Source organism: Paraburkholderia sp. 40, from assembly GCF_050434105.1.
GTDB lineage: Bacteria > Pseudomonadota > Gammaproteobacteria > Burkholderiales > Burkholderiaceae > Paraburkholderia > Paraburkholderia tuberum.
Map to the genome: position 1 here is coordinate 2,072,891 of NZ_JBNPVY010000004.1, position 56,397 is coordinate 2,129,287.

The 56,397-nt window shown below is 63.2% G+C and carries 53 protein-coding genes, 2 tRNA genes and 3 pseudogenes (2 of these 58 only partly in view); 24 read left to right on the plus strand and 34 right to left on the minus strand.

Annotated features, from left to right (window positions below; genetic code table 11):
• Nucleotides 1–271, minus strand: partial view of a transglycosylase SLT domain-containing protein gene (locus tag OKW28_RS31310; RefSeq protein ID WP_429451307.1) — the 5' portion only. 944 nt of this gene lie to the left of the window's left edge; the window shows 271 of its 1,215 coding nt (coding positions 1–271); the start codon lies at nt 269–271; the stop codon falls past the left edge of the window.
• A gap of 616 nt (nt 272–887) precedes the next feature.
• Here OKW28_RS31310 and OKW28_RS31315 point away from each other — a divergent pair.
• Complete coding sequence (locus OKW28_RS31315) at nt 888–2,462, plus strand: UbiD family decarboxylase (protein ID WP_429451308.1); 1,575 nt, start codon at nt 888–890, stop codon at nt 2,460–2,462.
• Nucleotides 2,463–2,508: 46 nt separating this feature from the next.
• Nucleotides 2,509–3,184: pseudogene (locus tag OKW28_RS31320) on the plus strand (LysE family translocator).
• Between the two features lie 71 nt (nt 3,185–3,255).
• On the opposite strand, the gene OKW28_RS31325 reads toward OKW28_RS31320, so the two are convergent.
• From OKW28_RS31325 to OKW28_RS31335, 3 genes are all read right to left on the minus strand, one after another.
• Entirely contained in the window at nt 3,256–4,221 is a 966-nt protein-coding gene (locus OKW28_RS31325) for a threo-3-hydroxy-L-aspartate ammonia-lyase (RefSeq protein ID WP_429451310.1), read from the minus strand.
• 206 nt (nt 4,222–4,427) lie between these two features.
• Entirely contained in the window at nt 4,428–4,739 is a 312-nt protein-coding gene (locus OKW28_RS31330; protein WP_184023229.1) for a hypothetical protein, read from the minus strand.
• A gap of 388 nt (nt 4,740–5,127) precedes the next feature.
• Nucleotides 5,128–5,289, minus strand: a complete 162-nt coding sequence (locus OKW28_RS31335) for a hypothetical protein (RefSeq protein ID WP_429451312.1) — start codon at nt 5,287–5,289, stop codon at nt 5,128–5,130.
• A 276-nt stretch (nt 5,290–5,565) separates the two neighbouring features.
• Between OKW28_RS31335 and OKW28_RS31340 the strand changes: the two genes are divergently transcribed.
• From OKW28_RS31340 to OKW28_RS31350, 3 genes are all read left to right on the plus strand, one after another.
• Nucleotides 5,566–6,501 carry a Rossmann-like and DUF2520 domain-containing protein gene (locus OKW28_RS31340; RefSeq protein WP_429451314.1) on the plus strand — a complete coding sequence of 312 codons (936 nt, stop codon included), beginning with the start codon at nt 5,566–5,568 and terminating at the stop codon, nt 6,499–6,501.
• An 85-nt stretch (nt 6,502–6,586) separates the two neighbouring features.
• Nucleotides 6,587–6,907 carry an EthD family reductase gene (locus OKW28_RS31345; protein ID WP_429451315.1) on the plus strand — a complete coding sequence of 107 codons (321 nt, stop codon included), beginning with the start codon at nt 6,587–6,589 and terminating at the stop codon, nt 6,905–6,907.
• 157 nt (nt 6,908–7,064) lie between these two features.
• Complete coding sequence (locus tag OKW28_RS31350; RefSeq protein ID WP_018421532.1) at nt 7,065–7,628, plus strand: YggT family protein; 564 nt, start codon at nt 7,065–7,067, stop codon at nt 7,626–7,628.
• Between the two features lie 59 nt (nt 7,629–7,687).
• On the opposite strand, the gene OKW28_RS31355 is transcribed toward OKW28_RS31350, so the two are convergent.
• The gene (locus tag OKW28_RS31355) at nt 7,688–9,271 is read right to left on the minus strand and encodes a methyl-accepting chemotaxis protein (RefSeq protein ID WP_429451316.1); all 1,584 of its coding nucleotides are present in this window, start codon (nt 9,269–9,271) and stop codon (nt 7,688–7,690) included.
• A gap of 224 nt (nt 9,272–9,495) precedes the next feature.
• Between OKW28_RS31355 and OKW28_RS31360 the strand changes: the two genes are divergently transcribed.
• Both OKW28_RS31360 and trmB read left to right on the plus strand, forming a co-directional pair.
• Nucleotides 9,496–9,569, plus strand: a tRNA-Gly gene (locus OKW28_RS31360).
• 126 nt (nt 9,570–9,695) lie between these two features.
• Nucleotides 9,696–10,502: a tRNA (guanosine(46)-N7)-methyltransferase TrmB gene (gene trmB / locus OKW28_RS31365; protein ID WP_429451317.1), complete on the plus strand. Its 807-nt coding sequence runs from the start codon at nt 9,696–9,698 to the stop codon at nt 10,500–10,502.
• A 69-nt stretch (nt 10,503–10,571) separates the two neighbouring features.
• Here the strand turns inward: trmB and OKW28_RS31370 are convergent, their stop codons facing one another.
• From OKW28_RS31370 to OKW28_RS31380, 3 genes are all read right to left on the minus strand, one after another.
• Nucleotides 10,572–11,408, minus strand: a complete 837-nt coding sequence (locus OKW28_RS31370; RefSeq protein WP_429451318.1) for an undecaprenyl-diphosphate phosphatase — start codon at nt 11,406–11,408, stop codon at nt 10,572–10,574.
• Between the two features lie 90 nt (nt 11,409–11,498).
• Nucleotides 11,499–12,092: a DUF1439 domain-containing protein gene (locus OKW28_RS31375; protein ID WP_429451320.1), complete on the minus strand. Its 594-nt coding sequence runs from the start codon at nt 12,090–12,092 to the stop codon at nt 11,499–11,501.
• 84 nt (nt 12,093–12,176) lie between these two features.
• Nucleotides 12,177–12,479, minus strand: coding sequence for a YkgJ family cysteine cluster protein (locus OKW28_RS31380; RefSeq protein WP_429451322.1), 303 nt, complete (start codon nt 12,477–12,479; stop codon nt 12,177–12,179).
• Nucleotides 12,480–12,657: 178 nt separating this feature from the next.
• Here OKW28_RS31380 and hemN point away from each other — a divergent pair, with 178 nt between their 5' ends.
• The 3 genes from hemN to OKW28_RS31395 all read left to right on the plus strand — a co-directional run bounded on the left by hemN (nt 12,658) and on the right by OKW28_RS31395 (nt 15,656).
• Nucleotides 12,658–14,043, plus strand: a complete 1,386-nt coding sequence (gene hemN / locus OKW28_RS31385; protein WP_429451324.1) for an oxygen-independent coproporphyrinogen III oxidase — start codon at nt 12,658–12,660, stop codon at nt 14,041–14,043.
• 123 nt (nt 14,044–14,166) lie between these two features.
• A tRNA-Leu gene (locus tag OKW28_RS31390) sits at nt 14,167–14,251 on the plus strand.
• Nucleotides 14,252–14,426: 175 nt separating this feature from the next.
• Nucleotides 14,427–15,656 carry a tyrosine-type recombinase/integrase gene (locus OKW28_RS31395; RefSeq protein WP_429451326.1) on the plus strand — a complete coding sequence of 410 codons (1,230 nt, stop codon included), beginning with the start codon at nt 14,427–14,429 and terminating at the stop codon, nt 15,654–15,656.
• 127 nt (nt 15,657–15,783) lie between these two features.
• Here the strand turns inward: OKW28_RS31395 and OKW28_RS31400 are convergent, their stop codons facing one another.
• Nucleotides 15,784–16,242 carry a hypothetical protein gene (locus tag OKW28_RS31400; RefSeq protein ID WP_429451328.1) on the minus strand — a complete coding sequence of 153 codons (459 nt, stop codon included), beginning with the start codon at nt 16,240–16,242 and terminating at the stop codon, nt 15,784–15,786.
• Between the two features lie 680 nt (nt 16,243–16,922).
• Here OKW28_RS31400 and OKW28_RS31405 point away from each other — a divergent pair.
• Nucleotides 16,923–17,066, plus strand: coding sequence for a hypothetical protein (locus OKW28_RS31405; RefSeq protein ID WP_429451330.1), 144 nt, complete (start codon nt 16,923–16,925; stop codon nt 17,064–17,066).
• A 173-nt stretch (nt 17,067–17,239) separates the two neighbouring features.
• Here OKW28_RS31405 and OKW28_RS31410 read toward each other — a convergent pair whose 3' ends face one another.
• On the minus strand, nt 17,240–17,740 hold the full coding sequence (locus tag OKW28_RS31410) for a DUF2244 domain-containing protein (protein WP_429451332.1): 501 nt from the start codon (nt 17,738–17,740) through the stop codon (nt 17,240–17,242).
• A gap of 301 nt (nt 17,741–18,041) precedes the next feature.
• Nucleotides 18,042–18,563 (minus strand): hypothetical protein, encoded by a 522-nt coding sequence (locus tag OKW28_RS31415; protein WP_429451333.1) that lies wholly within the window; start codon nt 18,561–18,563, stop codon nt 18,042–18,044.
• A 222-nt stretch (nt 18,564–18,785) separates the two neighbouring features.
• Here OKW28_RS31415 and OKW28_RS31420 point away from each other — a divergent pair, with 222 nt between their 5' ends.
• Complete coding sequence (locus OKW28_RS31420; RefSeq protein WP_429454520.1) at nt 18,786–19,034, plus strand: DUF1488 domain-containing protein; 249 nt, start codon at nt 18,786–18,788, stop codon at nt 19,032–19,034.
• 95 nt (nt 19,035–19,129) lie between these two features.
• The gene (locus OKW28_RS31425) at nt 19,130–19,687 is read left to right on the plus strand and encodes a hypothetical protein (RefSeq protein WP_429451335.1); all 558 of its coding nucleotides are present in this window, start codon (nt 19,130–19,132) and stop codon (nt 19,685–19,687) included.
• A 128-nt stretch (nt 19,688–19,815) separates the two neighbouring features.
• Here the strand turns inward: OKW28_RS31425 and OKW28_RS31430 are convergent, their stop codons facing one another.
• The 5 genes from OKW28_RS31430 to OKW28_RS31450 are packed head-to-tail and all read right to left on the minus strand — an operon-like array spanning nt 19,816 to nt 24,397.
• The gene (locus OKW28_RS31430) at nt 19,816–20,157 is read right to left on the minus strand and encodes a cytochrome C oxidase subunit IV family protein (RefSeq protein WP_184011180.1); all 342 of its coding nucleotides are present in this window, start codon (nt 20,155–20,157) and stop codon (nt 19,816–19,818) included.
• 8 nt (nt 20,158–20,165) lie between these two features.
• The gene (locus OKW28_RS31435; RefSeq protein ID WP_429451337.1) at nt 20,166–20,873 is read right to left on the minus strand and encodes a heme-copper oxidase subunit III family protein; all 708 of its coding nucleotides are present in this window, start codon (nt 20,871–20,873) and stop codon (nt 20,166–20,168) included.
• Nucleotides 20,870–21,481 (minus strand): cytochrome c oxidase subunit 3, encoded by a 612-nt coding sequence (locus OKW28_RS31440; protein WP_184011191.1) that lies wholly within the window; start codon nt 21,479–21,481, stop codon nt 20,870–20,872. Before OKW28_RS31440 ends, OKW28_RS31435 begins: the two co-directional genes overlap by 4 nt.
• Nucleotides 21,478–23,235, minus strand: a complete 1,758-nt coding sequence (ctaD, locus tag OKW28_RS31445) for a cytochrome c oxidase subunit I (RefSeq protein ID WP_429451339.1) — start codon at nt 23,233–23,235, stop codon at nt 21,478–21,480. The genes OKW28_RS31440 and ctaD overlap by 4 nt, the downstream gene beginning before the upstream one ends.
• A gap of 13 nt (nt 23,236–23,248) precedes the next feature.
• Complete coding sequence (locus OKW28_RS31450) at nt 23,249–24,397, minus strand: cytochrome c oxidase subunit II (RefSeq protein WP_429451340.1); 1,149 nt, start codon at nt 24,395–24,397, stop codon at nt 23,249–23,251.
• A 303-nt stretch (nt 24,398–24,700) separates the two neighbouring features.
• On the opposite strand from OKW28_RS31450, the gene OKW28_RS31455 reads away from it, so the two are divergent.
• Nucleotides 24,701–25,192: a DUF1269 domain-containing protein gene (locus tag OKW28_RS31455; protein WP_429451342.1), complete on the plus strand. Its 492-nt coding sequence runs from the start codon at nt 24,701–24,703 to the stop codon at nt 25,190–25,192.
• 298 nt (nt 25,193–25,490) lie between these two features.
• On the opposite strand, the gene OKW28_RS31460 is transcribed toward OKW28_RS31455, so the two are convergent.
• The 3 genes from OKW28_RS31460 to OKW28_RS31470 all read right to left on the minus strand — a co-directional run bounded on the left by OKW28_RS31460 (nt 25,491) and on the right by OKW28_RS31470 (nt 29,029).
• Nucleotides 25,491–26,753, minus strand: a complete 1,263-nt coding sequence (locus OKW28_RS31460) for an IS110 family transposase (protein ID WP_429451344.1) — start codon at nt 26,751–26,753, stop codon at nt 25,491–25,493.
• A gap of 931 nt (nt 26,754–27,684) precedes the next feature.
• Nucleotides 27,685–28,392 carry a phosphate signaling complex protein PhoU gene (gene phoU, locus OKW28_RS31465; protein WP_429451346.1) on the minus strand — a complete coding sequence of 236 codons (708 nt, stop codon included), beginning with the start codon at nt 28,390–28,392 and terminating at the stop codon, nt 27,685–27,687.
• A gap of 184 nt (nt 28,393–28,576) precedes the next feature.
• A complete protein-coding gene (locus OKW28_RS31470; RefSeq protein ID WP_429451348.1) occupies nt 28,577–29,029 on the minus strand; it encodes a hypothetical protein in 453 nt (150 codons plus the stop codon).
• 383 nt (nt 29,030–29,412) lie between these two features.
• On the opposite strand from OKW28_RS31470, the gene OKW28_RS31475 reads away from it, so the two are divergent.
• Both OKW28_RS31475 and OKW28_RS31480 read left to right on the plus strand, forming a co-directional pair.
• On the plus strand, nt 29,413–29,598 hold the full coding sequence (locus OKW28_RS31475; protein ID WP_429451350.1) for a DUF3562 domain-containing protein: 186 nt from the start codon (nt 29,413–29,415) through the stop codon (nt 29,596–29,598).
• 156 nt (nt 29,599–29,754) lie between these two features.
• Nucleotides 29,755–29,979, plus strand: coding sequence for a hypothetical protein (locus OKW28_RS31480; RefSeq protein WP_429451351.1), 225 nt, complete (start codon nt 29,755–29,757; stop codon nt 29,977–29,979).
• A 25-nt stretch (nt 29,980–30,004) separates the two neighbouring features.
• Here OKW28_RS31480 and OKW28_RS31485 read toward each other — a convergent pair whose 3' ends face one another.
• A complete protein-coding gene (locus tag OKW28_RS31485) occupies nt 30,005–30,247 on the minus strand; it encodes a DUF6429 family protein (protein WP_429451353.1) in 243 nt (80 codons plus the stop codon).
• The gene (locus OKW28_RS31490) at nt 30,244–31,338 is read right to left on the minus strand and encodes an IS630 family transposase (protein ID WP_429454522.1); all 1,095 of its coding nucleotides are present in this window, start codon (nt 31,336–31,338) and stop codon (nt 30,244–30,246) included. The genes OKW28_RS31485 and OKW28_RS31490 overlap by 4 nt, the downstream gene beginning before the upstream one ends.
• A 250-nt stretch (nt 31,339–31,588) precedes the next feature.
• Between OKW28_RS31490 and OKW28_RS31495 the strand changes: the two are divergent.
• Nucleotides 31,589–32,331, plus strand: a pseudogene (locus tag OKW28_RS31495) (tyrosine-type recombinase/integrase); the annotation flags it as partial.
• Between the two features lie 360 nt (nt 32,332–32,691).
• On the opposite strand, the gene OKW28_RS31500 reads toward OKW28_RS31495, so the two are convergent.
• The gene (locus OKW28_RS31500) at nt 32,692–35,634 is read right to left on the minus strand and encodes an ATP-binding protein (protein ID WP_429451355.1); all 2,943 of its coding nucleotides are present in this window, start codon (nt 35,632–35,634) and stop codon (nt 32,692–32,694) included.
• 323 nt (nt 35,635–35,957) lie between these two features.
• Here OKW28_RS31500 and OKW28_RS31505 point away from each other — a divergent pair, with 323 nt between their 5' ends.
• Entirely contained in the window at nt 35,958–36,077 is a 120-nt protein-coding gene (locus OKW28_RS31505; protein WP_429451357.1) for a helix-turn-helix domain-containing protein, read from the plus strand.
• Nucleotides 36,046–36,537 (plus strand): annotated as a pseudogene (locus OKW28_RS31510) (LysR substrate-binding domain-containing protein); the annotation flags it as partial. The gene OKW28_RS31505 and the pseudogene OKW28_RS31510, both read left to right, overlap by 32 nt.
• Before the next feature lie 47 nt (nt 36,538–36,584).
• On the opposite strand, the gene OKW28_RS31515 reads toward OKW28_RS31510, so the two are convergent.
• The gene (locus tag OKW28_RS31515; protein WP_429451359.1) at nt 36,585–37,817 is read right to left on the minus strand and encodes a glycosyltransferase family 87 protein; all 1,233 of its coding nucleotides are present in this window, start codon (nt 37,815–37,817) and stop codon (nt 36,585–36,587) included.
• 298 nt (nt 37,818–38,115) lie between these two features.
• Nucleotides 38,116–39,441 carry an amino acid permease gene (locus OKW28_RS31520; RefSeq protein ID WP_429451361.1) on the minus strand — a complete coding sequence of 442 codons (1,326 nt, stop codon included), beginning with the start codon at nt 39,439–39,441 and terminating at the stop codon, nt 38,116–38,118.
• A gap of 319 nt (nt 39,442–39,760) precedes the next feature.
• On the opposite strand from OKW28_RS31520, the gene OKW28_RS31525 reads away from it, so the two are divergent.
• Nucleotides 39,761–40,654, plus strand: a complete 894-nt coding sequence (locus OKW28_RS31525) for an alpha/beta fold hydrolase (RefSeq protein WP_429451363.1) — start codon at nt 39,761–39,763, stop codon at nt 40,652–40,654.
• Nucleotides 40,655–40,678: 24 nt separating this feature from the next.
• Here OKW28_RS31525 and OKW28_RS31530 read toward each other — a convergent pair whose 3' ends face one another.
• The 9 genes from OKW28_RS31530 to OKW28_RS31570 all read right to left on the minus strand — a co-directional run bounded on the left by OKW28_RS31530 (nt 40,679) and on the right by OKW28_RS31570 (nt 51,857).
• The gene (locus tag OKW28_RS31530) at nt 40,679–41,512 is read right to left on the minus strand and encodes a M55 family metallopeptidase (RefSeq protein WP_429451365.1); all 834 of its coding nucleotides are present in this window, start codon (nt 41,510–41,512) and stop codon (nt 40,679–40,681) included.
• Nucleotides 41,509–42,624, minus strand: coding sequence for a P1 family peptidase (locus tag OKW28_RS31535; protein WP_429451367.1), 1,116 nt, complete (start codon nt 42,622–42,624; stop codon nt 41,509–41,511). The genes OKW28_RS31530 and OKW28_RS31535 overlap by 4 nt, the downstream gene beginning before the upstream one ends.
• Nucleotides 42,621–43,526 (minus strand): glutathione ABC transporter permease GsiD, encoded by a 906-nt coding sequence (gsiD, locus tag OKW28_RS31540; protein WP_429451368.1) that lies wholly within the window; start codon nt 43,524–43,526, stop codon nt 42,621–42,623. Before gsiD ends, OKW28_RS31535 begins: the two co-directional genes overlap by 4 nt.
• Before the next feature lie 7 nt (nt 43,527–43,533).
• On the minus strand, nt 43,534–44,454 hold the full coding sequence (gene gsiC / locus OKW28_RS31545) for a glutathione ABC transporter permease GsiC (RefSeq protein WP_090801536.1): 921 nt from the start codon (nt 44,452–44,454) through the stop codon (nt 43,534–43,536).
• A gap of 127 nt (nt 44,455–44,581) precedes the next feature.
• Complete coding sequence (gsiB, locus tag OKW28_RS31550) at nt 44,582–46,144, minus strand: glutathione ABC transporter substrate-binding protein GsiB (protein WP_429451370.1); 1,563 nt, start codon at nt 46,142–46,144, stop codon at nt 44,582–44,584.
• A 154-nt stretch (nt 46,145–46,298) separates the two neighbouring features.
• Nucleotides 46,299–48,221, minus strand: a complete 1,923-nt coding sequence (locus tag OKW28_RS31555) for a dipeptide ABC transporter ATP-binding protein (protein ID WP_429451371.1) — start codon at nt 48,219–48,221, stop codon at nt 46,299–46,301.
• A gap of 70 nt (nt 48,222–48,291) precedes the next feature.
• Complete coding sequence (locus tag OKW28_RS31560) at nt 48,292–49,281, minus strand: isoaspartyl peptidase/L-asparaginase family protein (RefSeq protein ID WP_429451373.1); 990 nt, start codon at nt 49,279–49,281, stop codon at nt 48,292–48,294.
• Nucleotides 49,278–50,369 carry a MurR/RpiR family transcriptional regulator gene (locus OKW28_RS31565; protein WP_429451374.1) on the minus strand — a complete coding sequence of 364 codons (1,092 nt, stop codon included), beginning with the start codon at nt 50,367–50,369 and terminating at the stop codon, nt 49,278–49,280. The genes OKW28_RS31560 and OKW28_RS31565 overlap by 4 nt, the downstream gene beginning before the upstream one ends.
• A gap of 216 nt (nt 50,370–50,585) precedes the next feature.
• Nucleotides 50,586–51,857 (minus strand): MFS transporter, encoded by a 1,272-nt coding sequence (locus OKW28_RS31570; RefSeq protein WP_429451376.1) that lies wholly within the window; start codon nt 51,855–51,857, stop codon nt 50,586–50,588.
• 93 nt (nt 51,858–51,950) lie between these two features.
• Between OKW28_RS31570 and OKW28_RS31575 the strand changes: the two genes are divergently transcribed.
• Together OKW28_RS31575 and OKW28_RS31580 are read left to right on the plus strand one after the other, a co-directional pair.
• Nucleotides 51,951–52,661, plus strand: coding sequence for a pseudouridine synthase (locus OKW28_RS31575; protein WP_018421566.1), 711 nt, complete (start codon nt 51,951–51,953; stop codon nt 52,659–52,661).
• Between the two features lie 167 nt (nt 52,662–52,828).
• On the plus strand, nt 52,829–53,017 hold the full coding sequence (locus OKW28_RS31580) for a hypothetical protein (protein WP_429451378.1): 189 nt from the start codon (nt 52,829–52,831) through the stop codon (nt 53,015–53,017).
• 112 nt (nt 53,018–53,129) lie between these two features.
• Here the strand turns inward: OKW28_RS31580 and OKW28_RS31585 are convergent, their stop codons facing one another.
• On the minus strand, nt 53,130–54,161 hold the full coding sequence (locus OKW28_RS31585) for an NAD-dependent epimerase/dehydratase family protein (protein ID WP_429451380.1): 1,032 nt from the start codon (nt 54,159–54,161) through the stop codon (nt 53,130–53,132).
• Between the two features lie 94 nt (nt 54,162–54,255).
• Here OKW28_RS31585 and OKW28_RS31590 point away from each other — a divergent pair, with 94 nt between their 5' ends.
• Nucleotides 54,256–55,287: a CDP-6-deoxy-delta-3,4-glucoseen reductase gene (locus tag OKW28_RS31590; protein ID WP_429451382.1), complete on the plus strand. Its 1,032-nt coding sequence runs from the start codon at nt 54,256–54,258 to the stop codon at nt 55,285–55,287.
• A 313-nt stretch (nt 55,288–55,600) separates the two neighbouring features.
• Nucleotides 55,601–56,397, plus strand: partial view of an acetylornithine transaminase gene (locus tag OKW28_RS31595; protein WP_429451384.1) — the 5' portion only. It continues 388 nt past the right edge of the window; the window shows 797 of its 1,185 coding nt (coding positions 1–797); its start codon is at nt 55,601–55,603; the stop codon falls past the right edge of the window.

The following is a 56,397-nucleotide window of genomic DNA, read 5'->3' on the forward strand; positions in this document are numbered from 1 at the left end:
CGGCGTTTCTGGTCGGTCCGATGGCGGGCAGCGGATTGCCTTGCAGCAGGCGGGCGGGGCCCGCTTGCACGGCGGCGGAAATGACCGGCATCAGACGCGCGGCGAGCGCGCCGCGCCAGGTCGGCATCAGCCACAGTGCGAGAGCCAGCACCACGGCGATCCCGCCGACAATGCTGAACAGGTGATGACTCAGTCGCGTCCCGCTGCGCAGCGCACCGCGCACAACCTGCGCAATACGCTCATCGGGACGCCACGATAACCAGGCGTTCATTCAGATCTCCCATCTTGCATGATCCGCGAACTCCGCCGGGACAAATCAGGCGGTACAGTGCGCTCGCAGAGTCAAGACATCGCGTGCTCTCTGGTTGGGCAGCAGCGACGTCGGGAAAACGGCAACAAATACCGTTTGGGGAGCCATCTCAAAAACAGCCCACACATACTCGATGTGTATCGGGCTTGGCTCCCACGCGAAAAACCAGCGTTGGTGGACGCTGGTGAGGGACTTCAACAATGCCGTTCTACCCCGCAAGGAAGCAAAACGGTGACGCGTTGCGTCTGAGGACCGGGGGCGACGGTAAAAAGGTTAACGCCCTGCAACCAATGTGGACGGATTCTATGCACGGTTTTATAGATCGTCAACACTATAGAATCCAAGAATTATAACTATTTGTAATTATGAACAGTGTTCAGTCACCCGAGAACCGCGCTCAATGCGCGTTTCGGGCGATCCGACCCTGGCTGTTTGGACTACACGATTTGGTTGATCTACGTGCGGTGGCTAACGCAGGTAAAATCGACAATCATTTTTTGCGTCAGATAGGTACCAACGCCGTTCCTCCTGCCCTCCCCGTCCTATGCGCCGTGCATGCGGCCCTGAACCGTCACAGATGAAATACAAGGACTTACGCGATTTCATCGGCCGCCTCGAGGCGATCGGTGAATTGCGCCGAATTTCGCAAAAAGTGTCGCCGAATCTCGAAATGACCGAACTTTGCGACCGTGTGCTCCGCGCGGGCGGCCCGGCTCTGTTGTTCGAGAACACCGAGCGGCACGCGTTCCCGGTGCTCGGCAATCTGTTCGGCACGCCGCGCCGCGTCGCGCTTGGCATGGGCATCGATGCCGAAGCGGGCGCGGGCGACCAGGCGGCGCTCGAATCGCTGCGCGATGTCGGTCGGCTACTCTCCGCGTTGAAGGAACCCGAGCCGCCGAAAGGGCTCAAGGACGCCGGCAAGCTGCTGTCGCTAGCGAAGGCCGTGTGGGACATGGCGCCGAAGACGGTCAACGCACCGCCCTGCCAGGAAATCGTCTGGGAAGGCAATGACGTCGACCTTGCCAAATTGCCCATTCAGACCTGCTGGCCCGGCGATGCCGGGCCGTTGATCACCTGGGGTCTGACCGTCACGAAAGGGCCGAACAAGAGTCGACAAAACCTGGGTATCTATCGCCAGCAACTGATCGGGCGTAACAAGCTGATCATGCGCTGGCTGGCGCATCGCGGCGGCGCGCTCGATTTTCGTGAGTTCGCGCTGAAAAATCCCGGCAAGCCGTATCCGGTGGCCGTCGTGCTCGGTGCGGACCCGGCGACGATTCTCGGCGCGGTCACGCCGGTACCCGACACGCTGTCCGAATACCAGTTCGCCGGCCTGCTGCGCGGCGGGCGCACCGAGCTCGCGAAATGCGTCACACCGGGCGTCGACGGTCTGCAGGTCCCCGCGCGCGCCGAGATCGTGCTCGAGGGCTTCATCTATCCGCAGGAAGGCGCACCCTCGCCCGCCCCGGCCGGCGCTCCGCCGCGTCCGTCGAAGGGTGCGTCGGCCACGTATGAACACGCGCTCGAAGGCCCGTATGGCGATCACACCGGCTACTACAACGAACAGGAGTGGTTCCCGGTCTTCACGGTCGAGCGCATCACGATGCGCCGCGACGCGATCTATCACTCCACCTACACCGGCAGACCGCCCGACGAGCCGGCGGTGCTCGGCGTCGCGCTGAACGAAGTGTTCGTACCGCTGCTGCAGAAGCAGTTCACCGAGATCACGGACTTCTATCTGCCGCCCGAAGGCTGCAGTTACCGCATGGCGATCGTGCAAATGAAGAAGAGCTACCCCGGCCACGCGAAACGCGTGATGTTCGGCGTGTGGAGCTTCCTGCGGCAGTTCATGTATACGAAGTTCATCGTCGTCGTCGATGAGGACGTCAATATCCGGGACTGGAAGGAAGTGATCTGGGCGATCACCACGCGAGTGGACCCGACGCGCGACACGGTGCTCGTCGACCGCACGCCGATCGACTATCTCGATTTCGCGTCGCCGGTAGCCGGCCTCGGCTCGAAGATGGGGCTCGACGCAACCAACAAGTGGCCGGGCGAAACCGACCGCGAATGGGGCCGCCCGATCATGATGGACGACGCGGTCAAACAGCGTATCGATAGCTTGTGGAACGAGTTGGGCCTCGGCCTGTAACGCGCGCGGGACAACACAATCAATAACGGATGGAGCGCTCGCGCGGATGCACGCTTTTTCAATGATGTCGGACGGCTTTTTTCTGTCCTTGTCGCTGTGCCTCGATATCGGTCTCGTCAACGTCGCGGTCATTTCGCTGACGCTGTCGCACGGCTTTCGGCCGGGCTTCTGGCTCGGCCTCGGCTCGTGCGTCGGCGATCTCATTTACGCGACGCTCGCGCTCGCGGGCATGGCCGCGCTGCTGCAGTTCGAATCGGTGCGCTGGGTCGTATGGATCGGCGGCGCGGCGATCCTCCTGTTTCTCACCTGGAAAATGGCGCGTGAAGCGATGTTCCCGGCCACGGCGCAAGCTGTTGCCGGCGAAGGCGACGCGGCTGCGCCGCATCAGTCTGCATGGCGCGGGTTTCTGCGCGGCGTGCTGCTCGCGGTGTCGTCGCCGTCGGCGATCCTGTGGTTCGCGGCGGTCGGCGGCGCGCTGATCGCGAAGGCCGGCGCAACGAGCCCGACAACCGCGCTGATCTTCCTCGGCGGATTCTTTCTGGGCGGCCTGTGCTGGACGCTTTTCATCTGCGGGCTCGGCAGCCAGGGACGCAAGCGCGCGGGCGCCGGTCTGCTGCGCGCGTGTCACGTTCTGTCGGCGCTGCTGTTCGCCTTCATACAGCGTGATCGTCAACGGGTATCGGGATCTGATCGTGCAGAGCACCGCGCAAGTGGCAAGCTGAAGCGGCTCGCGAACAAAAAAACGGCTCGCATCGGCGAGCCGTTTTTCTTCATGCGACTCGACGTGAGCCGCTCATGCGAGGTACTGCGCGAGCTTCGGCAGATCGACATTGCCACCGCTCACCACCACGCCGACGCGCTTGCCCTTCACCGGCACGACGCCGTTCAGCACCGCCGCCGCCGCGAGACAACCAGTCGGTTCGACGACGATCTTCATGCGCTGCGCGAAAAAGCGCATCGTCTCGATCAGTTGCGCATCGCTGACCGTTTCGATTCGCGCGACCAGCTGGCGGATGACCGCGAACGTGTAGTGGCCCAGATGCGTCGAGGCGGCGCCATCGGCAATCGTGCGCGGCGCGTCGATATGAACGATCTCGCCGCGTGCGAGCGACTGCTGGCCGTCGTTGCCCGCCTCGGGCTCGATGCCGATCACCGCGCAGGCCGGGCTCAGCGCGGCCGCCGACAATGCGCTGCCACTGATCAACCCGCCGCCGCCAAGGCACACGAACAACATGTCGAGCGGACCGGTTTCGTCGATCAGTTCTTTGACCGCGGTGCCCTGGCCGGCGATCACGTGCGGATGATCGTACGGCGGGATCAGCGTCATGCCGCGCTCTTCGGCGAGCCGGCGGCCGATTTCCTCGCGATTTTCCTTGTAGCGGTCGTAGGTGATCACTTCGCCGCCGTAGCCTTTGGTCGCGGCGACCTTGGCCTCAGGTGCGTCGTGCGGCATCACGATCGTCGCGTGAATGCCGGCGAGGCGCGCCGACAGCGCGATCGCCTGCGCGTGATTGCCCGACGAATAGGTCAGCACGCCCGCCTTGCGCTGCTCCGCGTCGAAATGCGAAATCGCGTTGTACGCGCCGCGGAACTTGAACGCGCCCATGCGCTGGAAGTTTTCGCACTTGAAGAACACCGACGCGCCAGTGCGCTCGTCGAACGTGCTCGACGTCAGAACGGGGGTGCGGTGCGCGACGCCTTCGAGACGCGCCGCGGCGTCGAGGACGTCATCGAAGGTGGGAGCGGGAAGCGCTTGCATCGGCGAAACTCTCCTGGAGCGGTGGCGAAGCAACCATTCTCCCAGCTTCCTCGATGCTTTGGAACGGCGCTCGCGCGAGCGCGCGACACCAGCCAGGAACGCTGCGGAAAGCAAAAACCAGCGACACAAAAAGAAACGACGTAACCCGGCACAAGCCGGCGTTACGCCGTCGACGTTCCCACGCGCGTCAAGCGCGCCCGCACTTCTTAATGACGATAGTACGAGTGCCCGTAGCCGCGATAGTAGCCATGGTAGCCGTGGTAGTAGCCACGATAGTAAGGGCGGCCATAGCCGTAATAGCCTCCGACCACCACCGGAGCCGGTGCGAACACAACCGGCGGCGCGTACACCGGCGGAGGCGGCGGGGCGTAATAGACAGGCGGCGGCGCCGCATAGACCGGATAGGCCGGCGCGATCGGCACCCCAAGGCCGATACCGACGGAAACACCTGCCTCAGCGGCCCCGGCAAGTCCCAAGCCGAGTGCGGCTGCAACGACAAACGGAACGATCTTTTTCACTTCTATTCTCCTAGCGCGGCCTGCCAAGGTCGCCGACTGCGCATGCCTCGCATGCTGCGAAACCAATGTATCCAAAAAGCCCCGGCCGAAATGTTCGCATTTGTTGCAAATTGCAAGGGCGAGCCGAAGCGTTTTGCCGAGCGCGGCGTGAGCGCGCCTACGTGCCGCCGCGACCTGAGCCAAATCAGCCGGGAATCAAGGGGTTGCACGCGGGCGACGGGCCGCGCGTCACAGGTCGGATCGAGCGCGGGGGTTTGAGTTCGCGCATCGGTAATCTTTAATTACAAATTCGCTTCAATCCTGACAGCCGGAAGAAAATTCCCAACAAAAAATGCCCGGCTCAATTGCTCGAGGCCGGGCATTTTGTCACCTGCGAAGGACTGCGCGACTAGCCGACCTTCACGTACACGAATTCGCGGGACACGTTGGGCGGCACGTATGCGCCGCTGATCCGCACGCGCGGCGTAAGGCGCTTTCTCTGATCCCACCAGCGACGGCGCTGGGCGCGCGTCAGGAACCGCAAGTGCTTTCGGTAAGAAAAAATACTCATCTCGACCCTCCCGAATTTCTGACTGCGAACGAAGTACGGAAAATACGACTGCCAAACCGGCTCGTCGACCACTGTTCCTGTCACGTACGATTGTGAGCAGTTTTCACAACCGTGGGCGTCACGCCACCCGATGACCGACCGTTGGCGCCATATCGCCCGCAAACTTATCCGACGACCGCTGTCGAACCGTGCAAGGGGCCGGATCGCGGCCACGCTTCGCCGGATGCGAGATACTGCTGCTTTCCCGTTCACACGATCCGTCTGGAGCAGGTGACCATGTCCCAGTCTTCCTTGCCGCGCGTCGGCTTCATCGGCGCGGGGCGGCTCGCGCGTTGTCTCGCGCTCGCGTTTGCGCGCGCCGGCTATCCGGTCACCGCGGTGGCGAGCCGCTCAGCCGATTCCGCGCGCTGGCTCGCCGACCAGATCGCACACTGCGCGGCCACTGACGACCCGCAACAGGTCGTCGACGCCGCCGATATCGTTTTTTTAGCCGTTCCTGACGACAGCATCGGTACGACAGCGCACACACTCCGCTTTGGAGGCAATGCGGCAAGCCACCCCGGCAAAGCGCTCGTGCACTGCAGCGGCGCCTCGCCGGTCGAACTGCTCGCGCCAGCGCGCGATCAGGGCGCGGCGATCGGCGGCTTTCATCCGTTGTATCTATTTAGCGGCGAGCTCGCCGATCTCGAGCGTATCGTTGGCTGCTCGGTGACGATCGAAGCCGACGGCGAACTGAAGGAGACGCTGACCGCGCTCGCGCTCGCGCTGCGCTGCCATCCGCTGTCGATTCCGCCGGGCGGCCGCATGCTGTATCACGCCGCCGCGCACTACGCGGCGAGCTTCGCGCTCTGCAGCCTCGCCGAATGCGTGGCGTTGTGGCGCACGCTCGGCTTCGCCGAAGACGACGCGCTGCGCGCGCTGCTGCCGATGCTCGCCGGCACGATCGAAACCGCGCGCGACAAAGGCCTGCCGAACGCGCTCGCGGGGCCGGTATCGCGCGGCGACACGGGTGTCGTCGAGAAGCAGCTAACGCTGCTCGAAGGCCTCGGCGGCGACCATGCCGCGCTGTATGGTCTGCTGACGCGCCGCGCGGTCAACCTGGCCCGACGTCGCGCAACGCCGGCCGCGACGATTGAAGCGATCTCCGAAGCTGTGGAAGAATCGCTGGGCCGCTCGCTGAATCAGGCCGCGGCAGGTGCAAGCGTCAAGTAAGCCGTGATAATGTGACGTCCGGTACGCCGGGCCAACCACGCGACGACCCGCGCCGCGCTTCGGGACCAACAGACGAGAACGCACAATGATCAAGGTCAGCATCCTCTACCCGTACCGGGAAAACGGCCGCTTCGACATGGACTACTACTGCGCGACCCATATGCCGCTCGCGGCGAAGCTGTTCGGGCCGGCGCTGAAAGGCTGGTCGGTCGACGCGGGCCTGAACGCCGGGCCGCCCGGCACGCCACCGCCTTACGTGGCCGCGGGACACTTCCTGTTCGATGGCGCGGACGACTTCTATAAAGTGTTCAAGCCCGCGTCCGAGCAACTATTAGCGGATATCCCGAACTACACCGACGGCGGCAACGGCACGATCCTGGTCAGCGAGGTCCGGATTTCCGTGTGATGCCGGACAGACAGCCATCGGGAGGCGGCGCGCAATGACGTCGAACCTCCGGTTGGCTAACCGGGTAAATCCAGAAAACCGCCGGCACGCACCGATCGGGCGACGCCGGCAGCCCGCGGCCGGTCGGCGGCCGTCATCAGAAGCATAAGGACACGAGATGTTTGGCGATATCGCCCGTTTTCTGCTCAATACCGTTTTCACGCTGTTTGGCGCCGCGCTGCTGTTGCGGGCGTGGCTGCAGGTTGTGCGCCTGCCGCCGTACAACCCGGTCTCGAACGCCGTGCTGCAGGCGACCAACTGGATCGTGCTGCCGCTGCGGCGCATCCTGCCGAGCACGCGCAACATCGACTGGGCGAGCGTGGTCGCGACGCTGATCGCCGCGATCATCTACGTCGTCCTGATGATCGTGCTGACGGGCGCGGATCCGCTGACGCTCGTGCCGACGCTGCTGATCGTCGCGGTACTCACCGCGATCAAGTGGGCGCTCAATCTGATCATCTGGATGACGATCCTGATGGCGCTGCTGTCGTGGCTCAATCCGCGTTCGCCCGCGATGCCGATTCTGTATCAGCTAACCGCGCCGTTTCTGAATCCGTTGCGTCGCGTGCTGCCGAAATTCGGCGGCATCGATCTGTCGCCGATCCTGCTGTTCGTGATCGTGCAGGTGCTGCAGATGGTCGTCACGCGCGCGGCGGTTCAGCTGACTTATTTTGTGATCTGAGCTGATTGCGCGGGAAAGTTGGGCTGACGCGCGGCGGCCGCTTGACTCGGCGCCGGCTTCTACACGGCTGCCGCGAAACCGCGGCTCTCCCCCGTCCGGAACACCGACACCGTCTGCTTCATCTTGCGCGCCTGCGTCTCAAGCGATTGCGCGGCCGCCGCGGCCTGTTCGACGAGCGCCGCGTTCCGCTGCGTGGTCTCGTCCATCTGCGTGACGGCCTGGCCGACCTGGTGAATGCTGCGGTTCTGCTCTTCGGAGGCCGTTGCGATCTCGCTGACGATATCCGACACGCGATGAATCGCGGCCTTGATATCCGCCATCGTCGTGCTGACTTCGGCTACCTGCTGCGTGCCGCCTTCGATGATCGCGACCGACGTCGTGATCATCTCCTTGATCTCCTTGGCCGCGCTCGCCGAGCGCTGCGCGAGGTTGCGCACCTCGCTCGCGACCACCGCGAAACCGCGCCCCTGCTCGCCCGCGCGCGCGGCCTCGACCGCCGCGTTCAACGCGAGAATATTGGTTTGGAACGCGATGCCCTCGATCACGCCGGTGATCTCCGAGATCTTCGTCGAACTGCCGCTGATATCACCGATGGTGCGCACCATGCCCTCGACGGCAGTGTTGCCGGTGTTGGCGACCTGTGCCGCCTCAGTCGCGAGCGCGCTCGCGTTGCGCGCGTTGTCGCTGTTGCGGGTCACGGTCTGCGTCAATTCCGACATGCTCGCCGCGGTCTGTTCGAGCGAAGCGGCCTGCTCTTCGGTGCGAGCGGACAGATCGATGTTGCCGCTCGCGATCTGCTGCGAAGCGATGCTGACCGACTCGGCGCTTTCGCGAATCGAACCGATCGTCGCCGCGAGACGCTCCTGCATGTGCGCGACCGCGCGCAAGATGCTGCCGTCGTCGGCGGCGCCGGTGTGCAGTCGCTGGCTCAAGTCGCCGCCCGCGATCTGCTCGACGACCTTCGCGACTTCGGCCGGTTCGCCGCCGATCTGCCGCACGACCGCGCGCGTCACCAGCAGCCCCAGGCCGATCGCAACCGCGACGCCGACGACCGCGCAGCTCGCGATCCACCACGTCACCGAGCGAACCATCTCGACGCCGTTCGCGACACGCTGTCTGGCCAACTCATCCCGCACGTCGGACAGCTTGATCATCAGCGTGCGCAGCTTGACGTGCAGCGGGTCGGTGGTCGATTTGAGCTCGGCGAGCGCGCCGGTCTGATCGCCCTGATCGGCCAGCGCCATCACCTTCGCGACCGAACTCATATAGGCCGGATAGGCGGCGTCGAAGTCGTTCAGCAATTGCTTCTGCGCGTCGGTGGTCGCGTGCTTGCGCTCGTAGTCGAATGCCGACAGGATCGCCGCTTCACCGCCGTGATTCAGGCGCGCCGTATCGGCGCGGCCTGCCGGCTCCGGATTCAGGATGTACGAATAGAGGCGCCGGAAGTGCGAAGCGGCCTGCCACGCGGCGGTGCCGTCGTCGCGCACAGGCACGAATTCGCGGTCGTACATTTCGGTTTGCATCGTCGCGACTTCGCGCACCTTCAGCACACCGACCGTGCCGACGATGGCCGTTACGAACGCGCACAGCATCAACGAGCCGACAAGCTTCTGGCTCAGTTTCAGATTGGAAAGCCACTGCATCTTGGGAAAATCTCTTGGTCGGGATGGGAAGCGCCGGGTTCGTGCCGGCTTGCGGGTGCGCAAGCGCACGGTGTTGGGCAGTATTCGGGTTAACGGCGGGCGCAGACACAGTCTGAAGGCTCGCGCCGTTCGAACCGCAGAAGCGAAAAGACGGGTCGACTGCTCGTGCGCGCGAGCCATACCCCTGCCCAAACGGCCCAAAAGCCTGTAAAATCGTGAGTTCTGCGGGCGTCGTATAATGGTAATACCCTAGCTTCCCAAGCTAGAGCCGTGGGTTCGATTCCCATCGCCCGCTCCAGTTTCCCGCTGAGTGTTCAGCGGAATCCAGCAAGAGCCGCCTCCCTGAAGGCGGCTTTTTTGTAGTGGCAACGGCCCGGCACAGCGCGCAAGCCGCGCAGCCCTCACCCTTGCAGCAGCATCGACGATGATCCACGATCCAAACGACTCCGGTCTCCCGGACGACGCCCCGACCCCCACGAGCGCAGCCGACCAGCCAGCCTGCAACGAGACGAACGACGTCGACGGCACGCCGGGTGCAACGCCGGCAGACACGCTTCATCACCGCCGCGTCCGCAGCTTCGTCACGCGCGCGGGTCGCGTGTCGACCGGCCAGCGCCGCGCGCTCGATGAGTTCGGCCCGCGCTTCGTCGTGCCCTATGCACCACAACAACCCGACTGGACCGGCGTGTTCGGCCGCGAAGCGCCACGCGTGCTGGAGATCGGCTTCGGCATGGGCGCCACCACCGCGGAGATCGCCGCGCAGCGTCCCGACGACGACTTCCTGGGCGTCGAAGTCCACGAGCCCGGCGTCGGCGCGTTGCTGAAGCTGATCGGCGAGCAGTCGCTGACGAACATCCGCATCATCCAGCACGACGCGGTCGAAGTGCTCGAGCACATGATCGCGCCCGACAGCCTCGACGGCGTGCACATCTTTTTCCCCGACCCGTGGCACAAGGCGCGCCATCACAAGCGCCGGCTGATCCAGCCGAAGTTCGTCGCGCTGCTCGTGTCGCGTCTGAAGCCGGATGCGTATCTGCATTGCGCGACCGACTGGCAGAACTACGCCGAACAGATGCTCGAAGTGCTCGGCGCCGATCCGCGGCTCGAAAACACCGCCGACACCTACGCGCCGCGGCCCGACTATCGTCCGGTGACGAAGTTCGAACGGCGTGGCCTGCGGCTCGGCCACGGCGTGTGGGACCTCGTGTTCCGCAAGCGCGGCGCCGATTAACACGACGGGACGGCAAGCCAACAAAAAAAGGTCCGCATACGCGGACCTTTTTTCATCGCACGGGAAATCTCAATCGGCCCAACTCAACCCGCCGCTATAACCGATCAGAAGGATCAGCAGGCCAAAGCCGATCCGATACCACGCGAACACCGTGAAGTCGTGCGACGCGACATAGCGCAGCAGCCAGCGGATGCAGACGAACGCACTGACGAACGCGGCCGCGAAGCCGAGCGCGAAGCTGCCGAGCGCGTCGGTGGTGAGCAGGTGCCAGTCCTTGTACAGCTCATAGGCCGTCGCGCCGAAGATGATCGGAATCGCGAGAAAGAATGAAAACTCGGTCGCGGCGCGGCGCTCGATGCCGAACAGCATGCCGCCGATGATCGTCGAGCCCGAGCGCGAGGTCCCCGGAATCAGCGCGAAGCACTGTGCGAGGCCGACTTTCAACGCATCGAGCGGGCTCAGATCGTCGATGCTGCGCACCCGCACCGCCGCGTCGCCGCGCGCGCGCTGACGCGCCTCCGCCCACAGGATCACGACGCCGCCTGCGACCAGCGCAAACGCGACCGGGACCGGTGAAAACAGCCCCTCCTTGATCGACTTCTCGAACAGCAGGCCGAGCACGACTGCCGGAATCGTCGCAATGATCACGCTCAGCGCGAAGCGGCGCGCCTCGGGCCGGCTCGGCAGCCCCACGATCACGTTGCCGATACGCCGGCGAAACTCCCAGCACACGGCGAGAATCGCGCCGAGCTGGATCACGACATCGAAGGTCTTCGCGTGCTCGTCGGAGAAATCCAGCAGACTGCCGACGACGATCAGATGCCCGGTGCTCGACACCGGCAAGAACTCCGTCAAACCCTCGACCACGCCCAGAATCAGCGCCTTGCAAGCCAGTAGCCAGTCCATCCGTGCCCCTTATCGCGGTAGGTTGTCGCAACGAAATGGGCCCGCACGGTCATGACTGGCATGCGCGGCCCTCGTGGCCGCGCGTGCGCGTCATCTTTCGACGATCTGCACGCGTATGCCGTTTGTAAGGATGGTGATTGTACCGGGTTCGTAGTTGACGCCGGCAAATTGCAGTTGCTCGGGCTTGAACGTGTAGATGGGATAGTTGGTCAGCAATTGGGTCGCGAGCAGCGCGGCGGCCGCGTTGATCTGCTGCGTGTACATCTGCGCCTGGCCGCTCACGCTGACGTTGTCGACACTCGGCGACTTGAGGATCACCGAACGGCTCGCCGCGTCGTATGCAAGTTCACTCGACAGCGTGAACACGCCATCGACCGGCTGCTGCAGGAACGGACTCGCGAAACGCGCGTCGAGCTTCACCTGCACGCGGTTCGCATCGGGCAGCATGCCCACCACCGGATTGCTCAGCGCGACGTCGAACACCTGCGACACCGTGTGCTGATACGGGAACTTGCGCTGCACGGCCTCCTGCACCTGCTTCTGCGAGAACGTGTAGTGCGACGGCATGAACGGAAACGTCGGGCTCGCGCAAGCCGCGAGCGACGCAGTGATGCCAAGCACGCTGCAGCCGGTCAGCGCAGCGCGCAGAAAGCGGCGCCGGGCCGGCGCTGCGGGTCGAGTCATGCGAAATCTCCTGTGGAAGCCCTTGCGGACATCGGCTTGCGTTGACGGGTGTGGTCAGCAACGGCGTTTACCGCATGCCGCGCGTCATGGACGGGATGCCGGTTGTGTTTGCGCCTCGAGTTGCGTGAGCCACGCGAGCGCTTCGCCGCGATTCGCGCCGCACATCTCGAGTTGCGGCTGCAGACTCGAGCAGCATGCGGGCCGCTCCGGCCGGCCGAAGATCGCGCAGCGCAGATCGTCGCCGAGTTGCACGCAGCGCACGCCCGCCGGCTTGCCGTTCGGCATGCCCGGAATCGGGCTCGAAATCGACGGCGCGATACAGCACGCGCCGCAATCGGGACGGCACGCGTGAGCGTCCACCCGAGCACTGTTCAACCGTTGATCCACGTCATCTTTCCTGAACTCAAACCTTGGCAATGTGTTGCCAGACCCGCATTGTGCCACTGCCTGTCCGTGCGACCTTTCTACACAATCGGGTCCCGCGGGCACGCCCGTAACCTCAAAGCTGCTGACTGACCATGACACGCGGCACGCTGCGAGAGCCGCCCACCGTCCGATACCGCTCATGTCCCAAACCGACACCCTGTTCCGCCCCGACCTGCTCGCGCGCTACAGCGCGAACGGTCCCCGGTATACGTCCTATCCGACCGCGCCGCAGTTCCGCGAATCGTTCGACACCGCCGACTATCACCGCGCCGCCGCCGACCCGGGTGCCGCGTCGACCGATCTGTCTCTGTACTTCCACATTCCGTTTTGCGACACCGTGTGCTTCTACTGCGGCTGCAACAAGGTCGTGACGAAAAATCGCGCGCATGGGCGGCAGTACCTTGAGCGGCTCAAACGCGAAATCGGCTTGCAGGCGGCGTGTTTCGATACACAGCGGCCCGTGTCGCAATTGCATTGGGGCGGCGGCACGCCGACGTTTTTGTCGCATAACGAGATGGCCGAGCTGATGGCCGCGACGCGCGAGCACTTCAAACTTCTGCCCGACGATCAAGCCGAATATTCGATCGAGGTCGATCCGCGCGAGGCGTCGCCCGACACGGTCGCGCTTCTGCGTCGCCTCGGCTTCAACCGGCTGAGCCTCGGCGTGCAGGACTTCGATCCGCGCGTGCAGCAGGCGATCAATCGCATCCAGCCGTTCGAGACGACCGCATCGGTGATGCAGGCGGCGCGCGCGTACGGTTTTCATTCGATCGGCGTCGATCTGATTTACGGGCTGCCGCATCAAACCGTCGCAAGCTTCAGCCGCACGCTCGACACGATGCTCGAACTGGCGCCGGACCGGCTGTCGGTGTTCGCGTATGCGCACATGCCGCAGCTCTTCAAGATGCAGCGCCAGATGGATCCAGCGCCGCTGCCGTCGAGCGAGGAGCGGCTGGCTCTGCTGCAACGGGTCGTCGAACGGCTGACTGAGGCGGGTTATGTGTACATCGGCATGGATCACTTCGCGCTGCCCACCGACGAGCTCGCACGCGCGCAGGCGCAGCGCACGCTGCATCGCAATTTCCAGGGCTATAGCACGCGGGCCGAGTGCGATCTGATCGGCTTTGGCGCCTCGTCGATCGGCAAGGTCGGCGACGTGTACGCGCAGAACGCGCGAGAGCTGCCCGCTTACACCGACTCGATCGATGCGGGCCGGCTCGCGATCGCGCGCGGCATCCGCCTGTCCGCCGACGACCGTCTGCGGCGCGACGTGATCACGCAGCTGATGTGCAATCTCGAACTGCGCTTCGACGAATTCGAAGCGGCGTACGGAATCCACTTCGCCGACACGTTCGCGCCGGAACTCGCGCGTCTGCGTTCATTCGAAGACGACGGGCTGATCTCGCTCGGCGCACGCAAGCTCGAAGTGCGAATGGCCGGCCGCATGCTCGTGCGCAATCTCGCGATGGTATTTGACCGCTATCTGGGCGAGCAGACGCTCACACGATTCTCGCGCACGGTCTGAGCACCGCTCGCCGCGAACGCGCTGTGGCGGGTGAAGGTAATCGACTTGCCCGTCTACCGATTTTCGGCCATAATCTGCGTCTTCCTCGCGCGCTGAACTCCCGATGCGCGCGCTGCAGTATCTGCCCAGGTGGTGAAATTGGTAGACGCAGGGGACTCAAAATCCCCCGCCGCAAGGCGTGCCGGTTCGATTCCGGCCCTGGGCACCAAAAGATGTTCCGGCAAGTGCCGAAGTATTCCGAGAAACCCCGTAAGATCAAGGTCTTACGGGGTTTTTTTATTCTCCGACGGTCCGACTTGACCTGTCGACTGCCGGTGGTATGTGGTGGTATTTTTGGTGGTATCTGGCTCGTTACCAGGTTTTATCCGGCGGGAGATACCACCATGTCGCTGACCGATGTCCAGGTTAGGAAAGCACGGTACAACCCCGAAGGAACCGGCAACCGTCTTGCGGACAGTGGTCGCATGTATCTCCAGCTCGACAAGTCCGGCGCGAAATACTGGCGGATGAACTACCGGTTCGCCGGCAAGGACAAAACGCTTGCGCTTGGTGTCTATCCGGACGTGTCGCTGCTGGCGGCGCGGAAAAAACGCGACGAGGCCCGCCAAAAATTGTCTGCGGGATTGGACCCAAGCAACGTCAAGCGCCTCGAAAAACGAGCTGCCAGGCTCGCAGCGGCCAACTCTTTCGAGGCAGTCGCGCGCGGCTGGATCGATGAGCGCAAGAGCGGCGTCGCGCCCGCCCAGCACGCGAAGACGCTGGCCCGCATGAAAAACGACGTGTTCCCGTGGCTTGGCAAGCGCCCGATTTCCGACATCGACGCGCCCGAGATTCTGGCCGTCCTGAAGCGCATCGACAGCCGCGGCGCCCGCTTCACTGCCCATCGTGCGCGCAGCGAGATTAGCCGGGTATTCCGCTACGGAATCAAAGAGGGACATTGCAAGACCGACCCCGCTCGGGATCTGGTCGGCGCTATTCCACCGGCGCAAACAACCCACTTCGCTTCGATCACCGAGCCGACCAAGGTCGGCGAGATGCTGCGTGCGTTCGACGGGTTCGCCGGCACCTTCCCTGTCCTCTGCGCGCTCAGACTAGCGCCGCTACTGTTTGTCCGGCCCGGGGAGCTTCGGCAGGCCCAGTGGTCCCAATTCGATCTGGACAAATGCGAATGGCGCTACCTCGTCACCAAGACTGAGTCCGAGCATCTGGTACCGCTTTCCACACAGTCAGTCGCAATTCTGCGTGAACTGCACGCACTCAGCGGCGCTGGCCGCTATGTGTTCCCCGGCGCGCGTGATCGCAAGCGGCCGATGAGCGAGGCGGCGATCAATGCCGCGCTGCGCAGACTTGGCTACGACACGCGTACGGAGATCACGGGACACGGCTTTCGTGCGATGGCGCGCACGATCCTGCATGAGGAACTCGAACAGAAGCCGGAAGTGATCGAGCATCAACTCGCGCATATGGTGCCGGACAATCTTGGCTCAGCCTATAACCGCACGAAGTTCATCAAGGAACGCCGCGTGATGATGCAGAAATGGGCCGACTATTTGGATCGGCTTCGTTTGGGTGCGCGGGTTATTCGTATAGGGAGCGGGAGACCTGCGACTTAACGGCAGCACTGGGAAATTGCAGGCATGCCAATGTGTGTGCAACCGTAGACGCCCTGCTCCACTGAGTCAACTTTCAGTTGGGCGAAAAAACCTCGACTGTGGTGAGCGGTCTCAATCGCATTTGCGTTTAAAGATTGTCCGTATCCGGCGCGATCGGGAAACTGAACGCGTCCTGCATGACCATCGATCCGGCTTTGCTGTTGTCGCCTGCCATCTGTGCTCGTGATCCTGTGCCGCTCGGCTGACCCGATACCCGCGCAACTGAGCGAGTGACAGCCAGGTTCACTTTGCCTGACGGTTGCTGTGAGTCGAACGTTCGACGGGTGTTTGTTCGTCGCTTCTTCGTATCCTGGAGTGCGTAGCGAAGCGCACTCGCCGTTATGTCGATACCTGCCCGCTTCGCCTCATCGATCAGTTGCTCAAGCGAATACCCCTTCGCACGAGCTCCATTGATCTGGGCACGGACCTTCGACATTGCATCGCGAACGGTGACGCGCTGCTCCGATGGCGGCTTTTCCGGCAGCGCATCGAGTCGCCGGGCGAACTCATCCCATTGTGCTTTGGTGTAAGTCTTCGGTGCGGGCATGATGACCTTCCGTTTGCATTGGGTGACGAGTGGGTTTCAGCCAATCGTGTACGTCATCCAACGGTACGTCAATGCCGCATTGAGACTGGAAGTAGACATTTTCGGAATACTTCGAACGAGCATAGAATTGCCTGGTATAACGTACTTTTTGTTTCGTGGACAACTCGCAACAGCAGTCGTCGTTTCGCTCTTGCTCCGCAAACATGTGCGTGAGATTGAAAATATGTGGTTCTGGAGGGGAGCCGCGGATGCCGCGTTCGTTTGTGTCGCAACTGACGGTCAAGAATTTCTACATCACCCGAAGTGACGCAGTTGCTCACGCGCGTCGCAACTGGATCTGAGACGATTGCTTCGCGGTATGCTCGCACTTGTCTTGCGTTTGAAGACAGAAGGAGCACCGGCACGCGCATCATGTCAACCGACCTAACGGTCCGTTCAGTAACGATTCAACAGCATCCTTCGGCGATCTCTTTGCCTTTGAAATCGCACGTCAAAAACAACAAAGAAAATAGGAACTGCAGGATAGGCTTGCGCCGGTTATGGGCACCATGCCCGTTATCGTCTTTCAATGACGCTGGAATCGGTGAAGGCGCCTCACAGATTTCGCAACCGGATGCAACGCGATTCGATCCCTCGCGTGGGGCTTCGGTGAAATCGCGGGCTAGCGCCGTTCACTGGCCTTGCATCTGTTCGAGGCGCGATGGTTCTACGGGGTCAACGGTGACCGCAGTGTGGTGTTCGTCGCGCGCGTGCCGGACCCTCTATCGCTCAACATCGTCGCCAAGGTGCTCAACGCTTTGCTGCTGCCGTTGGTTGCAGGATAGCTGATCGCGCTGGCGAGCGGCACTGTGTTGCTCGCTGCAGAGCGAGTGCGCGGCGCATTTCGCGTGGCGCCGATCATTGGCGTGAGCATCGCGTGCGGCATCGGCATCGTCGGGGCGCTCGGCGTGTTGCTGTGAGGCCGATCAGACATGCCGGGCGATCATCGGCCGGCATGTCAACAGTCGGCCACGATAAAGCGGCGCAATTGACGCACAAACTCCGCGCGGGCGGCGGCAGGCAGTTGCCGTCCGACGGGAATACGCTGCCAGCCGTCGCAAAGGTAGACGGCGCCATCGCTGTCGCCGACAGACACGGCCAAGCGGGCCGCATTCATCCGATGCATCGTGCGCCGTCCGCGCTCGTGTATTTCGACGATCACGAACGGGGGCGCGAACCTCAGCACCTCGCCGTCCGTCGCGTGCCTGGAGTAGGCGATAAAGGCGATGCCGACGGCCACGGTGCAAAGCATCGAGAAGGGCAGCGCGAGCCACACGCCGAATGCGAATGCCGCTGCCACGCCGATCGCGAGGACGAGCGCCATGAGGAACACGGTCGCGGCGAGCGACTGCCGCGGCGTGAGGGAGCAGTTGCGCTTGAGGCGCCACTCGCGGCTCGGCACACCTCCCTCGCCGTCAAAAGGGCCAGGCCCGTACGACCGCCTGAAGTATGCGTACATGATCGAAAGTCCCGCATCGTGGAGCCATTCGTGACGCGCAATGCGCGTGCCGCCAGCGTCCACGCCACTTGCAATGTCACCGTTCCGCTCGCTACGGTATCTACCTGTGGCACTTCATCTGCGTGCCGTTCGTCGCGACGGCGCTGGCGGTGCTCGCCGCGTCTATCGCGCAGCATCCTCGCACATGTCGAACGGCGCTTTCACCGGAGTGGCCGAGCATGACGATCTCGGCAAGGCGCTCATGTTGTTGCGCGGCGAGCCTTTTCTGCTCTGGAGACCGGTCGATCAACACGGCACCGGACTACGACGGGCCGCCCGCGTCCGCCTTGACCCTAGGGGATGCGTTGCGCTCCAGTCTCATGTACAGGTTCGCCGCCACGATACCCAAGACGATGTGAGCGAACAGGCTGGCCGAGTTGCGCGCTTCTGCGAACCACGGAAAAAACTGTGTCATGCCGTAGAAATTAATCAGGTAAACGGCTACAGCGAAAGCGCCACCCGCCAGTGAAGCCATCCCCACGCTCGAGTCAAGGTTGAATGACGTCATGATCAGACCGAGGATAAGCGCGAATACGATGGCAAGGGCAAAATGCACCACAAGGGCCGCGAGCACGATGCCAATTGAGAATGCTTGCGGCGATCGCAATGCACCTCGTCCCAGAATGATCGCGGCGACCATGCGTGGGGGCTCCAGCAGACTTCCGCCCGTCGTCAGTGCCATCAGGATAACCCCTAGCACCAGGAACACAACGCCCGCAATAACGCCTGCCAGCACGGCTGCCCGCCAGTCGAGCTGGCCGTGTGTGAAATGATGGGAATCCATGTGAAGTTGCACAATTTGTCTCCCGATTGATTCGAATAATTCATTCTAGTCCTCCAACTCGCGAGACTGATAGCTTCGCATGGCTGTCGACACCCCGACGGATGATCCTCGTTCTGGCGACGACGTGGCGTGCTGAACTGTACGTGCAAGAGGCCCTTGAGGCACGTCAGCTGTTGGCCGCGGCAGACCTGTCAGCGGATCGATAATTAGTCTTTTCAGACACTGCGCTTTACGGCGCCCGTCGACGGCGAGCCGGTTGGTGCGGCAATTACCGCCGAGCCGCTGGAAGATCATTTCGGCGCCCATTCCGCGCTGGAATCCGCCTTAATGGCTGCTTTCGACAACGGCCGCAATCCTATCCGCTCGGTTTGCGCGGAATCGATCGACCAGAACGGCGGCAAAGGAGTAGTGTTACATAGCGGACTGTTCAGAGTGGACGGCATGGAACCCGATCGCGGCATCACGGCATAGTCCCGGCGCGTGCCACCGCATGCACCTCTGTCTCGGCGCGGGTGAGGTGGGGCGGCATAGTCTGCAACCGCTAGTCAACGATGGAAGGAGGCCACATGTCGCTCATCGTCGCAGCACGCTTTACGACATTCCCCGCCGCTGAAAACGCGGCGCAACGGCTCTTCAATGCCGGTTTTGTCGAGGAGGACGTCACACTGTTTTTCGTCAATCCGATCGGCCAGCACGCGCGTTTTCGGCCCGGCGGCGATATCAGCGCCGACGCAAACGCGAGGGAGGCGCCGAAGGGTGCCGAGATGGGCATCGCGATTGGCGCAGCGGTTGGCGCCGTGGTCGGCGTCGGGATCTTCGCGGCGTTTTCGGCGCCGCTTATCATGTCGCTGATCGCGGCCGGGGTGAGTGCGTATGTCGGTTCATTGGTCGGCGCGATGATGCGCACGCGTGAAGCCAGCAACGAAGAAACCCGTGATTCCGGCGTGCTGGTGGCCGTACACGTGTCGCCGGACAGCCAGTTGGACGCCGCACGGGTGCTGCGCGATGCGGGAGGCGCGGCGATCGAACGCGCGACCGGCCGCTGGCAACAAGGGCGGTGGGCCGACTTCGATCCGCTCAAGCAGCCTGAGCCGCTCAACGAATTCAGTGAGAAGCACGCCTGATTTGAAGGTGTTTTTCGCTGAGATTTTCAGCGAGCCAGGAAACAAAAACGGCCCGGCATTTGTCGGGTCGTTTTGTATTCAGAGCGGTGCGTTCCAGGCACTCACCTGAGGAACGGTCGGCGCAGGGGTCAGTGGAAGAAGAGTTCCCGCATGCCGAAGGTGTGATGCGCTTCGGCAGCCATCAGCACCATCAGCACCAGCAAGCCCAAGGGCGGCATCAGGATGGCGTACACCAGCGCCAGCCGCTCCCACATCATGTGCATGAAAATCGACACAATCAGCCCGGCCTTGGCGATCATGAGCACGACGATCAGCGCCCAGCGCAGCAGGCCCTGCACGTGGAAGTAATCCACCATGTACGACATCGTGCTCAGTACGAACAGCAGGCCCCAGATTTTCAGGTAGATGCCGATCGGATGCTGCTGGCCGTGCGCGGCGTCGGGCCGATGGGCGGGATCGGTGTGGTCCATGGTCTGCCTCACCACAAATAGAACAGCGCAAAGATGAACACCCACACCAGGTCGACGAAGTGCCAGTACAAGCCGGCAATCTCCACGATCTGGAAGTTGCCGTGCTCGGTGAACCCCGGCTGCAGGATCTTGCGTGCGATCAGCAGCAGGTAGATCACACCGCAGCTCACGTGAAAGCCGTGGAACCCGGTGATCATGAAGAAGCACGCGCCAAACTGCGCCGCGCCCATCGGGTTGCCCCAAGGGCGGATACCTTCATGGACGATCAGCTTGGTCCATTCGAAGGCCTGCATCGACACGAAGGTCGCGCCCAGCAGCGCGGTCGCGAGCAACAGTGCGGCGGCGCGCTTTGCGTTGCGCCGGTAGCCAAAGTTGACGGCCATCGCCATGGTGCCGCTGCTGCTGATCAGGATGAACGTCATGATGGCGATCAGCAGCAAAGGCACATCCACGCCGCCCACAGTGAGCGCGAACACTTTGGAAGTGTCAGGCCACGGCACCGTGGTCGACATCCGCACCGTCATGTAGCCGATCAGGAAGCTGCTGAAGATGAAGGTGTCCGATAGCAGGAAGATCCACATCATCGCCTTGCCCCACGGCACCTTGAAGGCTTCGCGGTCGGCCGACCAGTCCGTGACGATGCCGCGCCAGCCGTCAGGCCCGGCGTCGGTGGGCGTGGTGGCAGCGGATTCGGTGGGGAGCGTGGGCGTGGTCATGGCGCGGCTCCATACAGCGGCCCGCAGATGGCGGCGACGAACTCAGGGGTGATCCACCACATCGCCGCCAGCAGCACGAGCCAGACAGCCAGCAGGAAATGCCAGTAGATGGCGCAAAGCGCGATGGCGCGGTGGGTTCGGAAGGGGTCCGCGCGCTGGAGAAGCGCGATCGTCACGGCCCAGGCCACCAGCCCGCCCAGCACATGCAACCCGTGCAGGCCGGTGAGCAGGTAGAGGAAGCTATTGGAAGGATTGACGGTGACGGTCTGCCCGGCCGCCGACAGCATGCGCCAGGCGGCCAGTTGTCCGATTACGAACACGGCCGCCAGCACACCGCCCGACACCAGCCACGCCGCGCGGTGCAAGGTAATCTGCCGGGCACGCTGCATGGCAATGCTTGCCAGCACCAGCGCGCCGGTGTTCCACCACAGCAGCGCTGGATGCGGGATCGGCTGCCAGTCGGGCTCGCGCATACGCATTGCATAGGCGAACAACAGCAGTGAAAACAATGTCGTTGCCACCGCCATGAAGACGATCAGGCCGATGCGGCTCGCATTCGGCGAGACAGGTGGCGCGTCAGGAACGAAGGAGCGGGGCAGTGTGGTCATTCGCGTGCCTCTCCGGGTTGAAGCGTCGGGTGGGAGGCCGGCTCAGGCGCCGTCGCAGGCGGCTGGTTTTGCGGGACGAAGTCTTCCTCCTGCCCCGTCGGGCTGTATTCGTACGCCCAGCGGTAAACGACGGGCGGCGCGGCGCCCCAATTGCCATGCACTGGCGGCGTTTGCGGCGTCTGCCATTCCAGCGTGGTGGCCCGCCAAGGGTTGCTGTCGGCACGCTTGCCGCGCACCAGGCTCCACGCCAGGTTGTACAGGAACAGCAACTGCGCCACTGCAACGATCAGCGCAATGACGGTGATGAACGTGTTGAGCGTCTGCGCCGAAGATGGAATGAAGCTGAAGCCCTCATACGCGTAATACCGCCGCGGCATGCCCAGGATGCCGAGATAGTGCATCGGGAAGTAGATCGCATAGGTGCCGAGGAAGGTGACCCAGAAGTGCATGCGCCCGAGCGTGTCGTTGAGCATGCGGCCCGTCACCTTCGGATACCAGTGGTAGATGCCGCCGAACACCACCAGGATCGGCGACACGGCCATCACCATATGGAAGTGCGCCACCACGAAGTACGTGTTCGACAGCGGAATGTCCACGCTCACGTTGCCGAGATAGAGCCCGGTCAGCCCACCCAGGACGAAGGTGCTGATGAAGCCGATGGCAAACAGCATCGGCACGGTCAGGTGGATATCGCCGCGCCACAGCGTCAGCACCCAGTTGTAGACCTTGAGGGCGGTCGGGATGGCGATGATGAGCGTGGTGGTGGCAAAGAAGAAGCCGAAGTACGGATTCATGCCGGCGATGAACATGTGGTGCGCCCAGACCACGAAGCTCAGCGCACCGATGACGACGATGGCCCACACCATCATCTTGTAGCCGAAGATGCTCTTGCGCGCGTGCGTGCTGATGAGGTCCGACGCAATGCCAAAGGCCGGCAGCGCGACGATGTAGACCTCCGGATGCCCGAAGAACCAGAACAGGTGCTGGAACAGCAGCGGGCTGCCGCCGGCATGCTTGAGCGTCTGCCCCATCGACACCACGGCCGGTATGAAGAAACTGGTGCCGAGTGCCCTGTCAAGTAGCATCATCACCGCTGACACGAACAGCGCTGGAAACGCCAGCAGTGCCATGATGGTCGCGATGAAGATGCCCCACACCGTGAGCGGCATGCGCATGAGCGTCATGCCGCGCGTGCGCGCCTGCAGCGTGGTGGTGACGTAATTCAAGCCGCCCATCGTTGCCGCGACGATGAAGATCGCCAGCGACACCAGCATCAACACGATGCCCCATTCCACGCCCGGCGTGCCCGGCAGGATGGCCTGGGGTGGATACAGCGTCCAGCCCGCGCCGGTCGGCCCGCCAGGCACGAAGAAGCTCGCCACCAGCACGAGCACGGCTAGCAGGTAGACCCAGTAGCTCAGCATGTTGAGAAACGGGAACACCATGTCGCGCGCACCCAGCATCAGCGGGATCAGGTAGTTGCCGAAGCCGCCCAGAAACAGCGCCGTCAGCAGGTAGATCACCATGATCATCCCGTGCATGGTGACGAACTGGTAGTAGTGGTTGGCGTCGATGAAACTGAACTTGCCCGGAAAGCCGAGCTGCAACCGCATCAGGTCCGACAACACAAGGCCGACCAGACCGATGGCGATGGCCGTCAGCGAATACTGCACGGCGATGACCTTGTGGTCCTGGCTCCAGACATAGCGGGTCCAGAAGCTTTGTGGGGCGTGGTCAGTGTGCGCGTAAGGCATTGCGTCTGCTCCGCTAGGGATTGGTTGCGTTGCTGGCGGCCGGGCCGCCTTGCGATTCGATGTAGGCCACAAGCGCGGTCAGCTCCTGCTCGCTCAGGTCGAAGGTCGGCATGATGGGTGCGAAGCCCTTCACGACGCGGGCCTTCGGGTTGCGGATGAAGGCGCGCAGATAGGCTTCGTCCACCTTAGCGGTGCTACCGTCGGCCATCGTTTCGGTCTTGCCGTAGAGGCCCTTCCAGGTGGGGCCCACGCGCGGACTGCCGTCCACGGTATGGCAGGCGAAGCAGCCTTTGCCCTCTGCGAGCGTCTTGCCCTGGTCAGCAAGCGCCTTGGCGCTGCCGCCTGCAGCAGCGGATGCGGCCTGCACCGTGGCCTGCTGCCGCTGCGCGAACGTGCTCTGCTGCGCCAGCCAGCGCGAGAACGATGCTTTGTCTTCCACCACCACCACGCCGCGCATGTTGGAGTGCCCGATACCGCAAAGCTGCGCGCACAGGATGTCGTAACGCCCTGCCTTGGTCGGCGTGAACCAGAAGGTGGTCACCATGCCGGGCACCATGTTCATGCGCGCACGGAACGCCGGTACGTAGAAGTCGTGCAGCACGTCGCGCGACCGTGTCAGGACCTGGATCGGCTGGTTGAGCGGCAGGTGCACCTCGGGCGTCTCGATCAGGTAGTTGTCACGGCCGTTGGGGTCGGCGGGGTTCAGGCCGAAAGGGTTGTCGTTGCTGATGTAGCGCACGTCCGTCGTGCCCAGCTTGCCTCCGGGGCCGGCAAAGCGGAAGCGCCATTGCCATTGCTGGCCGAACACTTCCATCTGCAGCACGTTGCGCGGCGGCCGTACGAAGTCTGCGTAGACGAAGAGCCCCGGTGCCAGCAACGCTGCCACGCCGACAGTGGTCAGCCCGATCAGCCACCATTCCAGCCGCTTGTTGTGCGGCTCGTAAGCAGCGCGATGCCCCCTGCGGTTGCGGTAGCGCACCAGTGCGACCACGATGAACAGGTTGATCGCGATGAAGAGCGCGCCGGTAATGACGAGTGTGATCGTCAGCATGTCGTCCATGCGCACCCAGTTCGAGGCGATCGGCGTGATCCACCAGGGACTGGCAAGGTGAAACCCTACCGCCAATGCGATGATCAGGCTCAGGGCAATCGCAAGCGCCATAGTCCACCTCGCTGCGCGTCACTCGCTGGAGCCGCTAACAAAAAAGGCTCCTGGCCGTCGTTGTGCCGCCTGCCGTACTTCGTACTGCCTGCGCCGGCACTTCTGCCAGGACCGCTTCGCTGAGCATTGTAAGCGGCTCTAAAGCAAAGGTAGTCCTCTCCTCTGCATCGTGCAAGACAGCGCCAGGGGGAAGCGCGCCCCATATACGGATCGGGCGAATGGAGGAGTCCCTTGCCGCGATGCAATGCAAAACGGCCGCCTCCAGCATTGGTTGCCGAGGCGGCCGTTTTCCAAGGGCGCCGGGTGTTTAGGGTCTGTTCACGTGTGCGACGTGCGCACGACGACTTGCTGCAGGCGCGGATCACATCGCGACATATCCGTGTCCTCGCGAATCACAGTGTCGCACTCGGACAGTTACCCGAGGCATCCTTGCTGCGTAGCAGCGACGTCGTGCACTCGCTCGAACGCGGCGTGGCGCTCGGCGGTGCGACCGGCGCGCTTCTCGGCCTCGTGGCGCTGGTCTTTCCTCCCGCTGAGTTCGCTATTGCGGGCGGCGCCGTCAGCGCATTGACGTTGGCGGGTGCGGGCTTCGGGCCCTGGACGGCCGCGATGATCGGCGTCGACGAACCGAATGCACGACTCGAGCGCTTTCGTGGCGCCATACGTGATGGCCAGATCTTGATCGTGGCCGACGTGCCTGCATCGCGCGAACATGAGATCAAGCAGATGGTCGCGCAGCATTTTCCGAAGGCCGATCTCGAAGGCGCGGAGCCCACGACACCGATCTTCCCCTGAGAAGCAGTCTAGACGAGGCCGTCGGCGCCCCCTTCACGCCCTGAGGCGGTCCGTCAAGGTTTTTCCGGGGGCATGTGCAGCCCACATCCTTGACCCTGTAGTCTCGGGTGTCGCTCATTCATGAAACGGCGTATGTCCAAGAAACGTCGCACGCCACCTGGCGAGTTGCCCACCGCCGGCCAGCGTCATGGTCATAACAGGCGACCCGCCGGCCGGCCGTGGACAACTCGCGACATCACGTCAAATGAAGGCAACCCACGGCCCCGGAACCAGCTGCCTAATCGTCGACCGGAACGGGTTACCCCGGAAGTTCGAGGTTCCTGAGGAGTGACGAGCCACGCTTCCTGAGGGCGTTGAGGTAGACGCTCTCGTCGTATCGTGTGCCGGTCTGCCAGCAGCGGTAGAGGATCCGTATCCACTTGAACGCCAACGCCCTCACGGCGGCCTGATACGAGCTGCCCTTCGCCCGCTGTTGCCGGTAATAGGCGCCGGCCCAGAACGATTTGTTGATGGTCTGGCCGGCCCATTCGACGAAGGTCTGGCGCAGGAAGGTCGGGCATTGCCAGCGCCAGTGCACCCAGCACTTCTTGCCGCTGCGCTCGGTGACCGGCGCGATGCCGGAGTACTTCTGCAGTTCATCAGCGCCGCTGAAGCGGTCACGTTGCTCACCGAATGCAGCCAGCAGGCGCGGTGTCAGATGCGGACCTGCGCCGGGCAAGCTGTCAAACAGGTCGAAGTCGGGCAGCGTGCGTGCGACTGCCGCGATCTCCTTGTCGAACACGTCGATCGCAGCGAGCGCTGTGCGCAGTTGCGAAACCAACATCAATGCGAGCAAGCGGTGAGGCGCAACGATCCCGGGATCATCAGTGAGCGATGCAGCACAACGGATCGATTCCAGACGTCCCTCAATCAGTTTGGCCCGCCGACAGTTGTGCGCATGGAAGAACGTTTCAAGGGTCTTTCTGCTCGCGCGCCTGACTGCTGGCAGAGTTGGCCAGCGGGTCAGGAAATCACAGAACAGTACCGTGTCGATATCGTCGAACCATTCCAGGGGTTGAGGGTAATACTGCTTGAGTGCGTTGGTTAGCCGGTTGGTGAACCCGGTCTTGTCGCCGACCAGTTCACGACGCTGTTCGATCAGGCTCAGCAAGGAACGCATGCCGGCGCTCTGCGGCCTGAGCGGGCTGAACCGCTCAGGATGGCGCAGCAGCAGGTCGAGTGCCAGCTCGGCATCGGTGGGATCGTCCTTGGCCCGGCTCGGTTTGAACGCCTCACGGTACTTCGCAAGCATTGCGGGATTGACCGGGAACAGTGTGAAGAACGCATGTTTCTGCAACACAGAGACGATCGGCCCTCTGGCCAGCTCAAGCGCGATCGCGATGGGGCCACCAAAGCGCCGATGTAATACCTTTGCCCATTCATCGATGCGTGTAACCTGGTGAGGAATGCAGTCGAACTCGCGCCTGTCGTCGCCAGCCTGCTGCAGGCAGATGTCATGTTTGGTATCGGCCCAGTCGATGCCGACAAAAGCCTTGAAATGCTGATTCGATAGCGGCGCCATGCGAACCTCCGCAAGTGATAGATTACCCGGTAGGGACATGCATGCTTGCGTTCAGCGAAGGCAATATAGTGAGCCGGTGCGACGGCGAACCCTGAGTATTCGTTATCGGACGCAAGCGCACCCGTGGACTCGAAGCTAAAGCGGCAATCGTCCAGGCGTTTGGGTCGACTTATTCGTAGTCCACGGGTGCATGTTCCGCATTGACTGGCAGCGAGCTGCCAGTCCCACCAGTATCAATGAAAGCGGAACGGACTATCTATATCGGGTCGAATACGGCCCAATACGTGTCAAGCGGAGTCTCGACATGACACATATGCAAAAGACAGAATGGCCAGCCAAAAGCACGTGAATGACCTAGTACCCACGCCCGGTGGTATTTTTGGTGGTATCCGTACCGGCAAAATTCCACGAACCCGCTCCAGCAAAGCGATAGCCGGAATTTTTCCATTCCGGCCCCGGCACCATCAGCTGTATGCGACAGAGCCGCCTTACGGGCGGCTTTTTTGCATTGGGCCTTCGACGCGTTCAGCTGCATGAATTGCACAACGTGAACGGCAGTAGACACGCGTCTGCAAATCCGGCATTTGAGGCTCGGACCTCTGCCCCCTTGGTAGCCTCGGCGGTCCCTTTGTTGCGTGCGGCGCGACCTTTAGGCTGTGATAGCCAGACAGAATGTTCCACACTCACTCGCCCGAAAGCGCCCGCTTCCGATGGTCTATCGCAACGTGCCTCAATCGAAGCACGAACCTCCAGATTCGCTCTTCAACGGTCGTCCTACGAGCATCGCTCAATGCGGCAATCCTGTATCTACCACCTTCGATGAACGCATGAAGGTCGAGCTCTCCGGTCGGCTCACGTTCGCGACTCGCGCAGTTGTCAGTCCGTCTTCGCGACCGGTGCGCTCCCGGCTTCGTCCTGCTTTCGCGCTCTGTCATTGACCGAAGGCTTCGCGCTCGAGTTGTTCACGGGAAACGTGGCGCACGTCCTTGCCCTTGACAATGTAGATGACTAATTCCGCTATGTTCGTCGCATGGTCGCCAATGCGTTCGATGGCCTTTGCGATGAAGAGGTAGTCCAGCGCGATGGGGATGATTCGGGGAGCCTCCCTCATGTACTTCACCAGCTTATAGACGAACAAACGAAACTGGTCATCGATAGCGTCGTCATCGCGGAGGATTTGTGCTGCAGCACCTGTGTCGCGGCGCGCGAATGCATCAAGTGCACGGCGGAGGATAGTCATGGCCATCTCACCGGATAACGCGATTTCCGCGATATTGATGGCCATTGTGTTGCCGTCTTCTGCAATTCGCCGAGTCCGCTTCGCGACTTTCCGCGCTTCATCCCCTGCACGCTCGAGGTTCGTGACCGTCTTCGAGATAGCCATCAGCAGACGCAGGTCGCGTGCAGCCGGCTGATACCGCGCGATTATGTTGATGCACTCCTCATCGACTTCCACTTCGATGGCGTTGAGTCGACGCTCGTCGGCAAAGATTCTGTCGACCATGTCCAAATCGAGGTGGTTAAGCGCCTGCATCGCATTGACGACTTGCGATTCAACGAAGCCGCCCATCTCGAACACCTTGGACAATACGTGGTTGATGTCAGCGTCGAATCGACTGGAAAGGTGCTCGTGTGGCATCGGAATCCCCTTCAACCGCCCCGGCTATTTGCCTAATCGCCATTCGGTTTCGTGACCGCGGTATCAGTTTAGGGTCCAGTCGTAAGGAACGGTGGTCGAAGCTCCACGAAACATGCAGGAGCATCCAGCGAAGCACAGCGGCGAACCCCGGTCCGCACGGCAATCCGCTCGGACCGTGGCACAGCTATGATTTTGCTGGTCGACCAGTCTTGACGGTTTCGACCGCAGAAACAGCTGCCAGCAGACCCTCGATGGTGGGCGCCGAGTCCAGCAAGAGCAGACCGGCGCGCAGAAGCTCGCCTTTTTTCACCGAGACGCCGGCGTCGAGACACTTCTGTTTCAGTACCGCGATTTTCTCGTAGTCGGACTTCGGCATCGTGAAGCTGTCGCGCACCACCTTCTCTTTCTTCGCGCGTTTCGCTTTCACCTCTGCTGCTGGACTGACCTGTGCGGCCTCAACGGGTTTCGCGCGCTTCTGTTTGTTGGCCTTCGTCGGAGCTGGCTGGACATCTGGCGCTGCGGCTGCGGCCATACTCTTCTCATCCGCTGGCTTCTCATCGACTTTCGCATGGCCGTTGGCATTCTTCGGGAAGTGAAAGGCCTTCTTCGTCGGCTTCCTCACGCTGGGTTCACTCATGACCATCTCCAGACTGATTAACGGTATAAACAGTATACACCGTTAATTTGCGATTACCAGACTGCATTGGAGATGCGCCCTCGGGCCAGGACCATCAAGTTGTCCACACAATCTGTTCGCAAGGCTGTGGACAATTCACGGGCAAGTTGGACAAGTAGCTGAAAAGATTGAATTTGTATAGTGCGCGTCGGGCATAAGCATTTCGCAGCTCATCCGTGTCGGGCACGGAGCAGTGGAGTAAGCGCACCAGTGGTCGAGAGAACGCAAGAGTGTCTCTACAGACAAAACGAAGCGATAGGTCTATTCAATTTGCATATGGCCGGGCAGCGTCGTCTAATCGACCTCCCGAAGCTGCCGTTCCTACTCAACGCCAGGAGAGCGCCATGGCCCAGCCCAACGTTGAAGATGTCATCAAGGCTATTGCCTCTGACACCAATACCCCCACCGAGACCGTGTCGAAGCTGTATGAGGACACGTGGGCCGAATACAGCCACGGCGCACGGATAATGGATTACATGACAGTCCTCGTGGCCAAGCGCGTCCGCGAGAATTTGCGACATCGGCACTAGGGCCGCATTGACATCGATAACCAGCGCGACGCCGTGCAACGCCACATTCTGCCGCGTTGAAAGAAGGGCACAGAAAGGCTCCTGCTCCTGTGTCGTTGACGTACCTCATGTGATTGGGTAAGTTCGACTCGTCATAGTTACTACAGAGCGGTGTTGATGGTCGAAGATTACGAATCCACCAAGGAAATCGAAGTCGAATTGAATGGCACCCGCTATCGGGGCCGCTATCGTGTCATGAGCGGCACGGTTATCGTCTACTTCGAGGACGAAATCAAGTTCGCCAGCCACGACATGAACGGACCTGACGTAGTCGCTAGATGGCTGTTGACCGACCTGTCACGACGGGTCGAGTCGAGGAAGCGGAAAGCGTCTCGAAGCTAGTGTCCTGAGTTGTAAGTTCGTTGCATTAACGTCCTGTAGAGTCAGCGATGACGAAATGCTGCTTAAAGAGCCGCTCGGACTCACGTAATCCTTCTTCCGTGAAGATGACAGACTTCGTTTTATTAACCGGGTCGCCGATGAGGCCTCGTTCGTAGAGCCGATTCAACACATCCCAGTCGAAGCCCTTCCATGCCCGGTTGTGATCGTGCAGGGTCAGATAGAGAAGTGCGAGGACGGCTTCGTCGATCGAATCGGTATTGATATTCATCGCGCGCGTCCTTCGGCCTTCTGGACCCGCATACAAAACCGTTCAAGGCTGGTCAGGATCTCGTCGGCCGACTTGCTCCAGGCGAAGGGATGAGGATCTGCGTTGTAGCCCTCAAGGTAATGGCGGACGGCGTCTTCGAGTTGGCGGGTCGAACGATGCGTGCCGCGTCGAAGGTACTTCTCTGTAAGCGTGGCGAACCATCGTTCAACCTGATTGAGCCACGACGCCGAGGTCGGCGTGAAATGAACATGGAAGCGAGGATGGCGAGCAAACCATGCCTTGATCGAAGGCGTCTTATGCGTGCCGTAATTGTCCATCACCAGATGCACGTCCAGCGACTGCGGAACGTTGGCTTCGATCGTGCGTAGGAACTGCAGAAATTCGCTGCTGCGATGGCGCCGGTGCAACTCCCCGATCACTTCACCGGTGGCGATGTCTAATGCAGCGAACAGCGTGGTCGTGCCGTGGCGCATGTAATCGTGGGTGCGCCGCTCGGGAATGCCCGGTGCCAACGGCAGGATTGGCTGCGTGCGATCCAGCGCCTGAATCTGGCTCTTTTCGTCCACGCACAACACCATGGCCTTGAGCGGCGGATCGAGGTAAAGCCCGACGATATCGCGCACCTTGTCGACAAACAGCGGATCGCTGGAAAGTTTGAAGGTCTCCTGCCGATGCGGCTGCAACCCGAAAGCACGCCAGATTCGGCTCACCGCCGTTTGCGAGAGATTCATCTCGCGCGCCATCGTACGCGTGCTCCAGTGCGTGGCCCCCGCAGGCACAGACTCGAGCGTCTTCGCGATCACTGCGTCGACGCGCGAATCACCGATCGTTCGGGGCGCGCCCGGCCGCGGCGCGTCGAGCAATCCATCCAGACGATCTGCAACGAAGCGCGCCCGCCACTTGCAAACGGTCTGCTGACTCACACGGTGTCTCGTTGCAACTATCCGGTTGTCCATGCCATCGGCACAGGCCAGCACGATGCGTGCTCGCAAAGCCAACGCCTGCGCCGTCTTGCGTCGCATCGTCAACGCTTTAAGCTGTTCGCGCTCCGATTCGCTCAGTACGAGCTCCGCCTTAGGTCTTCCGCTCATCGCCACGTCCTCATACCAGTGCTACACAAGACACTTTAGTACGCAGCGAACATATTTCAATGAATTTTTAACTCACGACACTAGAATGATTCAGGAATGGCGGTACTCACAGCCACACCTGACAGCCTGTATGCAGCATTTCGTGCGCGACACGTCGGTGGAGTTGCTGCTGCTCCTCCAGATATTTGACTGCCCTCTTCAACGCATGTGGCTCACCGAGCTGGAAAGCATATTCGCGGAGTAAAAAAAGTTTCGCGCGGTCATCAAAGAGGGGCATTGCAAGGCCGACCCCGCTCGGGATCTGGTCGGCGCGATTCCACCGGCACAAACAACCCACTTCGCTTCGATCACAGATCCGACCAAGGTCGGCGAGATGCTGCGTGCGTTCGACGGGTTCGCCGGCACATTCCCTGTCCTCTGCGCGCTCAGACTGGCGCCGCTACTGTTTGTCCGGCCGGGAGAGCTTTGTCAGGCCGAATGGTCCCAATTCGATCTGGACAAGGGCGAATGGCGCTACCTCGTCACCAGGACTGAGACTGAGCATCTGGTGCCGCTTTCCAAGCAGTCGGTCGCCATTCTCTGCGTGAACTGTACGCACTCACCGGTGCGGGCCGCCATGTGTTCCCTGGCGCACGCGATCGCAAGCGGCCAATGAGCGAGGCCACGATCAATGCAGCACTGCGAAGGCTCGGCTACGACACGCGCACGCAGATCACGGGACACGGCTTTCGTGCGATGGCGCGCACGATCCTGCATGAGGAACTCGAACAGAAGCCGGAAGTGATCGAACATCAACTCGCGCACACGGTGCCGGACAAACTCGGCACGGCCTATAACCGCACGAAGTTCATCAAGGAACGCCGGGTGATGATGCAGAAATGGGCCGACTATCTGGAGACGCGCGCAAACAGCGGCGTGCCAATCGCACTTTCCCGGATCAGTTCGTGCATGCGTCGATGCGTAAGAGTTTCGACGGCGACCGGCAAGCCCTGATTGTTGACTGGCGAACAGCCACCGAGATTGAATGGGATGCCGTGCCGCCATCGCCGATATGCAGTAAAAGCGGATCGCCCGGAATGCGAGCCAGCTATGGATTGGCGCCGACAACCCGGCAGCCCAAGCAATTGTGCGAACCCCCATGGACGCATTACGGCAGAACTGGGAAACGGCTGCTGGTGCAGCCGGGGATGTGGATTGCTCACTTGACACCGGCCCGCTAATGGGCGTCAACAATTCCAGAATCGAGAGCGCCAGTAAAAGACACGGAACGCAATACGGGGCGAAGACGGACTTGCGCACGGCTCTGTATAGAGGCAAGAGCTGATAACTGAGCGCGGCGGCGACCATCAGAATTCAAACTGTCGCAGGCGAGCCAGCAGGCCGGACCTCAATGCCTGCCACGGCTTGATGATCTCGCAATGCTCCGAGAAATTTGAACAACGCCTGGATATCGAAAGCAGTGCCCGTCTCGTCGAAGTCCGCTGCAAGGCTGGCAAGCAGTGCGACGGCCTCAGCCGTCCGGTCGTTTGCATGGAGCAGGCGCGCCAGCGCCATCGACGCCCGTAACTCCCACATTTTCGCTCCCTGCGTCCGCGACAGTTCGATTGACTCCTGAAAGCAGCTGAACGCAATCGCGAGCTTGTTCAGAGCGGCGTTGCTATCGGGTGCGAGACCGCGGGCTTCAGCCTGGGCGAGCGCGCCACGTCCTCGCCAGACCTCCGGCAGGAAAAACAGCTCACCGTTTTTCAGGCAGAAATTGTGTACGTCGCTCAGCCGGCGGGACGCCTCCGCCAAACGTCCCTGCGCAATCAACGCTTCAGCGCAGGTTACGATGATTGGGGTAACCAGACGCCTGAAGCCGCGCGACAGGAGTGCATCGAGCTTTTCCTCGAGCAGCGCCGTCGCTGTAACCCCTTGTCCGTCGAGTATGTCCCGGCATGCGCCAAGACAGGCGCAGTAATCGAGCCAGATCCCGAAACCATTTTGCGCAGCTTGCGATCGCATTATGTCGATATAGCGCGTGGCACGCTCCAGGTCGCCGGAAATCAGCGCCAGCGGTATTGCCCCCGCGCCCAGCACGTGAGTCAGCGACGGTTCGAGGGTCTCCGAGCGAACCTGGTTGATAAGTACGTCAACAAGCGCCAGCGACGCCTCGGTGTCACCTTGTAGCCATGCGATCCGGACCAACGTGCCGTTGCACATCGCCATGGGATCGACCGCGAATCTGCCATCGCGTTGTGGATCGTTCTCCAACTGGTCGAAACGCTTCATTGCGTTCGCCAGGACCAACTTTGCCTGCTCGTGCTCGCCGAGGCAATGCTGCGAAATTGCGACCAGCTGATCCCCAAGAACAATTTGCCAGGCCGTGCCACGATGGCTGGCAAATCGCTGGAATCGTCTGGCGTAATTCATCGACCCGTATACGTTCCCAGAGGAAAGCAACGTGTTCCACAGCCCCCAGAGTGCCTGGGCATGCCGAACCTGGTCGCCTGTATCGCCAGCAAGAGCCAGCACTTCCGTCCACAATTGTTCCGACTTTGACACGGGCCCCTGAGCATAGATCAATGCCGAGGCGAGAGTGGCACGTACGCGCATTTCGGTGTCTGAGTCCACCGAGGCAGGGGGCAGTTCTTCAAGCGCATCGATGGCCTGCTCAGCACGCGTGCAGCATTCGTGAATCAGGCCCGCATCGAACAGCGCCTCTGTGAGACCTGCCGCGAGCTCGACTCCAATCCGCGTATCGCCATGCTGCGAGAACGCCCAATCGAAAGCGCTGCGTGCATCATCCAGCGACTGCCGGAAATCGATTTCCCGGTCCAGTTGTTCAGCGACACTGTCAGCCAGACACGGTCGCAAGCAATGGGAGACATAGCGTGCATGGCGCGCCGCGATCAGCTTCTGCTCGCCTTCCGCATGCAGCTTCTCCAGCGCATAGGCACGTGCCGAATCGGAAAGGCGATACCTGCTTACCGGTCCCTCCAGCTCAATGTTGACGAGCGATTTCGCCACCAGATCGCCGATGCCGCCGATCGCGTCCGTCACAGCGTATTTCTTGTCGCACACCACCGCGCACATCGCATCGAACGTAAAGCCGCCGCTGAATACCGCGAGGCGCCTGAACAGTAACTGATGGCATGGATTCAGTATGAAGAAACTCCAGTCGAACGTCGCACGTAAGGTTTGATGGCGTGGCAGAGCGGTCCGGTAGCCGCCCGTCAGCAAACTGAAACGGTCGTGCAGAAAGCGATGAACACCCTCAACGCCGAGGCCAGCGACGCGCGCCGCTGCCAGCTCGATCGCCAAAGGAATGCCGTCCAGCCGGCGGCAGATCTCGCCGATGAGATGAATTTCCTCGCAGCCGGCGTATGCATACCGTTGGATTGAATTGACGCGCAGCAAAAACAACTTTACCGCTGAAAAGTGAACGATCTCCGCATGGGTTGAATGCGAAGGCGGCACGTCGAGTGGCTCGACCCGGTACACCGTCTCTTGCATCAGGCGAAGCGGTTCACGACTCGTTACCATCACACGCAGAATTTCGCTTGCCGCTACGAGTGCGTCGACGATCCGCGCGACGGCGTCGATCACATGCTCGGCGTTATCCAGCACGAGGAGCAGACGTTTGCCGGAAACCGACGCAGCCAGTTGCGCAATGTCGACTACAGCATCGAGCGTGGACAGCCCGCATGCTTCGGCGACCTCGCATAGGACCGCATCTTCGGTTGTTGCCGTGGCAAGTTCGACAAAACACACAGCGCGGGAAAAATCGTTCGATGCCTGCCGTGCCACCTCTATAGCCAGGCTCGTCTTCCCTATACCGCCGGCTCCAGTCAGCGTCAATACCTGCGTAGTCTGGAGCAACGTGCTGATCTGCCGAACGGCTGCGTCGCGGCCTGTGAGCCGGGTTTCGCGTAGCGGCAGGCTACGTCTGAAGGCTCGGGACTCGACCGCAGGAGCCCGGCTCTCAACGGGTCGTTGTCGCAACCGATACCCGCGACCAGGGATCGTGACAATCAGGTTGCGATCCTCACCAAGTATTTTGCGTAACGCGGACAGATGGACCTGGATATTATTTTCTTCGACGACGGTTTTCGGCCAGACACTATCCAACAATTCGTCTTTCGTAACGAGTCGTCCAGCGGCCGACACGAGCACGGCAAGAATATCGAAGGCGCGAGATCCGACAGGCACGAGCGTGCCGCTTTGGTGCAGCGTCCGCATCTCCAAATCGATCTGAAACCGGCCCAGGTCGATCATGCTGGTGCCGTAATTCGCGGGTCGCTCGGTAACCGTCATGTTTGTGCTCGCATTTGATCGAGGGGAGTTGCGCGCCGGCTTTATGCCGATGTCAGTCGCATTCCGACTAAGCAGAGTAGTTGCCCCGTCTGCAGAAGCCTGAACGTCGCGGCGGATGTCTCCAGAAACAGCCTGTTTGATTTATTAAATCTCCGTGACATCGGAGAAAGTTTTGTCTCACCAGACTCGACAGCGCGCCTGCGCCCTCCGGCGGCTGTATTCCCTCGCGAAGGAATTGAGGATTCTGACGGATCAAGTCTGCCAGCTTTACTTTTGTTCACAAACGGGTCTATAAACAAAATTCTTTTGAAAAAAAATCAAGAATGAATATCACCCTCGACGAATTGGCGACTTTCATGGCCGTGGTCGATACCGGCTCGATGACGGCAGCTGCCCAATATCTCGACCTAAATTGGCCGGCTCAAGGATTCGACGCTGCATAGCCGGCTTGTTGGCAGTAGCCACGTGCGTGTTCTTGCGAGTCCCGACTATCTCGAGGCGCACGGACATCCGCGCGAGGTCGCTGGCCTTGGCAAGCACGTACTGCTGGGCTTTACACAACCGGAGTCGCTCAATGTCCGGACGTTGCTCGGTGCCGACGGTGAGCCGTACCGTATCGAGCCGGTGGCAAGTTCATCGAGCGGCGAGACGCTTCGTCAACTGGCGCTCGAAGGCGTGGGCGTTGTCTGCCTGTCGGATTTCATGACCGACCGGGACCGCGAAACAGGGCGTCTCGTGCGGATCCTCGCCCGTCAGACCAAGCACGTCCGTCAGCCAATCCATGCTGTCTATTACCGCAATACAGCCGTTTCTTCGCGAATAGCGTCATTCATCGATTATCTGATGGGCGAGATTGAAGGCAACGGGGCGACTCAGTCGCATCTCCCGTCAAAAACCCTTTAGCCACACCGGGATCATTCATCCAGGCTGGTAAGCACGCCCTCGCCGCCTCATTCCCGACGGCGGAAGTACCTTGCGACACAGAGCCCGTAAATGATCAGCGCCGCGACCGTGTAGGACACGAATCGCGCCGCAAAGAACAGCAAGACCACGACGACCGCGGCCAGCAGCATCTCCAGTCTCGGACCGAGCGCCGACAGCTGCCCGCCGCGCGCTTCGAAGGCGGTGCCCAGCAAAATCAGCAACGGGATCAACGCCAGCACCATGTGGATCGGCTCGAGGATCGGATAAGCCACGAGCATCGTCATCGACGCGAGCGCGTAGTCGATGCGGCTGTCCCGATGGCGGCGCAACACCAGATACGCGGACAGCAGGCAAGCAGCCAGCACCAACGCATGCGAAGCAGTCGACAGCAACGTACCGGACACCGGCATGCCGATCGTCGCCGATAGCGTCTGCAGCGCGCCCCTCACGGCATTGTTCATCGGCGCGCCGCCACCGCTCATCGCCAGTGCCATGCCGTTCAGGCGCGGCATGTCCGACACGAAGTAGTGCCACAAAACGTCGAAGCCGAGGCGCACTCCGGTGATCAACGTCAACGCAATCGCAACGACGCTCGCCATCACGAACGTCCGCCATTCGCGACGCAGCAACAGCAGGCCGGCAACGGCCAGGGGCGTGAGCTTGATCGCGATCGCAAAGCCAAGAAAGAGTCCAGCGGCATAACCTTTGCCACGCTCGAGCAGCGCGAAAGTCGCAACCAACAGGAAGAACAGCAGTTCGTTCGATTGGCCGTCGTAGGTATCTTCGACGAGCGGAAAGCTCAGCAGCGCGACCGCCACCAGCAGCAGATTCACGCTGCGCTCCGTGCCGCGGTACGCCATCGTGACGACGAGATACAAAGCCACCGAGAACAACACGATCGACGCACTCACCCAGACGATTTTCGCGGCGAGCGGCGTCAGCAGCGCGAGCGGCGCAAACACCAGCGCGAACTGCGGCGGGTAGGCGTAGAAGATGTCGTCGCCCGTCGAGCGCGCGCCGATGCCCTGCAAAAACGCGATGAGCGCGTCGAGGTCGTACAGGCGCGCCGGGTCATGCAGCACGACGTTGAAGGCGTACAGGTAGAAATTGAAATCGCCGAAGGCGTCAGGGACGTTGCCACGAAACCTGGCGACGACGTGCAGGATACGCAGCGCGAGGCAGGCTACCGCAATCAGCAAAAGGAGCGCGGCACCCGCGCCGAAGTTCGACCTCGTCCGTACGGCGCCTGCGTTGAACATGGTGTCTCTCCGCGGTACGTCAATCAACGTGGGAGTTGCTGCGCCCTTGAGACCCTCGCTAGCGGGGGCGTACCAGCAGACCATGTCGCCGGTACGATCCGGGGATGGCCGGCATGGCCAGCCATGCCGGCTTCGTGCCGGACGACCGGACAGAGATTACCGATTCGCAAAAATCGATCTGTGCGCTCGCCCACACGAGACCGACCTATGTCGGGAACTTCGGCGCGCGAAGATCGTTCGTTGGCAGCGAATCGCCGTGTTCGCCGCGGAATGCCACGCACGTCGCGCCGATCGGCGCTTATCGGCTCGCGACCCCCATGCCAGCGCGCGCAACCTCGCGGCGTCGCTTGATCACGTAGCCGCCCCACACCAGCACGAGCCATGCCGGCGCCAGCCACACCGAGATCGACAAGCCCGGCGTCAGCGCCAGAATCACCAGGATCAGCGCCATGAATGCCAGGCAGATCCAGTTGCTGACCGGGAACCAGAACGAGCGGAACACCAGCGTTTCGCCCGCGGTTACCATCGCCTTGCGCGACTTCAGATGCGTGAGGCTGATCAGCGCCCAGTTCAGCACCAGCGCCGCGACCACGAGCGACATCAGCAGTCCGAGCGCTTCCCCCGGGATCACGTAATTGATGATCACGCACGCGAACGTCGCGAGCGCCGACAGACCGATCGCCAGATACGGCACGCCTCGCCGGTCGACCTTCAGCAGCGCGCGCGGCGCGTTGCCCTGTTCGGCGAGGCCGTACAGCATGCGGCTATTCGCGTAGACGCCGCTGTTGTACACCGACAGCGCCGCGGTCAGCACGACCACGTTCAGCACGTCGGCGGTCAGCGACGAGCCCATCTGCGAGAAGATCATCACGAACGGGCTGCCGCCCGCCGCCACCTCGTTCCACGGATACAGCGACAGCAGCACCGCGAGCGAGCAGATATAGAAAATCAGGATCCGCAGGATCACCTGGTTCACGGCCTTCGGAATGCTTTTCAGCGGCTCGGCGGCCTTGGCCGCCGTAATGCCGATCAGCTCCAGCCCACCGAACGAGAACATGATCACCGCGAGCATCATGAAGAGACCGTGAAAGCCGTGCGGGAAAAAGCCGCCGTGGCTCCACAGGTTCGCGACCGTCGCCTGCGGGCCGCCGTGACCGCTAATCAGCAGATAGCCGCCGAATACGATCATGCCGATCACCGCCGCGACCTTGATGATCGCGAACCAGAACTCGGTTTCGCCGTAGGCCTTCACGTTGGCGAGATTGATCGCGTTGATGATCGCGAAGCACACCAGCGCCGACAGCCACGTCGGCACGCCCGGCCACCAGAAATGCACGTAGGTGCCGACCGCGGTCAGTTCGGCCATGCTGACGAGCACATAGAACACCCAGTAGTTCCAGCCCGACAGGAAGCCCGGGAAATCGCCCCAGTACTTGTACGCGAAGTGGCTGAACGAGCCGGCGACCGGCTCCTGCGCGACCATCTCGCCGAGCTGGCGCATTATCATGTACGCGATGACGCCGCCGATCGCGTAGCCGAGGATCATCGACGGACCGGCGGCCCGCAGCACGCTGGCGGAGCCGAGAAAGAGGCCCGTGCCGATCGCGCCGCCCAGCGCGATCAACTGGATGTGACGATTCTTGAGCCCGCGCTTCAGACCCTCTTGCTGCTTGCACTATTCATTACATCCTGCTGGGTGGAGATCGCCGCATGTCGCCGCTGGGTGTAGAACGCTGTCGAAGGCAGCGCCGTGGCAGATTGCACGGCTGGACCGTACCGTTCGGTCTGGCAAAACCGCTAGTTTTACCCAACCGATATTCCTCTGACATTCGGAGCCGCCCGCTTGGTTCTGCGCCGCACTTAAGCGCGCGGATTGTGATTGTCACGGGGATGGCGCCTGGGTATGTTGCCGAAGTCCACTTTTCATGCCGCGGAGCTTCACTATGTTGCCCAAACGTCTGCTTTGCGCCGCCGTGTTGTGCCTCTGTTTCGCGGGCGTCAGTACGTCCGCGCTCGCGCAGACGGTGCCCACCGCCCAGCAAACGGCCGATGACGCCGCGTCGCAGGCAAGCGGCCAGCCAGCGCCAGCGCCGGCCCCCGCTACTGCCAGCAAGCCGCCTGCCGCCGCGCTCGGCGGCCCGGTGCGCAACATCGTGCTCGTGCATGGCGCGTTCGTCGACGGATCGAGCTGGAACGGCGTGGTCGCGAAGCTGCAGCAAAAGGGTTATCACGTGAGCTCGGTGCAGAATCCGCTGACCTCGCTCGCCGACGACGTCGCCGCGACCCGCCGCGTGCTTGATCGCGAGAACGGTCCGGTGCTGCTGGTCGGGCACTCGTGGGGCGGCGTCGTGATCACCGAGGTCGCCGCGAATGCGCCGAACGTCGCCGGGCTCGTGTATGTCGCCGCGCTTGCGCCGCAACTGCACGAATCGGCGATGGACGTGATGAAGGCCGGCGGGCCGATGCCGGCCGGCCAGAGCATCAGCAAGGACGCGAACGGGTTCTTGTGGATCGACCGCGCGCGCTATCACGCCGATCTCGCCGCCGACGTGCCCGAGACCGTCGCACGCGTGCTCGCCGCCGCGCAGGTGCCGATCGCCGCGAGCGCATTCGACGAACCGGTCGATCAGGTCGGCTGGAAGGACAAACCGTCGTGGTACGTGCTGACGACGAAAGACCACGCGGTGTCGCCCGATCTGCAGAGAATGATCGCCGGGCGCATCGGTGCGAAGGTGGTGCCGGTCGCGTCGAGCCATCTCGCGCCGGTGTCGCACGCCGGGGCGGTGGCGGAGGCGATCGATCACGCGGCGCGCGAGTTGAGCCGGCAGCAGCAGTAAGCCGCCGGCTCGACGCCGCGCGGCTCAGCGCAGCATGAACGACATCGCCGACAGACAGTTCAGCATCCGCACCGCATGCTCGGCCGACGCCGCACTGAAGCGCAACGTCACGCCATCGACGCGCGTAAGCGTCGGCCATTGGCAGAACAGATCGGCGAGCCCGCTCGTTTGCACGCGCAGTTCGCAGTCGATTGCTCGCGGCTCCGCGCGCGTCGCGGCAGGTGCGCGGCCCGCTTCGACATGCTGACGGACCACGTCGCGCGCGGCGGCCCGCAGCGCCTCGCGCACGCTCGCGGGCGACCGCGTGACGCCGCTTGCTTGCCCGCTTGCGGTCTTCGTGACGACGAAACGCGCACCGGGAAAACGCGGCGCGGTTTCCTCGGCGAACACGTCGTCACCCGATAAAAGCACCACCCGCGCGCCATATTCTTCGGCGAGCGCACCGTACAGCCCCGCTTCGCCCAGCTCCACGCCGTTGAACGCCACGCGCGCGAACGCAAAGCTGTTGATCGTGTGCGCGAGGATGCCGCGCGTTTGCGCCTTCGCGTGATAGCCGATCATGAAGACCAGCGCCGCACCGTATTCGAGCCCGGCCATCATGCCGAGCGTGCGCGGCTTGCCGAGCACGAGCTGGGCGCGCGGATCGAGCAGATCGGGCAGCAGGTTGCGAAAGCCGCCGTGCGAATCATTGACCCACACGTCGGTCGCGCCGCCCGCGAACGCGCCTTCGATGGCCGCGTTGGCTTCGAGCGTCATCCAGCGTCGCGCGGCTTCGTATTCGCCGTTGCCCGCGCGCGTCTGCTCGGCATGGAACACGCCGGCGATGCCTTCGATGTCGGTGGAGATCAGGACTTTCATCGCGCGGAATTCCTCAGCAGGTGGGCAAGGTCCGGCACGCTGTCGCGCAGCGACAGCCGCCGATGGCCGTCGCGACCGGTGACGGTCTCGGCGCTCCACAATGCATCGACGATCGCCTGCTCGACGCTGTCGGCGCAGGCGCGAAACAGCGGGTCCATACAGTGATCCGCGACCAGCGGCGGCAGCACGACGAAGTCCGCGCCGTGCGGCACCGTGTACGCGGTCGAAAACGCCAGCGCGATATCGCCGCTGCCGTGGCCGTATACCGAGCCGGTACGCGCGAGACCGGCCGCCGCGCGCAACGACAGGCGTTTCAGCTGGCGCGCGTCGAGCGGCGCATCGGTCGCGATGATCATGATGATCGAGCCTTGCTCGGGTTGCTCGGGAGTCGCGTTAGCAGCGGCACTGGCAGCATTCGCCGCCTCAGCGACGGCCGCGCGTTCGGCCAGCATGCGGCCGAGCGGCGTGCCGTCGATCGTCAGCATCGGCAGACGGCCGAAGTTGGCAAGCACGAGCGCGCCAACGGTGTAGTCGCGGCCCGCCGCACTGAACACGCGCGACGCAGTGCCGATGCCGCCCTTCAGATCGAAACACGACATGCCGCGCCCCGCGCCGAGCGCACCGCTCGCGACATCGGCGCTTGCCGCGTCGAATGCTTCGTTGAAGTGCTGTTCGGTCACGGCAAGCGCCTGAATGTCGTTCAGGTAGCCGTCGTTGCATTCGAACACGAGCGGATTGACCGTCGACCATTCGCGGCCGATGCGCGGATTCGCGCGAATCGCCGCGCGGATCTGCGCCTGCGCGAGCACGCCGACGCCGAAGGTGTTGGTCAGCGCGATCGGCGTCTCCAGCGTGCCGAGTTCGTCGAGCTGCACGAGCCCGACGCTCTTGCCGAAGCCGTTGATCACCGACGCGGCGGCCGGCACCTTGTCGACGAACGGATCGCCGCGATGCGGCCGGATCACGGTCACGCCGGTCTGCAGCGCGCCTTCGGCAAGCGTGCAATGACCGACGCTGACGCCGTCCACGTCGGCGATCGTGCCGAGCGTTCCGGCCGGCAACGTGCCGATGTGCGGCGCGCGCTCAGCCGAATGATGGTTACTCATGCTCATGGCCGATCCAGCTTCGGATCGAGCGCGTCGCGCAGGCCGTCGCCGAGCAGGTTGAACGCGAGCACGGTCAGAAAAATGGCGAGGCTCGGAAACAGCGCGATATGCGGCGCGGTCACCATATCGGCGCGAGCTTCGTTGAGCATCGCGCCCCACTCGGGCGTCGGCGGCTGCGCGCCCAAGCCGAGAAACGACAGGCTCGCCGCCGTGATGATCGACGTGCCGATGCGCATCGTCAGATACACGACGACCGATGAAATCGTGCCCGGCAGAATGTGCCGCGCCATGATGGTCCAGTCCGACGCGCCGATGCTGCGCGCCGCCTCGATATAGGTGAGCTGCTTGAGCATCAGCGTATTGCCGCGCACGAGCCGCGCGAACGCCGGAATGCTGAAGATCGCCACGGCGCAGATCACGTTGATCATGCCGTTGCCGAGAATCGCGACCACGCCGATCGCGAGCAGAATGCCGGGGAACGCGAACAGCACGTCGGCCACGCGCATTGTGATGCGATCCCACCAGCCCTCGTAGTAACCGGCAAGCAGACCGAAGAACGTGCCGATCACCGCGCCGATCGCCACGGACAGAAAGCCTGCCTCGAGCGAAATGCGCGAGCCGACGAGGATGCGGCTGAAGATATCGCGGCCCAGCGAATCGACGCCGAACCAGTGCGCGGCCGACGGCCCCGCGTTCAGCGCGTCGTAGTCGAAGAAGTTCTCGGGGTCGTACCGCACGATATGCGGCGCGATGATCGCGACCACGATCAGCAGCAGCACGAACACGCCGGCGGCCAGCGCGACATGCTGCTTGCGGAACTTGCGCCAGAATTCGCTCCACGGTGTGCGGATCGCGCTTTCGGAGGCAACGGGAGTGGCCGCATTCGGCCCGGTGGCAGTGGTGCTCATGCGGGCCTCACTTGAAACGGATGGTCGGGTTGATCACCGCGTACAGCACGTCGACGATCAGGTTGATGATGATGAATTCGAGCGAGAACAACAGCACCTCGGCCTGAATGATCGGATAGTCGCGCATCGACACGGCATCGACGAGCAAACGGCCGAGGCCCGGCCAGTTGAACACCACCTCGACGACGATCGAGCCGCCGAGCAGAAAGCCGAACTGCAGTCCCATCATCGTGACGACGGGAATCAGCGCGTTGCGCAGGCAGTGCTTGATGATCACGAGCCGCTCAGGCACGCCCTTCGCGCGCGCGGTGCGCACGAAGTCCTCGTGCAGCACCTCGACGAACGAGGCCCGCGTGAAGCGCGCCATTACGGCCGCGACCGCCGCGCCGAGCGTCAGCGACGGCAGCACGTAGCTGCGCCACGAACCGTCGCCGACGATCGGCAGCCAGCCGAGCTGCACCGAGAAAATCTGCATCAGCAGCATGCCGAGCGCGAACGCCGGAAACGAAATGCCCGACACCGCGAGCGTCATGCCCAGGCGGTCCGGCCAGCGGTTGCGCCACACCGCCGAAGCGATGCCGATCGCCATGCCGATCACGACCGCCCACACCATACTCGCGATCGTCAGCCACAACGTCGGGAAGAAGCGTTCCGCGATCTCCTGGCTCACCGGCCGCTTGCTGCGCGTCGAAACGCCGAAGTCGCCATGCGCCATCCGCCAGAAGAAACGGACGAACTGCTGCGGCAGCGGCTTGTCGAGCCCGAGGTCGGAGCGCACGAGCGCCACGGTCGCCTCGTCCGCTTCAGGACCGGCGGCGAGCCGCGCCGGATCGCCCGGCAGCAGATGCACGAACAGGAACACCAGCACGGCGACGATGAAGAGCGTCGGCAGCAGGCCTAGCAGACGTTTGACGAGGAAGTTCAGCATGAAACCAATCCGGCAAATGAGCGGCAAATGAGCGGCAAATCAGGCGGGCAACGAGGACTCGTGTGCGGCGGCGGCGCGGCGGCGGGCTGGGTGAACCGCCGCCTGCGCATGCCGCCTCGTCAGGTCATCACTTGATCGCGATCTCGTCGAAGTTGAACGAGCCGTCCGGCGCGACGTAAGCGCCCGACAGACGCTTGCTGCGCGCATACACGACCTTCTCCTTGACGAGAAAGATCCACGGCGCGTCGGCCCAGATGCGCTTCTGCGCATCGGTGTAGAGCGCGGCCTTCTGCGTGCGGTCGGTCGTTTCGAGCGCCTGCTTCAGATCGTTGTCGACCGCGTCGCTCCTGTAGTACGACGTGTTGACCATCTTCGGCGGGAACGAGTAGCCCGCGAGCAGCGGGCTGATCGCCCAGTCCGCCTCGCCGGTCGACGACGACCAGCCCGCGTAGTACATCCGCACCGGCGCGGTCGCCGGGTCCTGCGCGCTTTCGACCTTGGCGACGCGCTGACCCGCTTCGAGCGCCTCGACGCTGGCCTTGATGCCGACCTGCGCGAGCTGCTGCTGCACGAACTGGATCACCTTCTGCGCGGTCGAGTAGTTATACGCGGACCACAGCGTCGTTTCGAAGCCGTTCGGATAACCCGCTTCCTTCAGCAGTTCGCGCGCCTTCGCGGGATCGTACGGCCAGGGTCCGAGCTTGACCGCATAGTCGACGCCCTGCGGCACGACGCCGTCGGCCGGCGTCGCGTACCCGGCGAACGCGACCTTCGTCAGCGCTTCCTTGTTGACCGCGTAATTCAGCGCTTCACGCACCTTCGGGTTGTCGAACGGCTTCTGGTTCATGTTCATGCTGATGTAGCGCTCAATGATCGACGGCGCCGCGATCAGATCGACCTTCGGGCTCGACTGCAGTTGCGCGGCCTGTTCGAACGGCACCTGGAACGCGAAGTCCGCTTCGCCGGTGCGCATCAGCGCGGCGCGCGTGTTGTTGTCGACGACCGGCTTCCAGTCGATCGCATCGATCTTCGGATAACCCTTCTTCCAGTAGCCGGCGAACTTCTTCACGGTCAGGTCGCCGGCCGGGTCCCACTTCACGAGTTCGAACGGGCCCGTGCCGACCGGATGAAACGCGATGTCCTTGCCGTACTTCTTCAGCGCGTCCGGCGAGATCATCACCGCAGACGGATGCGCGAGCACGTTGATGAACGCCGAGAACGGCGTTTTCAGCGTGACGCGCACCGTGTACGGATCGACCACTTCCGTTTTCTCGATGCGGCTAAACATGTTGTAGCGCTTCAGCTTGTTGGCCGGATCGGTCACGCGGTCGAAGTTCGCCTTCACGGCGGCCGCATTGAAGTCGGTGCCGTCCTGGAACTTCACGCCATGGCGCAGCTTGATCGTATAGACGCGCGCGTCGGGGCTCGCCTCATAGCTGTCGGCGAGCACGTTGACGAGCTTCATGTCCTTGTCGAAGCCGAACAGCCCCTGATAGAACGATTTCGCGACCGCCTGCGACAGCGTGTCGTTCGCGTCGTACGGATCGAGCGACGTGAAGGTCGACGCGACGGCCATCACGGCCGTCGTTTCGGCGTGCGCCAGATTGCCCGCGAGCGTCGCGAACACCACCGCGCCGCCGCTGACGAGCGCGCGCAAACGAAACGGAGAGGACGGGAACAGCAGGTTCATGAGATTGCTCCAGGCTGCGAGTTAAGGATGTGACAGGGGCCGCTATGATTGGCGTGGCTTCTATTGCTGATGTTTCTCTTGCTGTTGCTTCGATTGCTGATGCTTCGGGTCTCGCGCTTCAGGTCTGCCGCTTCAATGCGATGCGGCGCTTCGCTCAATAAGCGCCGCCGACGCGATGCTGCGCGACGAAATGATCCGGTCCCACCGCGACGAGCGGCGCGACGACCGGCTCGTCGTGCAGCGCGCGAATCGGGCTCGGAATATCGTCGGCGGCGAGCATGCGTTTCGCGTGACGGCGCGCGGGATCGGCGACCGGCACCGCGCTCATCAGCTTCTTCGTGTACGGATGCTGGGGCGCCTCGAACACCGCGCGACGCGGACCGATCTCGACGATCTGGCCGAGATACATCACCGCGACGCGATGGCTCACACGCTCGACCACCGCCATGTCGTGCGAAATGAACAGATACGCGACGCCGAGCTCGCGCTGCAGGTCGAGCATCAGATTGACGATCTGCGCCTGCACGGAGACGTCGAGCGCGGACACCGATTCATCGGCGATCACGACCTTCGGATTCAGCGCGAGCGCGCGAGCAATCGCGATACGCTGACGCTGCCCGCCCGAAAACTCATGCGGATAGCGGCGCGCGGCCTCGGCCGGCAAACCGACTTTCTCGAGCAGCCACGCGACGCGCGCCTGCGCTTGTCCACCCTGCGCGACGCCATGCACGAGCAGCGGCTCCATGATCGAGAAGCCGACGGTCAAGCGCGGATTCAACGACGCGAACGGGTCCTGGAAAATAAACTGGATATCGCGGCGCAGCGCCTGCAACGCGGGCCCGGTCAGCGAGCTGATTTCCTTGCCAGCGAATTCGATCGAGCCACTCTGACTTTCGACGAGTCTCAGCAGCGAGCGGCCCGTGGTCGACTTGCCGCAGCCCGACTCGCCGACCAGCGCGAGCGTTTCGCCGGGCCGCAGATCGAAGCTGACTTTTTCGACCGCATGCACACGGCCCGTCATACGGCCGAACAGGCCGCTACGGACCGCAAAGCGCGTGACCAGATCGCGCACGCGCAGGATCGGCGGCGTGTCGTCGCGCACCAGCGGCTGCGCTTCTTCGGCGACAGCCGCCGCCGGCTGCACCGCCGCATCGGCGCCGTTCGCGCCGGCCTGCTCGACGCTCAGGATCGGAAAGCGCGCGGGCTGATTGGTGCCCTGCATCGAGCCGAGACGAGGCACCGCCGCGAGCAGCGCCTTCGTGTACGGATGCGACGGCGCGGCGAACAGCGCGTCCGACGCGCCCTCCTCGACCTTCTCGCCGCGATACATCACGAGCACGCGGTCGGCCACTTCGGCAACCACGCCCATGTCGTGCGTAATGAAGATCACGCCCATGTTCATCTCGTCCTGCAAGCCGCGAATCAGTTGCAGGATCTGCGCCTGGATCGTCACGTCGAGCGCGGTGGTCGGTTCATCGGCGATCAGCAGCGCGGGCTTGCACGACAACGCCATCGCAATCATCACGCGCTGGCGCATGCCGCCCGACAGCTGATGCGGGTAACGCGCCGCGACGCGCCTTGCCTCGGGAATCCGCACGATCTCGAGCAGACGCAGGGTTTCGGCGCGCGCGGCCTCGCGGCTCTTGCCCTGGTGCAGCGCGATCGCCTCGCTGATCTGATCGCCGACCGTGAAGACCGGATTGAGCGAGGTCATCGGCTCCTGGAAGATCATCGCGATGTCGGCGCCGCGAACTGTGCGCATCGTGCCGGACGACGCCTTCGCGAGATCGAGCACGCTGCCGTCGCGCCGCCGGAATGCGATGCTGCCGCCGGCAAGACGGCCGCCGCCATGCTCGATCAGCCGCATCAGCGCCAGCGACGTGACCGACTTGCCCGAGCCCGATTCGCCGACGATCGCGAGCGTCTCGCCGCGCTCGACCGTGAACGACAGATTGCGCACCGCGTTGAAGGTCGAGTCGCCGCGGCGGAACGCGACCGTCAGATCGTCGACCGCGAGCACGCGCTGCGGCGGCAGGGTTTCGATAAGCGGGCTGGCGGTGTGCGAGGAAGAAGGCACGGTGGTTCCTTTGCTTTGAATTCGAACGCGGCTAACGCGGCCTCAGGCATGTGGCGACACGCGCCAGCGGCTAGCGATAGATCGCCGTCACCGGCGCTTCGCCGAGCCGCGCGAAACCGCGGTACATACCCTCGGTATTGAACGGCAGCGTGACGTTGCCCCGCGCGTCGACGGCGACGAGGCCGCCGCGTCCGTCGATCTTCGGCAAGCGGTTCATCACGACGTGGTGCGCGGCTTCTTCGAGCGAGACCTGGCGATAGGCCATCTGCGCGGCGACGTCGTAGGCGGCGACCATGCGCATGAACATTTCGCCGGAGCCGGTGGTCGATACCGCGCAGGTCGCGTCGTCCGCGTAGCAGCCCGCGCCGATCAGCGGCGTATCGCCGACGCGGCCCACCTGCTTGTTGGTCACGCCGCCCGTCGAGGTCGCCGCGGCGAGATGCCCGTGTCGGTCGAGCGCGACTGCGCCGACGGTGCCGAACTTGCGATTGGGATCGATCGGCTCGTGCGGCGTCGGGTCGTCGTTGCTCGAAGCCGTGGACGCGAGCGTCGCGGCGTCGTGATCGAGCATCGGACGCTGCTGCTCACGCGCCAGTTGCCATTGCCGATAGCGCGCGTCGGTATCGAAGTAGCTGTTGTCGACGAACTCGAGCCCCTGCGCGGCCGCGAACGCTTCCGCGCCGTCACCGGTGAACAGCACGTGGTCGCTGCGCTCGAGCACGCGGCGCGCGGCGAGAATCGGATTGCGCACGCGCGTCACGCAACAGATCGCGCCCGCGTCGAGCGTGCGGCCGTCCATGATCGCGGCGTCGAGTTCGTGCGTGCCGGCCGCCGTGTAGACCGCGCCGTGGCCCGCATTGAAGAGCGCGCAGTCTTCGAGCAGCCGCACCGCTTCGCTGACCGCGTCGAGCGCGCTGCCGCCGTCGGCGAGCACGCGCTGGCCAGCGCTCAGCACCGCGTTGAGCGCCGCGTGATATCCGGTTTCGGCGCTGGCCGACATCGACGTGCGCAGGATCGTCCCTGCCCCGCCGTGGATGGCAATGACTGCGTTGGAGTTCATCGTTTGGATCGTGGAGTGCGGGTGGATCGGGGAGTGCGGGGTGCTGTGATGGCTTTTGCTTCGGCATCCCTGGCTTTCGTGCTTCTGGCTTGGGTGCTGTCAGCCTTTGCGCCGTCGCTGTGTTTTAGCCTTGCAGCCCTCGCGCGCGCGGCTTTGCTCAGGGCGCGCGCCGGCTCCTGCGCGGCGCCGGCCGCGCCCGACTGCGGATCGAACAGCCACGGCAGCACGAACTCGCTGACCTCGGCGGCCGCCTTGACCGAGCGTTGCGCGCGATACGCGACCGCGTCGCACAACGCCTCGATGACCGCGAGCACGGCCGAATCGGCATTCGACGCGAGACGCCGGTCGGTGCGGACATACAGCGCCAGGTCCGCGAACCGCACGAGCGGCGAGCGCGGACCGTCGGTGAGCGCGAGCACGCGCGCGCCGCGTTCGGAGGCGCGGCGCGCGAGCTCGATCGTGTCCTCGACATAGCGCGGAAACGCGATGCCGATCACGAGATCGCCCGGACCCGAACCCACGAGGTGCCGCGCCGCATGCGACGGCCCGCCGTTCAGCGCCAGCGAATGCACGTTGTCGTGATACGGCAGCAGTCCGTGCTCCATCAGGCTCGCGAGAAACGCGCTGGCGCCGAAGCCGATCACGAATACGCGACGCGCGGCGATGATCGCGTCGACGGCGGCGTCGGCGGTCGCGCGATCGATCGACGTACGCGTTGCGTACAGATTGTTGGCGGCCTGCTCGAGCGACGCGTCGATCAGATCGTCACCGACCGCGAGCGTTTCCTGCGCGCTGCGCAGCCGCTCGACCGGCGCGAGCGTCGCCTCGAAGCCACGCACGAGCGCCTCGCGAAACTGCGGATAACCGTCGAAGCCGAGCGCGCGCGCAAAGCGATTCGCGCTCGCGACCGACGCGCCGACCACGCTCGCGAGCTCGTCGATACGCATCGTCGCCGCGCGGAACAGATGGGCCAGCACGTACTCGCCCATGCGCTGGTGGATTGGCGTGAGCGTCGGCATCGCAGCGGTGATGCGCGTGGCAATGGCCTGCTCGGCGGGGTTCGGCACAGCGGACGGGTGATGGATCATGCGAACGGACAGGCGCGGTTGTTCTATGCGAATGAGATGAAATTATGTTTACATGAAACACGCGCCGAAAAAAATTCATTTCCATTATTTCGAGGGTTTTTGCCGACCGAAGGTCTTCAGACAATGGAGTTCAGCATCCACGCCATGCCGCACCCCGATGAAAATCCATTTTCATCGGGGCGATGGGTGGCTTCATCGCGTGCCGAGCTCCGCCGCTCAGCACGCCGCAGCGCTCTGTTCGGGAATGCCCAGGAGCCGCGCCGCCGGCGACATCACGATGATCAGCGCCTGCACGACGAACGCGAGCGACGCCGCGACCAGACACACGTCGATGCTCCAGTGCGCGCTGAGCGCGGCGCCGAGCAGCGCGCCCACCGGCCGCGCGCCGTAGGTGGCGGTGCTGATCAGCGCGGACACGCGGCCGATCATCCGTTCGGGCGTGATCGCCTGACGCAGCGTGGTCGAGCCGACGACCCACAGGATTGGTCCCGCGCCGAGCAGGAAGAAGCTCGCGAGCGCGAGCCAGAACGATGGGACGATCAGCGTCGCCACCATCACGAGCGACGCGAGCAGCCCGCACGACGGTCCGACGATCAGCAGACGGCCGAATGCGAGACGCCGCGCGACCGCGGGCGCGGCGAGCGCGCCGCAGACCATGCCGACCCCGTACGCGCCGAGCGTCACGCCGACCGCCGAGGCATTGAGCCCCAGCCGATGCACCGCGTAAGGCACATAGACCGCCTGCAGGATGAAGAAGCCGAGATTGAAGAACACGGCGGTCAGCAGCATCGGCAGCAGCAACGGATCGCGCAGCACGAAGCGCGTGCCGTCGCGCAGCTCCAGCATGAAATGCCGCCGCGGCGCGGCCGCGCGCGGCGGCTCGCGCAATCCCGCCAGCAACGCGACCGCGAACGCCGACAACATCGCCGCGCCGCCATACGCCCAGCCCGCGCCGATCCAGCCGACCAGCACGCCCCCCAGCGCCGGCCCCGCCGAATACGCGACGCTGCGCGCGAGTTCGAGCCGGCCGTTCGCGCTCGCATAGGCGTCGCGCGGCACGATCGACGGCACCAGCGAGGGCGCCGCAACGTTGTAGGCGACCGTACCCGTCGCGGCGACGAAGCCGAGCGCGGCGAGCAGCGGCAGGCTCAGCGCATGCGTGAGCACCAGCAGCAGCAGCACGCACAGCATCGCGCAGACCCGCACGCTCTCGGCGAGCGTCATGAGCACGCGGCGCGAGCGGCGGTCGGCCCAGACGCCTAGCGGCATCGACAGCAACAGGAACGGCAGCGTCTGCGCGGTTTGCAGCAGACCGGTATCGCGCGCGTTGGCGCCGAGCGCGAACACCGCGACGAGCGGCGCGGCGGCGAGGCTGATCTGCTCCGCCGATTGCGCGCACAGGTTCGACCAGGCGAGGCGCTGGAATGCGCGGGGCAGACGTTGCGCATTGGACGGCGAAGACGACGAAGGGGAAGACGTGGCGGACATCGATGCACTCCCGAGTTTGACGTGAGGCATTCATCGTCGGCGCCTGGGACTTGCGGGGCGCTCCGCTTCTTGCGGTGTTATTCTTCGCTCGCCATGAATCTCGAAAGCATCCTCTTCACTCAAGGTTTCGGTTCGCGCCGCCAATGCCGCGCGCTGATCGGCGACGGCCGCGTCAGCGTCGACGGTGCGATTTGCACCGATGCCGACGCCGATTTCGCTGTTGATGGCGGCGCGTTGCGTTTTAGCGTCGACGGCGTCGAATGGCCGTATCGCGAGCACGCGTATCTGCTGCTGAACAAGCCCATCGGCTACGAATGCTCGCGCGATCCGCAGCATCATCTGAGCGTGTTCAGCCTGCTGCCGCCGCAGTTCGCCGAGCGCGGCGTGCAGTGCGTCGGCCGTCTCGATCAGGACACCACGGGCCTCCTGCTGCTCTCCGACGACGGCAAGTTCGTGCATCAGTTCACGTCGCCGAAACGCAAGGTGCCGAAGCTCTACGTCGCGACCACGCGCCATCCGCTCGACGACGCGCAGCTCGCCGCGCTGCGCGACGGCGTGCTGCTGCACGGCGAAACGAAACCCAGCGCCGCGCTCGACGCCCAGGCGCGCGACACTCACACGCTCGCGCTCACCGTGCTCGAAGGCAAATACCACCAGGTCAAGCGGATGATCGCGGCCTCGGGCAACCGCTGCGAGGCGCTGCATCGCGAACGGATCGGTGGGCTCGCGCTTCCCGCGGCGCTCGCGCCCGGGGCATGGCAATGGCTCGACGCAGCGGGCCTTGCCGCGCTGCGGGCCGGGTAAACGACTAGCCGTAACGAGGGGCCGCCTTAGCCCTTGATGCGCCGGAGAAACCCCGCGCGCATTGCGGTGCACCGAACATAGGCCGTTGCGTTGCAGCATGCCGTTGCTTACATGTCGCCCTATACTCGTCTAAACAAACGACTACAAAGGTTTCAAGGAGGGGCGCCATGCAAATCGACGGCACGATGGCGTTTTCGCACGCGATGACCGCGTTTATCTGCTTTGCACTGCTACTGGTCGGCGGATTGCTGGTCATCATGCGGCTGCGGCACAAGTACCATCCGAATCTGATCGGCGCATTGATCGGCGGCATGCTGTGCTTCCTGTTGCTGGAAGTGCTGCCTGCGCTGACCTGATGCCGGCTGGACCGCGCAGCTCGTTTTGCGCGGCGCATTGATGCGGTGCGGCGGATACGCTCTGCGGGGCAACCCGGCCCTCGCGAGGCGGCATTTTGTTTCTGCTGCCGACCTAGCCGCGTTTCCCGTTCGCCTCGCGCAAAAAATCCTCGACGCTCGGATAACGCAGACGTACCCGCAATTCCTCCTTCAGACGCCGGTTCACGAGCCGGCGCGACTCGCGCATGAACGACAGCAGCATCGGATCGATCTGCTGCTCCGCCTGCTCTCTCGTGATGCGCGGCGGGCGCGCGAGCCCGAACGCATCGGCGACCGCGTCGAAATACTCCCCCATTTTCAGCGACGAATCGTCGGACGCGTGCAGTGCGCGCGCTGGCCGGCCATGCGTGGCGAGACGCACGAGGATCGCGGCGAGGTCGTCGGCGTGGATGTGATTCGTGTAGACGTCGTCGGCATCGACGAGCGCCGGCGTGCCTCTTTCGAGCCGCGCGAGCGGCAGACGGTTGCGCGCATAGATGCCCGGGATCCGCGCGATGCTCGTGGCGACGCTGCCGCGCGCCGTCGCGCGCCGCAACTGCCGTTCGGCCGACACGCGACGTTTGGCGCGCGCATTCGCGGGCCGTGGTGCGCGCGTTTCGTCGATCCACGCGCCGCCGCAATCGCCGTAGACGCCCGTCGTGCTCGCGTAAACGATGCGCACCGGTGCGCGCGAAGCGCCGGTCCGGCGCACCCCGTCGAGTACAATATCGGGTGTTTCAGCGTCCAGACCTGAAGCGCGCGTACGGCGCAACCGCGCGATCGGCGCGACGGACGACCTCGCCGCGCAAGCGTTCATGCGGCCCCCGGCACCTAACGTCGCAAGCAGCGCGCGAGTGCGTCGATCGTCGTCGCCGGACTTCTGCGGGGGCGCGAGATGCAGCACCGTCGGCGCGAGGCGCGCGAGCCGTTTGAGGCTGCCGCGCGCGTCGAGATCGCCGACGAGCGGCATCACGCCCGCGGCGCGCAACTCATCGCAGCGCGCTGCATGGCTCGTCAACGCGAAGATACGCGCGCGCGGCCGCAAGAGGGGCACGCAGCGCATGCCGACGTCGCCGCATCCTACGATCAGCACGCGCGGCCGGCGGAAGTTTCGTGTCGCTTTCATGGTGGGCGCATTGTAGCGGTCACACGCAACAGGTACCGCGCGGTTGATCCGGCGGGTCCGCATACGATTCCGAATTTTCGATTCCGAACACTTTATGGCATTTAACGTCACGCTCCGGCAAACCGGCCGGCAGTTTCAGGTAGAACAGGACGAACCGGTGCTCTCCGCAGCGCTGCGTCAAGGCGTCGGCCTGCCGTACGGCTGCAAGAACGGCGCGTGCGGTTCGTGCAAAGGCACGGTCGTGAGCGGCGAGGTCGAACAGCGCGCGCACTCGTCGTCGGCGCTGTCGAACGACGAAAAGACGCGCGGCATGGCGCTCCTGTGCTGCGCGACCGCGTGCTCCGATCTCGAAGTCGACATCCGCGAAGTGGCCGGCGTCGGCGATGTGCAGGTCAAGAAGCTGCCGTGCCGCGTGAACGCGATCGAGCGCAAGGCCGACGACGTGATCGTCGTGAAGCTGCAACTGCCCGCCAACGAACGTCTGCAATATCTGGCCGGCCAGTACCTCGAATTCATCCTGAAGGACGGCAAGCGCCGCAGCTATTCGATGGCGAGCGCGCCGCACGTCGAAGGCCCGGTCGAGCTGCACATCCGCCACATGCCCGGCGGTGCGTTCACAGACCATGTGTTCAACACGATGAAGGAGCGCGACATCCTGCGCTTCGAAGCGCCGCTCGGCACGTTCTTCCTGCGCGAAGACTCGGACAGGCCGATCGTGCTGCTCGCGTCGGGCACCGGCTTCGCGCCGCTGAAGGCGATCGTCGAGCATGCGGTGTTCAAGAGCATGACGCGCCCCATGACGCTCTACTGGGGCGCGCGCCGCAAGAAAGACCTGTATCTGCTCGAACTCGCCGAGCAATGGGCGCGCGAGATTCCGAACTTCAAGTTCGTGCCGGTGCTCTCCGAGCCCGATGCGGGCGACGCATGGACGGGCCGCACGGGCTTCGTGCATCGGGCGGTGATCGAGGATCTGCCCGATCTGTCGGCCTACCAGGTGTATGCATGCGGCGCGCCGGTGATGGTCGAATCGGCGCTGCGCGACTTCACGCAGCATCACCAGTTGCCGGAAGACGAGTTCTACGCGGACTCGTTCACCAGCGCGGCCGATCTCGCGAACGCGGTCTGATTGCACGGCGGCAAATTCCCCCCAATGCAGCGCCAGCGCAAATTCAAGGTTTACACCGGCACTTTTCTTATCGTATTCTTTCGCGCATGAACCGCATCCAGTCCGAAATCCGACGTCGCCGCTCGCCGCTCCCCTAGGGACGCCGCTGGCTTCGTCACGGACTCGCGCCACACAAAACCTGGGCGCAAGCTGTTCGAATCATGAAAGCCACGGCATGCCGTGGCTTTTCTGTTTTTCCGGCCGCCGTTTTTATTGGCCAAACTGTCACCGTTTCTTCACCCTGCTCTTACCCTTTTGCCTGGAGCCTGCCGTCATGAATTTCAATGAGTATCCAATCGATTCGCTGATGTACATCACGAACCGACCTGAAATCGTTTTCACGCACGGCAAAGGCTCGTGGCTTTACGACAACAACGGCAAGCGCTACCTGGATTTCATTCAGGGCTGGGCGGTCAATAGCCTCGGCCACTGCAACGACGGCATGATCGAAGCGCTGAACCAGCAGGCCAAGCTGCTGATCAACCCGTCGCCGGCGTTCTACAACGAGCCGATGGCGAAGCTCGCGGGCCTGCTCACGCAGCACAGCTGCTTCGACAAGGTGTTCTTCGCGAACAGCGGCGCCGAGGCGAACGAAGGCGCGATCAAGCTCGCGCGCAAGTGGGGCAGGAAGTTCAAGGACGGCGCGTTCGAGATCATCACGTTCGACCACAGCTTCCACGGCCGCACGCTCGCGACGATGTCGGCCAGCGGCAAGCCGGGCTGGGACACGATCTACGCGCCGCAGGTGCCGGGCTTCCCGAAGGCGGACCTGAACGACATCGCGTCGGTGGAAAAGCTGATCAACGCGAAGACCGTCGCGGTGATGCTCGAGCCGATCCAGGGCGAAGGCGGCGTGATCCCCGCAACCCGCGAGTTCATGCAGCAACTGCGCGAGCTGACGAAAAAACACAACGTCTTGCTGATCGTCGACGAAGTGCAAAGCGGCTGTGGTCGCGCCGGCACGCTGTTCGCGTATCAGCTGTCGGGCATCGAGCCGGACATCATGACGCTCGGCAAAGGCATCGGCGGCGGCGTGCCGCTCGCGGCGCTGCTGTCGAAGGCGGAAATCGC

Coding starts and splice junctions, on each gene's coding strand:
- OKW28_RS31350 (WP_018421532.1), top strand. CDS start 7,065: ATGTTTGGCGATATCGCCCGTTTTCTGCTCAATACCGTTTTCACGCTG.
- OKW28_RS31570 (WP_429451376.1), bottom strand. CDS start 51,857: ATGTCCGCCACGTCTTCCCCTTCGTCGTCTTCGCCGTCCAATGCGCAA.
- hemN (WP_429451324.1), top strand. CDS start 12,658: ATGTCCCAAACCGACACCCTGTTCCGCCCCGACCTGCTCGCGCGCTAC.
- OKW28_RS31440 (WP_184011191.1), bottom strand. CDS start 21,481: ATGACCACACTGCCCCGCTCCTTCGTTCCTGACGCGCCACCTGTCTCG.
- OKW28_RS31560 (WP_429451373.1), bottom strand. CDS start 49,281: ATGAACTCCAACGCAGTCATTGCCATCCACGGCGGGGCAGGGACGATC.
- OKW28_RS31355 (WP_429451316.1), bottom strand. CDS start 9,271: ATGCAGTGGCTTTCCAATCTGAAACTGAGCCAGAAGCTTGTCGGCTCG.
- OKW28_RS31395 (WP_429451326.1), top strand. CDS start 14,427: ATGTCGCTGACCGATGTCCAGGTTAGGAAAGCACGGTACAACCCCGAA.
- OKW28_RS31430 (WP_184011180.1), bottom strand. CDS start 20,157: ATGGACCACACCGATCCCGCCCATCGGCCCGACGCCGCGCACGGCCAG.
- OKW28_RS31585 (WP_429451380.1), bottom strand. CDS start 54,161: ATGAAAGCGACACGAAACTTCCGCCGGCCGCGCGTGCTGATCGTAGGA.
- gsiD (WP_429451368.1), bottom strand. CDS start 43,526: ATGAGCACCACTGCCACCGGGCCGAATGCGGCCACTCCCGTTGCCTCC.
- OKW28_RS31505 (WP_429451357.1), top strand. CDS start 35,958: ATGAATATCACCCTCGACGAATTGGCGACTTTCATGGCCGTGGTCGAT.
- OKW28_RS31425 (WP_429451335.1), top strand. CDS start 19,130: ATGTCGCTCATCGTCGCAGCACGCTTTACGACATTCCCCGCCGCTGAA.
- OKW28_RS31450 (WP_429451340.1), bottom strand. CDS start 24,397: ATGGCGCTTGCGATTGCCCTGAGCCTGATCATCGCATTGGCGGTAGGG.
- OKW28_RS31400 (WP_429451328.1), bottom strand. CDS start 16,242: ATGCCCGCACCGAAGACTTACACCAAAGCACAATGGGATGAGTTCGCC.
- gsiC (WP_090801536.1), bottom strand. CDS start 44,454: ATGCTGAACTTCCTCGTCAAACGTCTGCTAGGCCTGCTGCCGACGCTC.
- OKW28_RS31530 (WP_429451365.1), bottom strand. CDS start 41,512: ATGAAAGTCCTGATCTCCACCGACATCGAAGGCATCGCCGGCGTGTTC.
- OKW28_RS31315 (WP_429451308.1), top strand. CDS start 888: ATGAAATACAAGGACTTACGCGATTTCATCGGCCGCCTCGAGGCGATC.
- OKW28_RS31515 (WP_429451359.1), bottom strand. CDS start 37,817: ATGTTCAACGCAGGCGCCGTACGGACGAGGTCGAACTTCGGCGCGGGT.
- OKW28_RS31590 (WP_429451382.1), top strand. CDS start 54,256: ATGGCATTTAACGTCACGCTCCGGCAAACCGGCCGGCAGTTTCAGGTA.
- OKW28_RS31435 (WP_429451337.1), bottom strand. CDS start 20,873: ATGACCACGCCCACGCTCCCCACCGAATCCGCTGCCACCACGCCCACC.
- gsiB (WP_429451370.1), bottom strand. CDS start 46,144: ATGAACCTGCTGTTCCCGTCCTCTCCGTTTCGTTTGCGCGCGCTCGTC.
- OKW28_RS31345 (WP_429451315.1), top strand. CDS start 6,587: ATGATCAAGGTCAGCATCCTCTACCCGTACCGGGAAAACGGCCGCTTC.
- OKW28_RS31370 (WP_429451318.1), bottom strand. CDS start 11,408: ATGGACTGGCTACTGGCTTGCAAGGCGCTGATTCTGGGCGTGGTCGAG.
- OKW28_RS31410 (WP_429451332.1), bottom strand. CDS start 17,740: ATGTACGCATACTTCAGGCGGTCGTACGGGCCTGGCCCTTTTGACGGC.
- OKW28_RS31335 (WP_429451312.1), bottom strand. CDS start 5,289: ATGAGTATTTTTTCTTACCGAAAGCACTTGCGGTTCCTGACGCGCGCC.
- OKW28_RS31535 (WP_429451367.1), bottom strand. CDS start 42,624: ATGAGCATGAGTAACCATCATTCGGCTGAGCGCGCGCCGCACATCGGC.
- OKW28_RS31470 (WP_429451348.1), bottom strand. CDS start 29,029: ATGAGTGAACCCAGCGTGAGGAAGCCGACGAAGAAGGCCTTTCACTTC.
- OKW28_RS31475 (WP_429451350.1), top strand. CDS start 29,413: ATGGCCCAGCCCAACGTTGAAGATGTCATCAAGGCTATTGCCTCTGAC.
- trmB (WP_429451317.1), top strand. CDS start 9,696: ATGATCCACGATCCAAACGACTCCGGTCTCCCGGACGACGCCCCGACC.
- OKW28_RS31375 (WP_429451320.1), bottom strand. CDS start 12,092: ATGACTCGACCCGCAGCGCCGGCCCGGCGCCGCTTTCTGCGCGCTGCG.
- OKW28_RS31415 (WP_429451333.1), bottom strand. CDS start 18,563: ATGGATTCCCATCATTTCACACACGGCCAGCTCGACTGGCGGGCAGCC.
- OKW28_RS31500 (WP_429451355.1), bottom strand. CDS start 35,634: ATGACGGTTACCGAGCGACCCGCGAATTACGGCACCAGCATGATCGAC.
- OKW28_RS31525 (WP_429451363.1), top strand. CDS start 39,761: ATGTTGCCCAAACGTCTGCTTTGCGCCGCCGTGTTGTGCCTCTGTTTC.
- OKW28_RS31480 (WP_429451351.1), top strand. CDS start 29,755: ATGGTCGAAGATTACGAATCCACCAAGGAAATCGAAGTCGAATTGAAT.
- OKW28_RS31580 (WP_429451378.1), top strand. CDS start 52,829: ATGCAAATCGACGGCACGATGGCGTTTTCGCACGCGATGACCGCGTTT.
- OKW28_RS31485 (WP_429451353.1), bottom strand. CDS start 30,247: ATGAATATCAATACCGATTCGATCGACGAAGCCGTCCTCGCACTTCTC.
- OKW28_RS31340 (WP_429451314.1), top strand. CDS start 5,566: ATGTCCCAGTCTTCCTTGCCGCGCGTCGGCTTCATCGGCGCGGGGCGG.
- OKW28_RS31325 (WP_429451310.1), bottom strand. CDS start 4,221: ATGCAAGCGCTTCCCGCTCCCACCTTCGATGACGTCCTCGACGCCGCG.
- OKW28_RS31490 (WP_429454522.1), bottom strand. CDS start 31,338: ATGAGCGGAAGACCTAAGGCGGAGCTCGTACTGAGCGAATCGGAGCGC.
- OKW28_RS31565 (WP_429451374.1), bottom strand. CDS start 50,369: ATGATCCATCACCCGTCCGCTGTGCCGAACCCCGCCGAGCAGGCCATT.
- OKW28_RS31460 (WP_429451344.1), bottom strand. CDS start 26,753: ATGGCGCCGCTATCGAATCAGCATTTCAAGGCTTTTGTCGGCATCGAC.
- phoU (WP_429451346.1), bottom strand. CDS start 28,392: ATGCCACACGAGCACCTTTCCAGTCGATTCGACGCTGACATCAACCAC.
- ctaD (WP_429451339.1), bottom strand. CDS start 23,235: ATGCCTTACGCGCACACTGACCACGCCCCACAAAGCTTCTGGACCCGC.
- OKW28_RS31575 (WP_018421566.1), top strand. CDS start 51,951: ATGAATCTCGAAAGCATCCTCTTCACTCAAGGTTTCGGTTCGCGCCGC.